At 70.9% G+C, this 56,350-nt stretch carries 51 protein-coding genes and 1 riboswitch (2 of these 52 only partly in view); of the genes, 18 read left to right on the top strand and 33 right to left on the bottom strand.

Translation table 11 applies throughout. From position 1 onward, the window contains the following. On the bottom strand, nt 1–751 hold the 5' portion of the coding sequence (locus OH735_RS10770) for a hypothetical protein (RefSeq protein WP_406381158.1). 80 nt of this gene lie to the left of the window's left edge; only the first 751 of its 831 coding nucleotides appear in the window; its start codon is at nt 749–751; its stop codon lies beyond the left edge, outside the window. A gap of 370 nt (nt 752–1,121) precedes the next feature. After that, nucleotides 1,122–1,907, bottom strand: coding sequence for a GAP family protein (locus OH735_RS10765; protein WP_406381157.1), 786 nt, complete (start codon nt 1,905–1,907; stop codon nt 1,122–1,124). 373 nt (nt 1,908–2,280) lie between these two features. On the opposite strand from OH735_RS10765, the gene OH735_RS10760 reads away from it, so the two are divergent. The 3 genes from OH735_RS10760 to OH735_RS10750 all read left to right on the top strand — a co-directional run bounded on the left by OH735_RS10760 (nt 2,281) and on the right by OH735_RS10750 (nt 5,523). Beyond that, nucleotides 2,281–2,871: a hypothetical protein gene (locus OH735_RS10760; protein WP_406381156.1), complete on the top strand. Its 591-nt coding sequence runs from the start codon at nt 2,281–2,283 to the stop codon at nt 2,869–2,871. Between the two features lie 113 nt (nt 2,872–2,984). Further along, nucleotides 2,985–4,337, top strand: a complete 1,353-nt coding sequence (locus OH735_RS10755) for a Dyp-type peroxidase (RefSeq protein ID WP_406381155.1) — start codon at nt 2,985–2,987, stop codon at nt 4,335–4,337. Between the two features lie 55 nt (nt 4,338–4,392). Further along, nucleotides 4,393–5,523 carry a catalase family protein gene (locus OH735_RS10750; RefSeq protein WP_406381154.1) on the top strand — a complete coding sequence of 377 codons (1,131 nt, stop codon included), beginning with the start codon at nt 4,393–4,395 and terminating at the stop codon, nt 5,521–5,523. A 139-nt stretch (nt 5,524–5,662) separates the two neighbouring features. Here the strand turns inward: OH735_RS10750 and OH735_RS10745 are convergent, their stop codons facing one another. Together OH735_RS10745 and OH735_RS10740 are read right to left on the bottom strand one after the other, a co-directional pair. Then, complete coding sequence (locus tag OH735_RS10745; RefSeq protein WP_406381153.1) at nt 5,663–6,613, bottom strand: N-acetylmuramoyl-L-alanine amidase; 951 nt, start codon at nt 6,611–6,613, stop codon at nt 5,663–5,665. Nucleotides 6,614–7,037: 424 nt separating this feature from the next. After that, a complete protein-coding gene (locus OH735_RS10740) occupies nt 7,038–7,112 on the bottom strand; it encodes a 50S ribosomal protein bL37 (RefSeq protein ID WP_406386517.1) in 75 nt (24 codons plus the stop codon). A gap of 506 nt (nt 7,113–7,618) precedes the next feature. Here OH735_RS10740 and OH735_RS10735 point away from each other — a divergent pair. From OH735_RS10735 to OH735_RS10725, 3 genes are all read left to right on the top strand, one after another. Next, the gene (locus OH735_RS10735) at nt 7,619–8,053 is read left to right on the top strand and encodes a hypothetical protein (RefSeq protein WP_406381152.1); all 435 of its coding nucleotides are present in this window, start codon (nt 7,619–7,621) and stop codon (nt 8,051–8,053) included. A gap of 27 nt (nt 8,054–8,080) precedes the next feature. Continuing rightward, entirely contained in the window at nt 8,081–9,463 is a 1,383-nt protein-coding gene (locus OH735_RS10730; RefSeq protein ID WP_406381151.1) for a DUF1254 domain-containing protein, read from the top strand. A 73-nt stretch (nt 9,464–9,536) separates the two neighbouring features. Next, complete coding sequence (locus OH735_RS10725; RefSeq protein WP_406381150.1) at nt 9,537–9,761, top strand: DUF2277 domain-containing protein; 225 nt, start codon at nt 9,537–9,539, stop codon at nt 9,759–9,761. Here the strand turns inward: OH735_RS10725 and OH735_RS10720 are convergent. The 3 genes from OH735_RS10720 to OH735_RS10710 form a co-directional block, all read right to left on the bottom strand. Then, complete coding sequence (locus tag OH735_RS10720) at nt 9,748–10,431, bottom strand: DedA family protein (protein ID WP_406381149.1); 684 nt, start codon at nt 10,429–10,431, stop codon at nt 9,748–9,750. The genes OH735_RS10725 and OH735_RS10720 overlap by 14 nt on opposite strands. A gap of 305 nt (nt 10,432–10,736) precedes the next feature. Next, entirely contained in the window at nt 10,737–11,192 is a 456-nt protein-coding gene (locus OH735_RS10715) for a DoxX family protein (RefSeq protein WP_406381148.1), read from the bottom strand. 263 nt (nt 11,193–11,455) lie between these two features. Next, nucleotides 11,456–12,100 (bottom strand): HNH endonuclease family protein, encoded by a 645-nt coding sequence (locus tag OH735_RS10710; RefSeq protein ID WP_406381147.1) that lies wholly within the window; start codon nt 12,098–12,100, stop codon nt 11,456–11,458. 294 nt (nt 12,101–12,394) lie between these two features. On the opposite strand from OH735_RS10710, the gene OH735_RS10705 reads away from it, so the two are divergent. Further along, nucleotides 12,395–13,129 carry an ABC transporter permease gene (locus OH735_RS10705; RefSeq protein ID WP_406381146.1) on the top strand — a complete coding sequence of 245 codons (735 nt, stop codon included), beginning with the start codon at nt 12,395–12,397 and terminating at the stop codon, nt 13,127–13,129. Between the two features lie 13 nt (nt 13,130–13,142). On the opposite strand, the gene OH735_RS10700 is transcribed toward OH735_RS10705, so the two are convergent. Continuing rightward, nucleotides 13,143–13,805: an HAD-IA family hydrolase gene (locus tag OH735_RS10700; protein WP_406381145.1), complete on the bottom strand. Its 663-nt coding sequence runs from the start codon at nt 13,803–13,805 to the stop codon at nt 13,143–13,145. Between the two features lie 341 nt (nt 13,806–14,146). Here OH735_RS10700 and OH735_RS10695 point away from each other — a divergent pair, with 341 nt between their 5' ends. Then, nucleotides 14,147–16,204 (top strand): MFS transporter, encoded by a 2,058-nt coding sequence (locus OH735_RS10695; RefSeq protein ID WP_406381144.1) that lies wholly within the window; start codon nt 14,147–14,149, stop codon nt 16,202–16,204. Nucleotides 16,205–16,216: 12 nt separating this feature from the next. On the opposite strand, the gene OH735_RS10690 is transcribed toward OH735_RS10695, so the two are convergent. After that, complete coding sequence (locus tag OH735_RS10690) at nt 16,217–16,702, bottom strand: GNAT family N-acetyltransferase (RefSeq protein ID WP_406381143.1); 486 nt, start codon at nt 16,700–16,702, stop codon at nt 16,217–16,219. 347 nt (nt 16,703–17,049) lie between these two features. Here OH735_RS10690 and OH735_RS10685 point away from each other — a divergent pair, with 347 nt between their 5' ends. Beyond that, nucleotides 17,050–19,038, top strand: a complete 1,989-nt coding sequence (locus OH735_RS10685) for a bifunctional glycosyltransferase 87/phosphatase PAP2 family protein (protein WP_406386516.1) — start codon at nt 17,050–17,052, stop codon at nt 19,036–19,038. A 73-nt stretch (nt 19,039–19,111) separates the two neighbouring features. Here the strand turns inward: OH735_RS10685 and OH735_RS10680 are convergent, their stop codons facing one another. Together OH735_RS10680 and OH735_RS10675 are read right to left on the bottom strand one after the other, a co-directional pair. Then, nucleotides 19,112–20,158 carry an AEC family transporter gene (locus tag OH735_RS10680; RefSeq protein ID WP_406381142.1) on the bottom strand — a complete coding sequence of 349 codons (1,047 nt, stop codon included), beginning with the start codon at nt 20,156–20,158 and terminating at the stop codon, nt 19,112–19,114. A gap of 62 nt (nt 20,159–20,220) precedes the next feature. Next, nucleotides 20,221–21,480, bottom strand: coding sequence for a cytochrome P450 (locus OH735_RS10675; RefSeq protein WP_406381141.1), 1,260 nt, complete (start codon nt 21,478–21,480; stop codon nt 20,221–20,223). 281 nt (nt 21,481–21,761) lie between these two features. On the opposite strand from OH735_RS10675, the gene OH735_RS10670 reads away from it, so the two are divergent. Further along, nucleotides 21,762–22,931: a steroid 3-ketoacyl-CoA thiolase gene (locus OH735_RS10670; protein WP_406381140.1), complete on the top strand. Its 1,170-nt coding sequence runs from the start codon at nt 21,762–21,764 to the stop codon at nt 22,929–22,931. Between the two features lie 198 nt (nt 22,932–23,129). On the opposite strand, the gene OH735_RS10665 is transcribed toward OH735_RS10670, so the two are convergent. The 7 genes from OH735_RS10665 to OH735_RS10635 all read right to left on the bottom strand — a co-directional run bounded on the left by OH735_RS10665 (nt 23,130) and on the right by OH735_RS10635 (nt 31,234). Beyond that, a complete protein-coding gene (locus tag OH735_RS10665; RefSeq protein ID WP_406381139.1) occupies nt 23,130–23,771 on the bottom strand; it encodes a hypothetical protein in 642 nt (213 codons plus the stop codon). A 311-nt stretch (nt 23,772–24,082) separates the two neighbouring features. Next, the gene (locus tag OH735_RS10660; RefSeq protein WP_406381138.1) at nt 24,083–24,901 is read right to left on the bottom strand and encodes an ECF transporter S component; all 819 of its coding nucleotides are present in this window, start codon (nt 24,899–24,901) and stop codon (nt 24,083–24,085) included. Beyond that, entirely contained in the window at nt 24,898–26,622 is a 1,725-nt protein-coding gene (locus OH735_RS10655) for an ABC transporter ATP-binding protein (protein ID WP_406381137.1), read from the bottom strand. Before OH735_RS10655 ends, OH735_RS10660 begins: the two co-directional genes overlap by 4 nt. Then, on the bottom strand, nt 26,619–27,773 hold the full coding sequence (locus OH735_RS10650) for an energy-coupling factor transporter transmembrane component T (RefSeq protein WP_406381136.1): 1,155 nt from the start codon (nt 27,771–27,773) through the stop codon (nt 26,619–26,621). Before OH735_RS10650 ends, OH735_RS10655 begins: the two co-directional genes overlap by 4 nt. After that, nucleotides 27,770–28,498: an SCO2322 family protein gene (locus OH735_RS10645; protein ID WP_406381135.1), complete on the bottom strand. Its 729-nt coding sequence runs from the start codon at nt 28,496–28,498 to the stop codon at nt 27,770–27,772. Before OH735_RS10645 ends, OH735_RS10650 begins: the two co-directional genes overlap by 4 nt. Next, nucleotides 28,495–29,769, bottom strand: coding sequence for a prenyltransferase/squalene oxidase repeat-containing protein (locus tag OH735_RS10640; RefSeq protein ID WP_406381134.1), 1,275 nt, complete (start codon nt 29,767–29,769; stop codon nt 28,495–28,497). The genes OH735_RS10645 and OH735_RS10640 overlap by 4 nt, the downstream gene beginning before the upstream one ends. Nucleotides 29,770–29,900: 131 nt before the next feature. Then, nucleotides 29,901–29,976, bottom strand: a riboswitch (cobalamin riboswitch). Nucleotides 29,977–30,181: 205 nt separating this feature from the next. Continuing rightward, nucleotides 30,182–31,234, bottom strand: coding sequence for an MBL fold metallo-hydrolase (locus tag OH735_RS10635; protein ID WP_406381133.1), 1,053 nt, complete (start codon nt 31,232–31,234; stop codon nt 30,182–30,184). 242 nt (nt 31,235–31,476) lie between these two features. Between OH735_RS10635 and OH735_RS10630 the strand changes: the two genes are divergently transcribed. After that, nucleotides 31,477–32,937 (top strand): aldehyde dehydrogenase, encoded by a 1,461-nt coding sequence (locus OH735_RS10630; protein ID WP_406381132.1) that lies wholly within the window; start codon nt 31,477–31,479, stop codon nt 32,935–32,937. Next, nucleotides 32,937–33,170, top strand: a complete 234-nt coding sequence (locus OH735_RS10625; protein ID WP_384446472.1) for a ferredoxin — start codon at nt 32,937–32,939, stop codon at nt 33,168–33,170. Before OH735_RS10630 ends, OH735_RS10625 begins: the two co-directional genes overlap by 1 nt. A gap of 69 nt (nt 33,171–33,239) precedes the next feature. Here OH735_RS10625 and OH735_RS10620 read toward each other — a convergent pair whose 3' ends face one another. Next, nucleotides 33,240–33,791, bottom strand: coding sequence for a hypothetical protein (locus tag OH735_RS10620; RefSeq protein ID WP_406381131.1), 552 nt, complete (start codon nt 33,789–33,791; stop codon nt 33,240–33,242). Between the two features lie 392 nt (nt 33,792–34,183). Here OH735_RS10620 and OH735_RS10615 point away from each other — a divergent pair, with 392 nt between their 5' ends. Continuing rightward, nucleotides 34,184–34,420, top strand: a complete 237-nt coding sequence (locus tag OH735_RS10615) for a tectonin domain-containing protein (RefSeq protein WP_406381130.1) — start codon at nt 34,184–34,186, stop codon at nt 34,418–34,420. 174 nt (nt 34,421–34,594) lie between these two features. Here the strand turns inward: OH735_RS10615 and OH735_RS10610 are convergent, their stop codons facing one another. The 6 genes from OH735_RS10610 to OH735_RS10585 all read right to left on the bottom strand — a co-directional run bounded on the left by OH735_RS10610 (nt 34,595) and on the right by OH735_RS10585 (nt 42,597). Then, entirely contained in the window at nt 34,595–36,064 is a 1,470-nt protein-coding gene (locus OH735_RS10610) for a PHB depolymerase family esterase (RefSeq protein ID WP_406381129.1), read from the bottom strand. A gap of 168 nt (nt 36,065–36,232) precedes the next feature. Continuing rightward, nucleotides 36,233–37,168: an ROK family protein gene (locus tag OH735_RS10605; protein ID WP_406381128.1), complete on the bottom strand. Its 936-nt coding sequence runs from the start codon at nt 37,166–37,168 to the stop codon at nt 36,233–36,235. Beyond that, the gene (locus OH735_RS10600; RefSeq protein WP_406381127.1) at nt 37,165–38,874 is read right to left on the bottom strand and encodes a dipeptide ABC transporter ATP-binding protein; all 1,710 of its coding nucleotides are present in this window, start codon (nt 38,872–38,874) and stop codon (nt 37,165–37,167) included. Before OH735_RS10600 ends, OH735_RS10605 begins: the two co-directional genes overlap by 4 nt. After that, nucleotides 38,871–39,770 (bottom strand): ABC transporter permease, encoded by a 900-nt coding sequence (locus tag OH735_RS10595; RefSeq protein ID WP_406381126.1) that lies wholly within the window; start codon nt 39,768–39,770, stop codon nt 38,871–38,873. Before OH735_RS10595 ends, OH735_RS10600 begins: the two co-directional genes overlap by 4 nt. Further along, nucleotides 39,767–40,726 (bottom strand): ABC transporter permease, encoded by a 960-nt coding sequence (locus OH735_RS10590; protein WP_406381125.1) that lies wholly within the window; start codon nt 40,724–40,726, stop codon nt 39,767–39,769. Before OH735_RS10590 ends, OH735_RS10595 begins: the two co-directional genes overlap by 4 nt. A 50-nt stretch (nt 40,727–40,776) precedes the next feature. Then, nucleotides 40,777–42,597 carry a peptide ABC transporter substrate-binding protein gene (locus OH735_RS10585; protein WP_406381124.1) on the bottom strand — a complete coding sequence of 607 codons (1,821 nt, stop codon included), beginning with the start codon at nt 42,595–42,597 and terminating at the stop codon, nt 40,777–40,779. Between the two features lie 283 nt (nt 42,598–42,880). Here OH735_RS10585 and OH735_RS10580 point away from each other — a divergent pair, with 283 nt between their 5' ends. The 5 genes from OH735_RS10580 to OH735_RS10560 all read left to right on the top strand — a co-directional run bounded on the left by OH735_RS10580 (nt 42,881) and on the right by OH735_RS10560 (nt 49,568). Beyond that, on the top strand, nt 42,881–44,101 hold the full coding sequence (locus OH735_RS10580; RefSeq protein ID WP_406381123.1) for an ROK family protein: 1,221 nt from the start codon (nt 42,881–42,883) through the stop codon (nt 44,099–44,101). A gap of 23 nt (nt 44,102–44,124) precedes the next feature. After that, nucleotides 44,125–45,648 carry a M81 family metallopeptidase gene (locus OH735_RS10575; RefSeq protein ID WP_406381122.1) on the top strand — a complete coding sequence of 508 codons (1,524 nt, stop codon included), beginning with the start codon at nt 44,125–44,127 and terminating at the stop codon, nt 45,646–45,648. After that, nucleotides 45,645–46,400 (top strand): copper homeostasis protein CutC, encoded by a 756-nt coding sequence (locus OH735_RS10570; protein WP_406381121.1) that lies wholly within the window; start codon nt 45,645–45,647, stop codon nt 46,398–46,400. The genes OH735_RS10575 and OH735_RS10570 overlap by 4 nt, the downstream gene beginning before the upstream one ends. Nucleotides 46,401–46,715: 315 nt before the next feature. Continuing rightward, nucleotides 46,716–47,558: a 3-hydroxybutyrate dehydrogenase gene (locus OH735_RS10565; RefSeq protein ID WP_406381120.1), complete on the top strand. Its 843-nt coding sequence runs from the start codon at nt 46,716–46,718 to the stop codon at nt 47,556–47,558. Between the two features lie 30 nt (nt 47,559–47,588). Then, nucleotides 47,589–49,568: a helix-turn-helix domain-containing protein gene (locus OH735_RS10560; RefSeq protein ID WP_406381119.1), complete on the top strand. Its 1,980-nt coding sequence runs from the start codon at nt 47,589–47,591 to the stop codon at nt 49,566–49,568. Nucleotides 49,569–49,687: 119 nt separating this feature from the next. Here the strand turns inward: OH735_RS10560 and OH735_RS10555 are convergent, their stop codons facing one another. The 8 genes from OH735_RS10555 to OH735_RS10520 form a co-directional block, all read right to left on the bottom strand. Next, complete coding sequence (locus tag OH735_RS10555; protein WP_406381118.1) at nt 49,688–50,677, bottom strand: alpha/beta hydrolase; 990 nt, start codon at nt 50,675–50,677, stop codon at nt 49,688–49,690. After that, nucleotides 50,674–51,819, bottom strand: a complete 1,146-nt coding sequence (locus tag OH735_RS10550; protein WP_406381117.1) for a branched-chain amino acid ABC transporter permease — start codon at nt 51,817–51,819, stop codon at nt 50,674–50,676. The genes OH735_RS10555 and OH735_RS10550 overlap by 4 nt, the downstream gene beginning before the upstream one ends. Next, nucleotides 51,816–52,703 carry a branched-chain amino acid ABC transporter permease gene (locus OH735_RS10545; protein ID WP_406381116.1) on the bottom strand — a complete coding sequence of 296 codons (888 nt, stop codon included), beginning with the start codon at nt 52,701–52,703 and terminating at the stop codon, nt 51,816–51,818. Before OH735_RS10545 ends, OH735_RS10550 begins: the two co-directional genes overlap by 4 nt. Then, nucleotides 52,703–53,446: an ABC transporter ATP-binding protein gene (locus tag OH735_RS10540; protein ID WP_406381115.1), complete on the bottom strand. Its 744-nt coding sequence runs from the start codon at nt 53,444–53,446 to the stop codon at nt 52,703–52,705. The genes OH735_RS10545 and OH735_RS10540 overlap by 1 nt, the downstream gene beginning before the upstream one ends. Beyond that, nucleotides 53,443–54,243 carry an ABC transporter ATP-binding protein gene (locus OH735_RS10535; RefSeq protein WP_406381114.1) on the bottom strand — a complete coding sequence of 267 codons (801 nt, stop codon included), beginning with the start codon at nt 54,241–54,243 and terminating at the stop codon, nt 53,443–53,445. Before OH735_RS10535 ends, OH735_RS10540 begins: the two co-directional genes overlap by 4 nt. Before the next feature lie 3 nt (nt 54,244–54,246). Next, complete coding sequence (locus OH735_RS10530; RefSeq protein WP_406381113.1) at nt 54,247–55,494, bottom strand: substrate-binding domain-containing protein; 1,248 nt, start codon at nt 55,492–55,494, stop codon at nt 54,247–54,249. A 315-nt stretch (nt 55,495–55,809) separates the two neighbouring features. Further along, a complete protein-coding gene (locus tag OH735_RS10525; RefSeq protein ID WP_406381112.1) occupies nt 55,810–56,160 on the bottom strand; it encodes a DUF4190 domain-containing protein in 351 nt (116 codons plus the stop codon). 157 nt (nt 56,161–56,317) lie between these two features. Beyond that, on the bottom strand, nt 56,318–56,350 hold the 3' portion of the coding sequence (locus OH735_RS10520; protein WP_406381111.1) for a TetR family transcriptional regulator. It continues 576 nt past the right edge of the window; 33 of the gene's 609 nt are visible here — the last part of the coding sequence; the start codon falls outside the window, past its right edge; its stop codon occupies nt 56,318–56,320.

The following is a 56,350-nucleotide window of genomic DNA, read 5'->3' as shown; positions in this document are numbered from 1 at the left end:
GGAGCAGGATGGCGGCGAGCAGGAGCGCCTTGGCCTGCGGTCCGTCGGTCCAGCCGGGGTGGGCGGGGTGCGCCCAGGGGAGCCACCCAGTGCCCCAGGAGGCTCCCAGGTAGCCAGTGAGCAGCAGAGCGTGAGTGATGCCGGCCGCTGCGGCGATCCAACTGCGTTCGGCCATGCCGAGGGCCAGGAGTCCGATGCCGACCAGGTACCACGGGGAGGCGTACCTGTTCTCCAACAGTGCGGCCTCCCATGGCTGGTTCCTGCCGAACAGCAGCATTACCAGTGCTGCCGCGATCGCCACGGTAGTTGCCGCGGTTGCGCGAATCCACACCCTGCGGCGGGGGACGATGCCCCGAGTCTCGCCACGCAGGCGATACCAACGGGCGAAGACGAACCATGCCAGGGGTAGGAGCGCGAACCACATGCCCCAGGCCGCGAAGCGCAGGACGGCGCCGTCGAACTCGCCCTTCAAACAATGAGTTCCCGGCTCATGGACGACGCACAGGCCGGTCAGTTCGGCGTAGGCGAAGGCTGGATAGGACTCGATGCTGCGCCCGTGGGCTCCAAAGTTGAAGGCGTACCTGGCGACCGGAGCGGCCGCCAGCCCGAGGAGGCCGAAGCCGAGGAGGGGAATCCACGAGCCGTTCAGCTGCGTGCGGGTTCTGACCCGCAGGCCTTCCGTCGCCGCCAACAGGCCGGCCGCGTGCGCCCGCGGTTCGGATTCCGCGCCGCTCGGTGCGGGTGTTCCCATGATGTCCCCCTGTGGTCGCGCTTCGGCAACGCTGTGAGGCGGACCACCGGATGACCGTCCGCCGAACATTAACTTTGCAATGCAAAGTACATGGCGGTCAAGAGCACGCGGCGCGCCGTCCCAACCAAAGTGGCTCCTCCGAAAGGCAATTCACGGCCGGAGAGGGCGGCAACCAACCGCTGGGACGTCCCGCGATCACCACGAGGCAGGCGGTACAGCAGCGGAGTGCAGCGGCCATCGCAACCACCCCCGACCCTCGGCAGCTCCAGGCTGCCGACTGGCCGACCGAAGAGACCTCAGCGACCGCTCCGCCCATAGTTCGCATCGAGTGACAGTCTGGGGCTTCTCTTTCGTTGGATCTGCGTTGCCGTCAGCCGAAGGCGGCCGCCGGTAGCCGCGGGCCTTCGTCGCCCCCGTCACGTGCGGCGAGATTCGATAAGGAGGTGAGGATGGAGATGCCGTCTCCCAGCAGTTTCAGTCCGAGAACGAAGAACAGGACAGCCATCACGGCGACATTGTGCTGGGCTGCCCAGTCTTTCCAATTGCCGAGCGTGGCTTTGGCTCGCTCTCCCCCGAGCAGGAAGACTCCCAGTGGCGCCAGCAGGCCGAGGGTGGCGATCAGGACGAAGATTGCCAGCGATGCGATCTGCTGCCCGACCGGCAGTCCGGCTGAGCCGATGGAGGCGGCCGCGGCGATGGTCAACGGGGCGTTCTTGGCGTTGAGTGCGGCCAGGGCCAGTCCGAGTCCGAAGACCTTGACCGGCGTGAGGCGGTCGATCGCACCCATCCACTTCGGCAGCTGGGCTTGTGAGGGATCCTTTGGGCGCCGGTGCCATTGCCGAGCGCCGAAGAGGATGAGGAGCACGCCCAGAGCGAGCTTGAAGGCGCCCACCCAGGTGGCCGGTTGATTGTGGGCGGAGGCACCTGCGGGGGTGGCGATTGCCAGCATTACCGCGCCCAGTGCCGAGAGTCCCAGGATCCAGCCGACGGTGAAGAGGACTCCGTTGAGGCGTCCCTGGGGCGTGGCGAGTATGAGGATGATGGCGATGATCGGGAGCGGGCTGATCGCGACGGCGGCCGCAAAACCCAGCACATCACCGAGAACTGCGCCCATGGTTGCCTCCGTGGCGTTCTCGACACGTCCCACCAGCTCCATCTTCCTGCGCTTGGCCGGATCTGTCCTCGGGAGCTTTTCAGGACGCGGAGGACCCCGGCCTGGGCCTGCCGCACCCGCGTTGCCGCAGTCCCGGACCGGACGGCGAGCCGGCACCCGAGGCGGTTTTCTTCCTCGGCACCGTGACGGAGACGCGGCACGGAACGAAATCGCCCCTGGTGGGGAAGGAGCGAAGTGATCAGAACTGGACGCAGTGCCGGAGCTTCCCGGGAATCCGTCCCAGGTGAGCACATCGCCCAGGGGCCGAGATGCGAGCCGGTAGATCCGCCGTGAGGATTGACATGTGAGGGCGATGGCGCTTCATATCCGGGCGTCTGGCGACCCTCGCACCGATCCGTGGCAGGAGAATCTCACGATGACTGCGACGACAGGTGCTGCCCAATCAGCTCACCCCGAGCGCCCGGGCAGGTCGGATGGGGTCTGCAGCGAGTTCACCGTCTTCACCAAGATCAAACCGGGCCATGCTGATGCGTTGCGTGAGGATCTCGTCGCGCTCGCCGACGCGGCGGCCAGCGAGAACGTCCATGCGGCGGTGCGCAAGATCGGCACCCTGCATGACGCACGGCACGTGATCTTCGACAACGACACCCGGTTCATGTTCGCCAGTGTCTTCGACGGCTCCTGGGACACGTACATCGACGACTTCGCCCAGACGGTGGTCGGCGCCCGCTTCGACAAGGTCTTCTCGCACAGCGAAGGGTTCCCCGGCGTCACCGACCCAGGGGCGAAGGACTGGTTCGTCGCCCACCAGGAGCCCGCGGGGGTCTTCGTCAGCGCCTATCCCGATCTGACTGTTCAGCAGATCTACAAGGACCAGCGCGTGGACGACGCGTTCCAGGCGGTGCTGGACACCCCCGAATTCCGGGCGGCGCTGGACAATCCGGCCAACGCGGAGTTGCTGGCCACGCCGGCCTTCCAGAAGCTGATGGAGGAAGCCGCGGTCTAGAACCGGACACAACCAGCCTTCAGAGCCGACCCAACATCGGTGGGCCACGTCGGGTGCGGGTCGGCTGGTGCAGGTCTGCCCAGGCAGAGGCCGATATGGAGGCACAGGCGATCATGAACACGGCGGCAAGTAGCAGCGCAGCCAGCGTGCGCGTAGAGATCGACGACGTCCAAAGCGGGGCACTGCGTCCACGGCCCGTGCCGTACGAGGGAAAGTTCATGTTCCTGCGCGTCGACGACCGCCATGCCGGGCGCGCCCTGCTGCGGCGGCTGCTCCCGTTGACCTCGGGTGGTCTGCCCAGCGTGGACCCGAGCCAGGATGCCTGGGTAGCTGTGGCGTTCACCTACCAGGGGCTGAAGGCCCTGGGGGTACCTCAGGAGTCGCTGGACAGCTTTCCGCGGGCGTTTCGTGAGGGCATGGCCGCCCGGGCGGAGCTGATCGGTGACGTGGGCGGGAGCGCCCCGGCCCACTGGGAGGCGCCGTTTGGAACGGGCGACGTTCATATCGCGTTGAGCGCCCTGTCTTCCGATGGGGCGCAGCTGGGCAAGGAGCTGGAACGGGCCCGCGTCGCCTACGAGGACACGCCCGGTGTCCAGGTGATCTGGCAGCAGGACGTCCACCAGCTCCCGACCGGGCGCACCACCTTCGGATTCCGCGACGGCATCAGCCATCCCAACATCGAGGGCGTCGGACTGCCGGGCTCCAACCCGCAGGAAGTCCCCATCAAAGCCGGTGAGTTCATCCTGGGCTACCCCGACGAAACCGGCAGCCTGCCGCCCATGCCCAGCCCCGATGTGCTGGGGCGCAATGGAACCTACGTAGCCGTTCGCAAGATCCACACCAACGTGGCAGCATGGCGGCAGTACCTGCGCGCGAACAGCTCCAGCGCCGAGGAGGAGGCACTCCTGGCGGCGAAGATGGTCGGGCGCTGGCCGAGCGGCGCCCCGCTGACGCTGACGCCGGAGCATGATGATCCGGAGCTGGCGGCCGATCCGCACCGCGTCAACAACTTCCTGTACCGGGAGAACGACGATCGCGGCTTCCGGTGCCCCGCCGGCGCGCACATCCGGCGCACCAACCCCCGCGATTCCACCATCATCGGCGACGCACGGATGCACCGCCTCATCCGTCGCGGCACCACCTACGGCCCGCCGCTGCCCGAGGGCGTGCTGGAGGACGACGGCGCCGACCGGGGCCTGGTCGGCGTCTTCATGGGAGCCCACCTGGAACGACAGTTCGAATTCATCAAGGCTGAGTGGGTCAACGACGGCAACTTCATCGGCTATCCCGGCGAGAAGGACCCGGTAGCCGGGCACCACGATGGAACCGGCAGCGTCACCATCCCGGAGAAGCCGGTCCGGCGTCGCCTGCAGAACCTGCCCAGCTTCGTGGTCACCCGCGGCGGCGAGTACTGCTTCCTGCCGGGTCTGCGTGCCCTGCACTGGCTCGCCGAACTGGAGGACTGACGGCGATTCCTACCCGCTGCGGTCCGATCACGCTCTCCGAGGAGAGGTCGAAGTCATGGCAGCACAGTTCGTCCCCTACACGCCTGACGTCGAAGACGACGACCCGAACTTCGACCGCAACGTGCAGACGGTGATCGAGAAGACCGAGAGCTACATCGCCGAGTCGGTCAAGGCCGGAGGTACCGGACGGGCCCTTCGCGACGCCCACGCCAAGGGCTACGGGTTGGTCCGAGGGGAAGTGGAGATCCTGGACGGGCTGCCCCCCGAGTACGCCCAAGGCATCTACGCGACTCCGGGAACCCACGATGCGCTCATCCGCTTCTCCAACGGCTCGCCGCACGCCGGAGCCGACGCGCGACTGGGCGCCGCCACCGGACTGGCACTGAAGATCTTCGACATCCCCGGCCCGACCCTGCTGGAAGACGAACCGGACACGGGCACCTTCGACTACGCCAACATCAACGGACCGATCTTCTTCTGCAACACGGTCGAGCACTACCTGTTCATCCAGGAGCTGTTCCTGAACGCGCCGGCCTACTTCTCCCAGGGCCGACCCGGCGCACATCGTTTCTTCACCGAGTTCGTGACCGGAAAGGGAACGCTGGACCAGGACAACTGGGCGTGGGACGAGTTCCTGGCCTTCCTGCGCCTGTCAAAGACCCCTCCGGTGAACCTGCTGCTGTCGAGCTACTGGACGATGGGCGCGGTCCGGCACGGGGACTACATCGCCAAGGTGCGCATCACCCCCGATCCGTCCTTCGCCGCCGCGGTGGTCCGGCGCGCCATCGCCCCGGCCTCCGCGCAGGAGGTCTTCCGACCGGCCCTGCAGGCCGAACTGCAGGAGCGGCCCTACGCCTTCGACATCCAGGTCCAGCTCTGCACCGACCTGGAGCGCATGCCGGTGGAGGACACCACCGTGGAGTGGCCCGAGCAGCTTTCGCCGTCCGTCACCGTGGCCAAGCTGCGGCTGCCGCAGCAGGACATCTCCGGCCCGGACAATCTGGAGAAGATGGACGCACTGTCCTTCACGCCCTGGCGGGTCACCGCCGAGCACGCACCCCTGGGTAACATCATGCGAGCCCGCAAGGAGGTCTATCGGCGATCCTCCATCGAGCGCCACAAGCTCAACCAGCAGGCGCGCACAGAGCCCCGCAGCGCCGACGAGGTACTCGGCCCGACTCAATGAAAATTGACGTGACGGCAAGCGTCGGAGCGATCCGTGCTCGGGACTACCCCTGGATCGTCGCCCGTCTCGGTTTCCGTCTCATTCAGCCCCGTTCACGGAACGCTGTATGCGTCATCGGGAGGGGTGCGTGGGGTCGTGGTCAGGCCTCCTCCGAATGGATGTCGACGGTGATCACGGCGTTCTTGATGGCGGTCTGGACCGCGGCGACGATGGTCTCGGTGTCCGCACCCGTGCCGACCTGGCCCGCGAGTGCGGTGATCGCGGCGGACTGGGCGGCCAGGGTCTTGTCCATGCGCCGGATGCGGACCTGCATGTCCTTGAGGATGCTCTGCGGTTGCCACATCGGATTCGTTTCGTGGTCCGCCGCGTCGGAGGGGCCGCCGATCGCGTCCGTCTTCCATACGGCGTCGAAGATGTCCTTCTTGGTGATCCCCGCCATGGGGTCCTCCTCTTGGTCGGAGCCGGGGTTCCAACTCGCGGGATGCTTCAGTCGCTCGGCGACGTCGGCGCGCAGCGTGGCCATCGAGAACCCGCGTGGGTCGACCTTGTCGGAGCTCCACTCCAGGTGGCCGATCACGCTTTTCGCCGACCAGCCGTGAGCCCGGCACAGCGCGGCCTGGACGCGGACGATCGCCTGGTACTGCGCCTTGGGCCAGGGGTCTTTGCCGTCGCCGAGGTTCTCGCACTCCCAGCCGTAGAAGCGCGCGTTGCCGTCGATTCCGTTCGCGTTGCCCTTCGTGGGCGGGGTCGGACGGGTGCCGTAGGACTCGGCGATGACCTGCTCCAGCACACGCGGGTCGCCGCCGCCGGCGTGGTTGGCGCGGCCCCAGCCGACCATGTGCACCCGGCCGTCCTTCGCGATCATCCCGTGGCACAGAGGACCGGGCAGATCCGCGTAGCCGTCGCGGACGATGCGGACGGTGGAGGCGGTGCCTTTGGTGACCGTGTGGTGCACGATCGACCCGTTGACCGGACCCCACGGCCCCTTTGAATTCCGGTTGTGCGTACGCCAGTCACCGACTTCTACGATGCGCACGCCTTCCGCTCGCAAAGCGGATATGACCTGTGCGGCAGTCAGGGGCTGTGCCATGTGGTTCTTCCTTTCGCCCTGAGGTGTACGCGACGTTCCGGGACGTGCCCACCTCATTCTCTGCCCAGAAGTACGGACCACGTCACACACGTCGAACTCGCCGCCGCGACTGTGTACTTCGTGCCGTCCGTCAATGCCGTTCCGGATGCGCTGAAGTCGCCGGTTTTGACGGGAAGTCGCCGGTTTTGACGGGCCGTGGGGCCGGGGGTCACCCGCTCCTGCGGGGAAATGGCACGGCACCCCGATGGTCGTCAGGGGAGTCACCTCTGCCGTTCGGGCGAGGGGGCGTTGCGTACCAGCCGTCGTCTCCTCGGCCGCGCCGCATGCGTCGGCCGCACGGTCACCCGCGCACGTCAGGGGCTCCTGGACGGCTCGGTGGGTGGCTCGTGCGGCCGATGGGGGGGAGGGCGTGCTCTGTGTCGGATCAGGCGTTGGGGCGCTTGCCGTGATTGGCGTCCTTCTTCTTGCGGCCGCGGCGCTTGTTTCCTCGCTTGGCCATGGCGGATATCTCCCTTATTCAGGATGTTTCGGGCCTTCGTCAGTCTAGGTTCGACCCGGTTCCGCCGCATCAGACGTGCCGGGCCGTCCGGGCGCGCAATGCCTCGGCGAACCAGGCGAGGGCCGGTGTCGGATCGTCCGGTGGGGCCATGCGTTGATCACCGCGAGCAGCTGTAGGTACCGCAGGCGGCGAGGGTCGTTCGCGGTGTCCGGCAGGGTCAGCAGCCGGTGGCGCAGGCCCGTGTCGTCGGGGAGGCCGACGTCGCTCGCGTACGGCGTCCGACCTGGGCGCCGGGCAGAAGTCGCTGGAAAAGGCGCAGGGGCTGGGGGATTTCCCGGGCAAGGTCACGTGCCGGGTCGTGAAGGTGTCGCGGTACCCGGCACCGTAGCCCGGCCGAAGGCGCCGCTCGGGGCGTCACCCGTTCGGGTGCGTCCGGGTGGACGCCCGGGAAGGTGCCACGCAGGGTCGGTTCTGTCTTGCAGTCCCGCTCCGGCCTAGGAGTTTCCATGGCACACTCAGCGCCCGCGTCCGGCCCGGCCCGTACCGTCGATCAGGGGGACATGAACCCCTGGGCAGCGGGCGGAGTCATGTTCGCCGGCGTGCTGCTTCTCGTCGACGGGGTCCTCGGAGTGATCAAGGGCATCACCGGTCTCGCCACCGACGACGTCTACGCGCACGTCAGTAACTACACGTTCAAGTTCGATGTGACCACATGGGGATGGATCCACCTCGTCCTCGGCATCGTCCTCGGATGCGTCGGCTGGGGCATTCTCAAGGGCGCCGTCTGGGCTCGTGCCACGGGTGTGGTGCTCGCCTCCATCAGCCTGATCGTCAACTTCGTCTGGCTGCCGTACCAACCGGTCTGGGCGATCGTCTCCATCGCCATCGACGCGTTCGTCATCTGGGCCCTGTGCACGGCGACCGCGAAGGCGGTCATCTGAGGCAGCGGGCGCGTGAGGGAGCGGACCATGGATGCGGGGGAGAGGGAGAGGGTTGCGGTGCCGGAGGAGAACGCGGAAGAACTCGTCGCTCTTGCCGCCGAGGCGTATGTCTACGGCTGTCCGCTGGTCCACGGCCTGTCGACGGTCGAGGACTTCATGCAGACGGGCTCCGGCGCGCTGCCGCCCGCTCCCTTCAACCACTTCGCGCATGCGGGCCAACCGGTGGCCCCCGACGCGCACTTCGCGTCGGTCGGTGATGACGGCACGGTCCACTCCCTCGCCCATCTCGACCTTTCCGGCGGCCCGGTTCTCCTCCATGTCCCCGACACGGACGGTGCGTACTACGTGCTGCAGTTCGTGGACGCCTGGACCAACAACTTCGCGTACGTCGGCCGCCGTGCCACCGGTACGGAGGCCGGGGACTGGCTCGTCGTACCGCCCGGCTGGGCGGGCAGCGTGCCCGACGGGGTGCGCGGGGTGATCGACGCGCCGACCTCCGTCGTCACCGTCATCGGACGCGACGCCTGCGACGGTCCGGACGACAGGGAGCGGGTCCGCGCGCTTCAGGCACGGCTCGCCCTCACGCACGTCGAACCCGGGACCCACCGCACGGGCCTGCCCGCGCCCGACCCCGACGTACCGGAGTCGCTGCGCTTCTTCGAGCAGCTCAGGGTGTGGATGGCCGACTTCCCGCCGTCCGCGCCCGACCAGGCGTATCAGGACCGGTTCCAGCCGCTGGGGCTGCTGGAGGAGGGGCCGTCGCCGTACGTGTCCGCCGACCCCGGACTCGTACACGCGCTGACCGAGGGCCTGGTACGGGGCAGGGCGCGGGTGGCGGAGGCGAGCCGGTCCCCGGCGGCGGACGGGGGCTGGGAGACGAACCCGCATCTCTTCGACTACAACCTCGACCGGTACGGCGTCGGGACCATCGACTCCCCGCAGTGGCGGATCGCGGACCGGGAGGCCTCCTACCTGACCAGGGCGGTGGCGGCGCGGAACGCGCTGTGGGGGAGCCACGGCTACGAGGCGGTGTACGCACGCGCGTTCCGCGACGCCGACGGTGAGCTGCTGAACGGCGCCCACTCCTACGTACTGCGCTTCGACCGGCAGCCGCCGGTGGGAGCGTTCTGGTCCATGACCGCGTACGGCACACAGGGCCACCGCCTCGCCGGGAACCCGGCCGACCGGTCCTCGATCGGTGATCGCACCCCGGGGCTCGTATACGACGAGGACGGGTCGCTGACGCTGCACATCGGGAGGGAGCGCCCGGCCGGCCCGGCCGCGGCGGCGAACTGGCTGCCTTCGCCCGGCGGGGAGTTCCGGATCGTGCTCAGGCTCTACGTACCGGGGCAGGAGATCCTCGACGGTACGTGGGAGATCCCCGCCGTTCAACGGAGCGGGGCGGGGTGAGCGGCGCGGGGTGAGTGGTGAGTTTCGGGGCCGGTTTTCGGGCGTTGTCAGTGGGGCGGGTCACACTGGAGTCATGTGCCGCAGCATCAAGACCCTTCGACCGCCCGCACTCCCCGAAGAGGCCACCGAGGAGGAGATCCGGGCCGCCGCCCTGCAGTTCGTACGCAAGGTGTCCGGCTTCCGTGCCCCGGCCGCGCACAATCAGGAGGTGTTCGACCGGGCCGTCGACGAGATCGCCGGGGCGACCGCCAGACTGCTGGACGGTCTGGAGATACGGGGGGCGGTCAGGACGCCGTAGTGGCCGTCGCCGGCGCCGCTGTCCGGGCGGCCGCCTCGGCAGCCGGGCGGCGCATGACGTACGCGGCGAGGGCGCCCGCCGCGAACAGCGCGAGGACCGAGACGGCCGTACCCACCCAGGTCGCGCCGAGCCACTGGCCGCCGAAGTAGCCGAGGCCCACGCTGTAACCGGCCCAGGCCACGCCCGCCAGCGCCGACCAGGGCAGGAATTCCTTGACCTTGCGATGCGCGGCGCCCGCGCCCAGGGAGACGACCGAGCGGCCGGCCGGGGCGAAGCGGGCAATGATGACGAGGATGCCGCCGCCCCGGGCGAGGGCGACGCCGAGGCGTTCCTGTGCCGAGGTGAGGCGGCGGGACCGGGCGATGGCCCGGTCCAGGCGTTCGCCGCCGCGCCAGGCCAGCCGGTACGCGACGAGGTCGCCGAGGACCGAGGCGGAGGCGGCGCAAAGGATCAGCGCGAGGAGCGAGGGCACCTGGGACACCTGCGCGGCGGCGTTCGTCGCGGCAGCGGTGCCCGCGACGGTCGTCGAACCGGCGGCGGCTGCCGTGGCGGCGGCGATCACCAGGACTCCGCTGGGCAGCACGGGCAGAAAGACATCCAGGAGCACCGAGAGGGCGACCACGGCATAGATCCATGGGCTGCCGGTCAGCGCACCCATACTCTCAAGCACCTACTACTCCCCGATCCGGAACAACGCCGCGACGTCGCAGGGGAGCGGCAGGAGCGGCAGGGCCAGCTGTCCAGCGTACGCGTGACGCTCTTGCGGTGATCTATAAATACGGATGATGTTGGGAAGCTCACGTAAGCCTGCAAATGGGAAGCCCAGGTTCCGGGCGTAGGCGCTGCGGGCGGTGCAGGTGGTGCAGGTGGTGCAGACGGTGCAGGCGGCGCAGGTGATGTGCGGACCGTAGGCGATGTCCGGACCGGCCCGTGGGTGGACGGGCCGGTCCGGCGTGGGTCAGGCCATCGCCGCCGTCAGACCGTCACAGCCGGTGCCTGTTCGCGTGCGCGGTCCCCGGCGCGCTCCGCGCCGCCCCTGCTGAACAGCCGGTCCAGGGCCGACGCGCCGGGGCCGGTGAAGACCAGCAGGAGGAACGCCCAGCAGAAGACGGCCGAGGACTCGCCGTCGTTCTGCAGCGGGAAGAGTGCCTCGGGCTGGTGGACCACGAAGTACGCGTACGCCATGGAGCCGGAGCAGACGAGCGCGGCGGCGCGGGTGCCCAGACCGAGCACCACCAGGCTGCCGCCGACGAGCTGGATGACCGCCGCGTACCAGCCGGGCCAGGTGCCGGCGGGTATGGTGCCGCCGCCCATCGCGCCACCGAGGACGCCGAAGAGCGAGGCGGCGCCGTGGCAGGCGAAGAGCAGACCCACGGCGATCCGGAACAGGGCGAGGGTATAGGGCTGAGCCTGATTCAAACGTGCGTGCATGGGGGAGGGCTCCTTCGGTCTGAGGGGGACGTGAACCGATTGAGCGTCAAGGTCAGGGAAGCCTAACCAATGTTTGCAAGCTCAACATTTTGTCGACTGACTGAAAGGTGTCCTGTGCTCGTCGGTCGGGGCTCTGTCCGACACCGCCTCCATCTGCGCACCCGCCCTCGCGCCGTCCTGGCCCCTCCCGGATACGCGTACGGAGCCGTGCGGTGTGCACGGCTCCGTACGGCGTGGAGCGACGGGAGAGGGGGGAGGTGGGTTCAGCAGCCGTTGAGGGCGGACTGCAGGGCGCCCTTCTCGGCCGAGTCGACCGTGAGGTTGTAGTAGTGCTTCACGTGCACCCAGGCGCGCACGTACGTGCAGCGGTACGCGGTGCGCGGGGGCAGCCAGGCGGCCGGGTCCTTGTCGCCCTTGGACTGGTTGACGTTGTCCGTGACCGCGATGAGCTGAGGGCGCGTCAAGTCGTTGGCGTATGACTGTCGTTGGGCGGTGGTCCAGCTGCTGGCGCCCGAACGCCAGGCTTCGGCGAGCGGGACCATGTGGTCGATGTCCACATCGGAGGCGGCGGTCCAGGTGGCGCCGTCGTACTCCGAGTACCAACTGCCGCTGACGGCCGCGCAGCTGGAGTCCTGCTGCACGTTCGTACCGTCGCGCTTGAGGACGACCTCGCGGGTGTTGCAGGTGCCCGACTGGGTGATCCAGTGCGGGAACTTGTCGCGGCTGTAACCGGTCGACGAGCCCTCCGCGGAGACGGTCAGCTGGCTCAGGTAGGTGCGGGCGGTCGATGCCGACACCGGGGTGGGCATGGCTGCCTGGGCAGTGGGGGCGGTGAGCAGCCCGGTGGTTGCGGCGAGGGCGGCGGATGCGGCGACGACAGCTATGCGACGCGCGTAGACACCTGACATGCGAACTCCCTTGATGTGGGGGGCCTTGGACGGGTGACCCGTAGGGCCCGGCCATCGTGGCGGCGCCAGGTTTCCGTGGGGTGGGCGCCAGGTAACAGAGTGGCGACATGGGCACGTCACATCAAGGGTTCTGACCGACGGGGCCGGAGCATGGGGGCGTACGTCCGCATCTGCGCGGGCGTACGTGCTGATGCGACGACAATCCGCCTGTGGGACGGGTCGGTTCGCGCCTGTGGTCCGGGACGGGTCGGTTCGTGCCTGTGGTCCGGGGTGGGTCGGCCGTAGAGTTACGGGGTGCTGCTTCCGGTCGACATCACGCTCGGGGTCGTCCTCGCGCTGCTGCTCGTGGCGGCGGCGATCGTCGCCGCGCTGGCCTCGCTCGGACGGTCGCGCGAGATTCTGCTGGCCGGGCTGCGGGCCGCGGTCCAGCTCGCCGCGGTCTCCCTGATCATCGGCTGGGTGGTCCGTTCGCTGCCGCCGCTGCTGGGGTTCGTGGTGCTGATGTACGCCGTCGCCGTGCGGATCGCGGGTCGCCGGATCACCCGTAATCGGACCTGGTGGTGGGCGGCCCTGCCGATCGGGGCGGGGGTCGTGCCGGTGGTCGTCCTGCTGCTGCTCACGGGACTCGTCAAGGTCCAGGGCATCGCGCTGATCCCGGTGACCGGCATCCTCATCGGGGGCGCGCTGACCGCGACCGTGCTCGGCGGGCGGCGGGCGCTGGACGAGTTGGCGACCCGGCGGGGGGAGGTGGAGGCTGGGATGGCCCTCGGGCTGCTCGACCGTGACGCGAGGCTGGAGATCGCCCGGCCCGCGGCGGCGGACGCGCTGCTGCCGGGGCTGGATCAGACGCGGACGGTCGGGCTCGTCACGTTGCCGGGCGCCTTCGTGGGCATGCTGCTCGGCGGCGCCTCACCGGTGCAGGCGGGGGCCGTGCAGCTGTTCGTACTGGTGGCGTTGATGGCCGTACAGGCGGTGGCCGTCGCCGTCATGCTCGAACTCGTGGCACGGGGGCGACTGCACCGGGACTGAGGCCCGAGGGTGGTTATCGCGCGTCGATGTGCAGCCGGATCGAACCGTCGGCCGCCGCTTCCACCCGGAGTTGAGTCAGGTCCTCGACGTGCGCGTCGGGGGAGAGCGCCGCGGCCCGCGGGCCGACACCCACGACGCGCATGCCCGCCGCCCGGCCGGCCGCGATCCCCGCCTGCGAGTCCTCGAAGACGACGCAGTCCGCGGGGGCGAAGCCCAGCTCGGCGGCTCCCTTGAGGAAGCCCTCGGGGTCCGGCTTGCTGGCGCCGACGCTCCCGGCGGTGACGCGGGTGGCGGGCATCCGCAGTCCGGACGCGGTCATCCGGGTCCGGGCCAGCGCGGCGTCGGCCGAGGTGACCAGGGCGTGCGGGAGTGCCGCGATCGCGTCCATGAAAGCGGGCGCGCCGGCGACCGGCACGACGCCGTCGGTGTCGGCGGTCTCCTCGGCGAGCATCGCCCGGTTGTCCGCGTAGTTCTGCTCCATCGGACGGTCCGGGAGGAGCACCGCCATCGTCGCGTACCCCTGCCGCCCGTGAACCACCTTGAGCGCGGCCTCCGGGTCCAGCCCCTCCCGCAGCGCCCAACGCCGCCAGCAGCGCTCCACGACGGCGTCGGAGTTCACGAGGGTGCCATCCATGTCCAGAAGGAGGGCGCGAGCTGTGAGGACGGTGGCCGGCATGGGCGGGCTCCAGAGCGGGGGGGAGAAGCAGAACAGGAGGGGGAGAGGCCGAGGGGAGTCGAAGGAAAGTGAGAGAAGGGGGATATGTCGCAGGAAAGAGAAACAAGCAGCCTCGCCCGCCGGTCAGGGAGTGGCGGACGGAGGCTACTTTGTTCCATCACGATACAAAAACCTGTCCGGGAAAGCCAATCCGGGTGGGCCGCGACCGTCGGACCGGGTGTCATCGCAGGTCGCCGCAGCTCCCCGCAGGGCCCGTGGCGGCTCCCGCCGGTCCCGTTCGGCAGGCCATAACCATGCGGAACGGCCAGGATGGGGATGTAGCGGACCCGAGGAGATGTTCCATGGCCCAGCATCCGAGCCTCCCGGCCCCGGCCCCGGCCCCGGGTGAGGGCCGCTCCGCGCGGTCGGTCATGGTGGCCATCGGTGCGCTGCTCCTCGGCATGCTTCTGGCCGCACTCGACCAGACCATCGTCTCCACCGCGCTGCCGACCATCGTCAGCGACCTCGGCGGTCTGGAACACCTCTCCTGGGTGGTCACGGCCTACCTGCTGGCGTCGACCGCCGCGACCCCGCTCTGGGGCAAGCTCGGCGACCAGTACGGACGCAAGAAGCTCTTCCAGACCGCCATCGTCATCTTCCTCATCGGCTCGGCGCTCTGCGGCGTCGCGCAGAACATGCCGCAGCTCATCGGCTTCCGCGCTCTTCAGGGCCTCGGCGGCGGCGGCCTCATGGTGCTCTCGATGGCGATCGTCGGCGATATCGTCGCGCCGCGCGAACGAGGCAAGTACCAGGGCCTGTTCGGTGCGGTCTTCGGTACGACGAGCGTCCTCGGACCGCTCCTCGGCGGCTTCTTCACCGAACACCTCAGCTGGCGCTGGGTCTTCTACATCAACCTGCCGATCGGCGTCGTCGCGCTCCTCGTGATCGCCGCGGTCCTGCACATTCCGGTCCACCGTACGAAGCACACCATCGACTACCTCGGCACCTTCCTCATCGCCTCCGTCGCCACCTGCCTCGTCCTCGCCGCCTCGCTCGGCGGCACCACCTGGGCCTGGGGCTCGCCACAGATCATCGGTCTCGCCGTGCTGAGCGTGCTGCTGCTGATCGCCTTCGTGCAGGCGGAGCACCGCGCCGCGGAGCCCGTCATTCCGCTGAAGCTGTTCCGGATCAGGACCTTCAGCCTCGTCGCCGTCATCAGCTTCGTGGTCGGATTCGCGATGTTCGGTGCGATGACCTATCTGCCGACCTTCCTGCAGGTGGTGCACGGCATCACGCCGACGCTGTCCGGTGTGCACATGCTCCCGATGGTGGCCGGCCTGCTCCTCACCTCGACCGCGTCCGGGCAGATCGTCAGCCGCACCGGCCGCTGGAAGGTCTTCCCGATCGCGGGTACCGGTGTCACCGCGATCGGACTGCAGCTCCTGCACCGGCTCACGGAGACCAGCAGCACCCTGGAGATGAGCGTCTACTTCTTCGTCTTCGGTGCCGGGCTCGGTCTGGTGATGCAGGTCCTGGTGCTGGTCGTGCAGAACGCCGTCACGTACGAGGATCTCGGCGTCGCCACGTCCGGTGCCACCTTCTTCCGCTCCATCGGCGCCTCGTTCGGCGTCGCGGTCTTCGGCACGATCTTCACCAACCGGCTCATCGACAAACTGACCACGGCGCTGGCCGGCCGCACCCTGCCTCCCGGGGCCAGTGCCGAGGGGCTGGCCGCGGACCCACGTGCCATAGGCAAACTGTCGCCCACGCTACGGCCGTTGGTGCTCCACGCGTTCTCGACCTCGATCACCGACGTCTTCCTGTACGCGGCACCCGTCGTCGTGGTCGCTTTCGCCTTCGCCTGGTTCCTCAAGGAGGACAAGCTGCGCGGCTCGGTGACCGCCCCGGAGCCCACCGAGACCCTGGCGACGAACCCGGTCGAGCGGTCCTCGTACGACGAATGCGCCCGGGCCCTCTCGGTGCTCGCCACCAGAGAAGGCCGCCGCGAGGTCTACGTGAAGATCACCAAGAGGGCGGGGTACGACCTGCTGCCCGCGGCGAGCTGGATGCTGCTGCGCATAAGGCGGCACGGCACGGTCGAACCGGCCATGCTCGCCGACGTCACCCCGGTTCCGCTGCGGGTGATCAGCGAGGCGGCTCGTCAGCTGGAGGGGCGCGGACTGGTCCGGCGCGAGGGGATACAGCTGGTGCTCACCGAGGCCGGCGAGGAAGTCGTGGTGCGGCTGGCGAAGGCCCGCGAGGACTCGATGGCCGAGCTGCTGGGCGACTGGTGGGGACCCGAGCGGCCGACCGACCTCGTCCGGCTCGTGGCGGAGCTGACCGCCGAGACGAACGGGTCGACCAAGGAACGGCCCCACTGCCCCGAGCCGAGACGGGACCACGCGGCCGGACCCGCGTGAGCCGATCGGCTTCTAGAGCCACCTGAGCTCCTTGGCGAACCAGTGCTCCGCGTACTGCCGCCGGTGGAACGCCGGGACCTCCCGATAGCCGTGTTTCGCGTACAGCCCCCGCGCCTCGACCAGGTCGTTACGGGTGTCGAGCCTGACCGTGCGTACGCCGAAGGCGCGTGCCACGCTCTCGACGGCTGTCAGGAGCCGCCCGCCGCCGCCCGTACCGCGGTATTCGGGGCGTACGAACACCCGGGTCACCTCCGCGATGTCCGCGTCCACCACCAGCAGCCCGGCGCAGGCCGCCGGTTTCCCCTCGAACCGGCCGACGACGAACTGGCCGGTGGGTGGAACGAGCCGGTCGGCGCCGTCGCCGGTGAGCCCCTTGTCGATCTCCTCGGCGGTCGCGGGCCGCCCCCAGTAGCGGCTGGCGACCTCGTCGTAGTAGTCCCGACGCAGCAGCGCGGCGTCGGGACAGTCGAAGGGTTCGGGGGCCACGGTCCAGGTCATGCCGGTCATTCTGACCCCGCCATCGATGAACACGGGAGAGGGCGTGGACACCACAGATCCGGTTCCGGTTCCGGTTCGGGTACTGGCTCCGGTACCGGCCAGGGGTGTGGGCCGGATCGGCCCAGTACGAGCGGGTTTTCGGTCATTCTTTCGAGAAAGGAGGATGGCAGTCAGGTGAAGAGTGGGTTGATTGTGTCTACCCCATGGCGCAGTGCGAAGGTTTCACAGCACGTCCAGGTCGAGGACGGGCACAGAAACGGCGGGAGGGTCGGCTCAGCGTGGCGAATGCGGAGCACAGTGTGCGCGGAGACGCGGCGACGGGGGCGAGGACCGGGGCCGCCCGGGCCCTGCTCTGGCTGGTTGTGGCCGTACTGGCCGTACGGCAGATGGCGGTGGTGCTGCGGCAGCCGCCGGGGGAGCGGCTCACCGATCTGGAGACCTGGATCGGTGAGAACGGTGTCCTGCACGTGAAGGGCTCGCTGTACGACAGCGACCGGTTCACCGGTACCCCGTTCGCCGGGCTCGTACTGAAACCACTGACCCGGACGGCGGAACAGAGCCTCGGCGTCGCCTGGACCTTCGGTTCGCTGCTGCTCGTCGCCGCTCTGGGCATCGTCGCCGCCCGCGCGCTGCCGGGCCCGGTCGCCCGCCGCACCTCGCTGCTGGCCGCCCCGGTCGCGATCAGCCTGCTGATGCTGTCCCTGCCGGTCCGTAACGCGTTCCACCTGGGGCAGACCAGCATCCTGCCGGTCCTGCTGGTGCTGCTGGCCTGTTTCGCGGTCCGCGGGGAACGCGCCTCGGGCCTCCTGATCGGGATCGCGGCCGCGCTCCAGCCGACCGTGCTGCTCTTCGCGGTCCTGTTCTGGCTCACCGGCCGCCGGCGGGCCGCGGTGACCGGCGGCACCGCGTTCGCCGCCTGCACGGCCCTGGCCTGGGCCGCGATGCCGAGCGACTCGTGGACCTACTGGGTGCACCATGTCGCGGGCGCCGGGCTCGGTGACAATCCGGACAGCCTGGCCAACCAGTCCCTGCACGGCGCGCTGCTCCGGTTCGGCTTGGCGGGCCCGTTCGAGATCGTGCTGTTCGCGGTGCTGGCGGTCGCCGTCTGCTACCTCGGGCTGCGCCGGGCCGTACGGTACGCCCGCGACGGGCAGCTGCTGCTCGCCGTCGCCGTGACCGGCTGCGTCGCCATCGCCGTCTCGCCGACCGCCTGGCAGCACCAACTGCTGTGGGTGCTGCTCGGATTGGTCGGCCGGGTCGGCAAACGGGCCTCCGACCGGCTGGTGTGGCCGGCGGTCGTGGTGCTCGTGATCACGCTGCCGGGGCAGATGCTGCTGCCGAACATGGCGGCGGTCTTCCCCCTGCGCGACAACGTGCTGCTGATCGCGGCACTCGGCGCGGCCTGCGCGGCACCGTTCCTGCCGCGCACGTCGCCGTACTGGCAGCGGCCGATCCCGACCGACTACGCGGCCCCCGTTCCGGCCCGCTGGAGCCGCGTTCCGCTGCTGCCGTTCTGGCGGCGGGTGCTCGGCCGGCCCAATCTGCTGCTGGAACTGCTCCTGATCAGGGTCGTGTACTCCGCGTACGCGCAGGTCAGGCTCGCGGCGACGGCGGGCCGCGGCACCGCCGAACACCACGGCCGTCAGATCCACTCCCTCGAACAGTGGCTGCACATCGACATCGAGCACTGGTTCAACCACGCGGTCGTCGAGGTCGGCTGGCTGAAGGACTTCTTCTCCTACTACTACACGACGTTCCACTTCATCGTGCCGCTGGCGATCCTCGGTGTGCTGTACGTACGACGCCCCGTCGACTACCGCTGGGTCCGCAGCTCGATCGGCTTCGCCACGCTTCTCGCGCTGGTCGGCTTCTGGCTCTACCCGCTGGCCCCGCCGCGGTTGATGCCGGGGCTCGGTTTCATCGACACGGTCCATGGCGTCCAGGACTTCGCGAAGCCGGACTACGGAGCGCTGACCGAGATGACGAATCAGTACGCGGCGATGCCTTCGCTGCATTTCGGCTGGTCGCTCTGGTGCGGTGTGGTCGTCGTCATGCTGGCCCCGAAGCCGTGGATGAAGGCGCTGGGGTTGCTGCACCCGCTGTTCACGGTCTCCGCGATCATCGCCACGGCCAACCACTGGGTGCTGGACGCGGTGGGTGGTGCGGCTGTCGTCGCGCTCGGCTTCGGGCTGACCCACGTACTGTCGGGGCCCCGGAGACTGCGGTCGCCGGCCGTGCCGACGACGCCGAAACCGCACGACGACCTGGCCGTCTCGGTGCCGGTACCGAGACCGACCGGCGATGCGGTGGGCAGCAAGCAGCATCAGGGCCTGTAGGGCGCGCGAAGTCCGCGGCATCCGCCCATCGGCCCGGGTCCGCCACTCGAACGGCTCAGTCGGGCCGAACGGCTCAGGAGGATGTCCCCAGGGCCCAGGTGGCGAGGGACAGCGTCGCCATGGACACCACCGTCGACGCCACCACGGAGTTGCGGGCCAGCCGGGTGTCCAGGCCGTACTGCTGGGCGTAGATGAAGGCGTTCTGAGCGGTCGGCAGCGCGGAACAGAGCACGACGGCCAGCAGCTGATGGTCCGGCAGACCCAGCAGCGGGCCGCCGACGGCGACGGCGATCAGGGGCTGGACCAGCGTCTTGAGCGCGACGGCCACGACGACCTCCGCACTTTTCGTACGTACGTCGGCCCCACCGCCCTCCGCGCGCTCACCTTCCTCTGCGCGCTCACTGCCCTCCATGCGCTCACCGCCCTCCGCGCGCCGCACAGCCGGAACACCGGTCGCCGGGCGGGCGTTCAGGGACAGACCCAGCGTGATCAGGGCCGTCGGTACGGCGGCGGCGCCGAGGGCGTCGCAGGAGTGGGCGAGGGCGTGCGGCAGCCGCAGTCCGAGCACGGAGACGACGACACCCAGCAACGAGGCCATGATGACGGGGTTGCGCACCGGCATGGTCAGCATCCGCCGGAACACCAAGTCCTTCCCGGAGCCCGCCCCCGCCCCCGCGCCCGATCCCGTGTCCAGCAGCGTCAGGATCACCGGGGAGACCAACAGCACCTGGAACAGGATGATCTGAGCGACGAACGACGCGTCGCCCAGCACCTGGACCGCCACCGGAATGCCGAGGTTGGCGGAGTTGACGTAGCCGGACGCCATGCTGCCGATCGCCCGGTCGGCCGTGCCCCGGCCGAAGAACCGGCCCGAGGCCGCGAAGCCGAGACCGCTGACCAGCGCCGTGCCTGCCGCGAAGGCCACCATCGAGGAGTTGGTGAACGCGTCGAGACGCGCCCCCGAGACCATGGTGAACAGGGCGGCGGGCATGGCCACATGGAAGACGAACCGGCCGAGCACGGCCTCCGCCTGCTCCCCGAGGAGGCCGCTGCGGCCGACCACGTAGCCGATCGCGGTGAGCATCCAGATGGGAGCGAAAGCGGACAACAGGGCGTGCATGCCCGCCATGATCCTCGCGCTGTTGTGCGCTTCCCCGACCGGGGTTCGGACGGGGCGCGCGGTCAGTGCGTGGCGTCGACGGCGTTGCTGACCTGAAGCTGCTTGATCCCGTTGAGCCATGCCGAGCGCAGCCGCCGCGGGTCGCCGACCAGCCGCAGGTCCGGCAGCACATCGGCGATCGCGTTGAAGATCAGGTTGATCTCCATCACGGCGAGTGACTTGCCGAGGCAGAAGTGCGGACCGCCGCCGCCGAAGCCGAGGTGCGGGTTGGGATCGCGGGTGATGTCGAAGGTTTCCGGGTTCCCGAAGACCTCGGGGTCGTTATTGGCCGAGGAGTAGAACAGCCCGACCCGGTCGCCCTTCTTGATCTGCTGCCCGCCCAGTTCGACGTCCTGCGTGGCAGTCCGCTGGAAGGAGACCACGGGGGTGGCCCAGCGGACGATCTCCTCCGCGGTCGTCTCCGGCCGTTCGCTCTTGTAGAGCTCCCACTGATCGGGGTGGGTGAGGAAGGCGTGCATGCCGTGGCTGATGGCGTTACGGGTGGTCTCGTTGCCGGCGACGGCGAGCAGGATCACGAAGAAGCCGAACTCGTCGGAGGAGAGGTTCCCCTGTCCCTCCGCGGCGACCAGCTGGGAGACGATGTCCTTGGCCGGGCATTCCTTGCGGGCGGCCGCCAGGTTCATCGAGTACGAGACGATCTCCATGGCCGCCTCGGTGCCGACTTCCTCGGTGATCGCGTACTCCGGATCGTCGTACGCGGCCATCTTGTTGGACCAGTCGAAGATCCTGGACCGGTCCTCCTGCGGTACGCCGATGAGTTCGGCGATGGCCTGGAGCGGCAGCTCGACGGCGATGTTCGTGACGAAGTCGAAGGAGCCGTCGCCGTCGGCCGCGGTGAGCGCCGTCTCGACGATCGAGCGGGCGCGGCTGCGCAGGGCCTGCTCCAGGGAGCGGATCGCCCGTGGTGTGAAACCCCGTTGGATGATCTGGCGGACCCGGGTGTGTTCGGGCGGGTCCATGTTCAGCATGATCAGCTTCTGAACCTCTATCTGGTCGCGGTCGATCGACTCGTTGAAGCGGATGACCGCGGTGTTGGTGTTCGAGGAGAACAACTCGGGGTGGGTGGAGACGTACTTGACGTCCGCGTGCCGGGTGACGACCCAGTAGCCCTCGTCGTCGAAACCGGAGATACCGGCCGGCTGGGTGCACCACCAGACCGGTGCGGTCTCCCGCAGCTGCGCGAACTCGGGGTGCGGTATGCGGGCTTGGAGCAGATCGGGGTCGGTGAAGTCGAACCCTTCGGGCAGATGGGGGCAGGGCATCGGCAACTCCAGGTCGGTCCGAGGGCCGCCCGGAAGGTGTCTGACGACCCATCAGAAGTTGCCCGAAAGGTAGTAACGAGTTCTACAACTGGCAAGAGGGGTGGCCCGATCTGTTGCGTGAAGAGTGGGTGAGGCAGGCATGAAGTGGGCGCAAGGTGCGTGCACGACCCTTGCGTACCGGGGGTAACCCTCATAAGACTGCGTGGAGAACTAGAACGCGTACTAGTTCCTTCCGTGGGCGCCGGGACGCCTCTGCGGAAGTGTGAGGAGAGGACGAGCTCATGGCCGCGGAACCCGTCATCGTCGAAGCCGTACGCACTCCCATCGGCAAGCGTGGAGGCGCGCTCGCCAATCTGCATCCCGCCTATCTGCTGGGCGAGACCTATCGAGAACTCCTCGGCCGCACCGGCATCCACGCCGACTGCGTCGAACAGATCGTCGGCGGCACCGTCACCCATGCCGGCGAACAGTCGATGAACCCGGCCCGCAACGCCTGGCTCACCGTGGGTCTTCCGTACGAGACCGCCGCCACCACCGTGGACTGCCAGTGCGGTTCCTCGCAGCAGGCCTCCCACATGGTCGCCAACATGGTCGCGGCCGGAGTCATCGACATCGGCATCAGCTGCGGCGTCGAGGCCATGTCGCGGGTGCCGCTGGGCAGCGGCTCCAAGCACGGACCGGGCAAGCCCTGGCCCGACGAGTGGAACGTGGACCTGCCCAACCAGTTCGAGGCCGCCGAACGCATCGCCCGCAAACGCGGGCTGACCCGGGAGAACGTCGACTCGCTCGGGCTGATCTCGCAGGAGCGGGCGGCCGTCGCCTGGGCCGAGGAACGGTTCAAACGGGAGACGTACGCGGTCCAGGTGCCGACCACCGAGGAGGAGCAGACGGCCGGGCAGGGCATGTGGCGCCTGGTCGACCGGGACGAGGGGCTCCGGGACTCCACGATGGAGGGGCTCGGCCGGCTCAAACCGGTCATGCCCACCGCGGTCCACACCGCGGGCAACTCCTCGCAGATATCCGACGGCGCCTGCGCGATCATGTGGGCGTCCAAACGGATGGCGCGCGCGCTCAAGCTCAAGCCGCGCGCCCGGATCGTCGCGCAGGCACTGGTCGGTGCCGATCCGCACTTCCACCTCGACGGACCGATCGACGCGACCCGCGCGGTGCTCGGCAAGGCCGGGATGTCGCTCAAGGACATCGACATCGTCGAGATCAACGAGGCTTTCGCATCAGTGGTGCTGAGCTGGGCCCAGGTCTTCGGACAGGACCTCGAAAAGGTCAACGTCAACGGCGGCGCCATCGCGCTCGGCCACCCGGTGGGCGCCACCGGGGCCCGGTTGATCACCACGGCCCTGCACGAACTGGAGCGTCGCGACAAGGAGTTCGCGCTGATCACGATGTGCGCGGGTGGCGCGCTGGCGACGGGGACGATCATCCAGCGGCTGTGACACCGCGCCCCGTTCGGCAGGGTGGACCCCCGGACCGGAGGTTGTTGCCAGGTGTACCTCCGGTCCGGGTGTCCACGCCGGTACCGGCGTGGACACCGGTGGTCGACCAGGTCCGATCGGCCACAACGCCACGTACATGAGGTCGGGGCCGCAGATCGTGTGCTGGTTCGACGCGGTCGCCGAGCGGCACTGAACCGCTCAGTACGGCACGTGGGTGGGAAAGGTGGCGGTGGGGCCGAACAAGGTGGCGTATCCGTCCTCGTGCTGGCGGCGGTGGCGCCCGGACCGGGTCACCTCGGGGACGGAGGGCGAGAGCGTGAGTCGTCCGTCGTTGGCGAGCTCCTGGACGCGCGTCAGCAGCGCCCTTACGTCGAGGCCCAGTTCGGCGGCGACCGTCTGTACGTCGAGACCGGACTCCCAGCTCCACAGCAGCACGGAGTCCATGCTGGGCGACCAGAATACGGGGACGTCCACCTCGGCGGGCGGCACCGGGGGAGGAGGAGGGACCGGGGCCGGTGGCGTATCCGGTGATGCGGTGAACGGGGCAACGAGCGGTGCGACGGAGGTCTCTTCGCGCGGATGCGGTGCGGGGAGCTCGGAGGCGGAAGGGGGTTCGTCCGCCACCTGCCGCGCCGCTTGCGGGGGCCCGTTCAGGAGCTCCTCGGCGAGGGACCGCGCGTCACTGCGGCCCACCGTGCGTCGTGCTAATCGCACTTCGCGCTCGTTGAGGCCCATCAAATCCGCGATCGAGCCGTCGTCACCGACCGTGATGGCGAATGCCGCGAGCGTTCTGCTCCGCTCCGCCTGCGCCTCGTCGAGCAACGCCTGTGCCAGACGCATGCGTTCGTCGCTGGCGCAAAATGCTTCCGCCAGGACAGAGTTCCGATCCCAGAATTCACGAGGTTCCACGTACGTGACAACGCTTCGGCGGCCGACGGGCACGGACAGAGGAGCAAAGTGCGCCTAAATGGACCAACGGTTAATTAAGCTCGCCAAATTATATGAAATTGATCATTTTCGGGGATTGTCGATGTTGGCAGTGGGTCCAAGCCCCACTTCTGCACACTGGCCAGGAGCGGTACGGAGGCGCCGGTACCCGGTCCGGCGACTACTGCCCCGCATCGTCGAGGACCAACGGCCTGTGGGAGCCCTCACTCGCCGGGGGCGTCGAATGTGACCTGGGCCTCGAAGGCGGCGCGGCGCGTGGCCCGGCGCAGCGCCTTCAGCAGCGTCGCGCCGATGGTCAGGGTCAGCACCACGGTGAGCACGGCCCGGCCGAGGTCCCAGCCGAGCGACGTGGCCGTGCAATAGGCGAGGAAACGGACCAGGTTCTCCGGCAGCGGGTCCCCCGGGTGGAAGGAGATCCCCGAGCCGAGCCCGGGCACGATCGTCCAGCCGTACAGGTTCATCACCGTGCCGTACGCGAACGCCGCCACGAACCCGTACGCCGCGAGCATCAGCAGCTCGGCCCGCCCGCGCAGCCGGTCCGGGCCCGGCAGCAGGCCCGCGCCCATCGCGAACCAGCCCATCGACAGCATCTGGAACGGCATCCACGGTCCCACCCCCCCGGTGAGCAGCGCGGACGCGAACATCGTCACCGAGCCCAGCACGAAGCCGAAGCCGGGCCCCAGCACCCGGCCGCTCAGCACCATCAGGAAGAACATCGGTTCCAGCCCCGCCGTGCCCGCGCCCAGCGGGCGCAACGCGGCGCCGACCGCGGCCAGCACCCCCAGCATCGCCACCGCCTTCGCGTCGAGGCCGGAGTCCGCGATCATCGCGACGACGACGCCGACCAGCAGCGGCAACAGCGCGGCGAACAGCCACGGCGCGTCCTGGGAGTGCGCCAGGCCGGAGTCGGCACCGGCCAGCAGCGGCCAGCCGAACGCGACCACGCCGATCGCGCTGATCAGGACGAGCGCGGCGATCGCGCGCGGCCCGAGCCGCACCGGCCGTGTCCGGTTCCCGCTCACGACGCGGCTCCCAGCGCGCCGCGCACCTGCGCCACGGTCAGCCACTCCTGCGGGGCGAGGATCTTCGCGGTCTGCGGGGCGAAGGCCGGGGAGGAGACCACCACCTGCCGGGTCTCCCCGTCCGCGACGGTCTCCCCGTCGGCGAGTATCACCACCCGGTGCGCCAGCTCGGCGGCGAGTTCCACGTCGTGCGTGGCCAGGACGATCGCGTGGCCCTCGGCCGCGAGGCCGCGGAGCACCCCGACCAGCCGGGCCTTCGCCGCGTAGTCCAGGCCGCGGGTCGGCTCGTCCAGGAGCAGCAGCGGGGGCCTCGCGGTCAGCACGACGGCCAGGGCGAGCGCGAGGCGCTGCCCCTCGGAGAGATCGCGGGGATGGGTGTCGTCCGGCACGCCGGGCAGCAGCTCCGAGACCAGGGCGCGGCAGCTGCCCGCGGCGGCGCCCGCGTCGGCGTCGGCCGCGGCGCACTCGGCGGCGACCGTGTCCGCGTACAGCAGATCGCGTGGTTCCTGCGGTACGAGCCCGACCCGGCGCACCATGTCGCGCGGCTGCGTACGGTGCGGGGTCCGGCCGCCGACGAGGACGGTGCCCGTGGTGGGCTCGACCATGCCGACGAGCGTGGCCAGCAGGGTGGATTTGCCCGCACCGTTGCGGCCCATCAGGGCGACGGCCTCGCCGGCGGCGACGGAGAGCGTCACCCGGCGCAGCGCCTCGACGCGGCCGCGCCGCACGCCGAGCCGCTCGACCCGCGCCGGGGTATCGACGACGGCCGACTCGGAAGCGGTGGTGGTGGGTGCGCCGCGGCCCAGCAGCCGGGCGAGCACCCCACGCCGTACGGGGGCGGGGGCGGAGGGCAGCGGGGTCACGGCCGCCCCGGCCGGCACAGGTGACGGGGTGGGCGGCTGTGCCCGCGCCAGCCGCTCGCGCAGGTCCGACGCCCGGCGCCGGGCGTCGCGGACCGAGAGCGGCAGCGGCTCCCAGCCCGCCAGCCGCCCCAGTGCGACGACCGGCGGGTGCACCGGGGAGACGGCCATGATGTCCGCGGGCGCTCCCATGACCGGGGCGGCGCCCGGCGACGGCAGCAGGACGACCTGGTCCGCGTACTGCACCACCCGCTCCAGCCGGTGCTCCGCCATCAGGACCGTCGTGCCCAGGTCGTGCACCAGCCGTTGCAGCACGGCGAGGACCTCCTCGGCCGCCGCCGGGTCCAGCGCGGAGGTCGGCTCGTCGAGGACCAGGACCTTCGGGTGCGGGGTGAGGACCGAGCCGATCGCGACCCGCTGCTGCTGGCCGCCGGAGAGCGTGGCGATCGGCCGGTCGCGCAGCCCGGCGAGCCCCAGCAGATCGAGGGTCTCCTCGACCCGCCGCCGCATCACATCGGGAGCCAGCCCCAGCGACTCCATCCCGTACGCCAGCTCGTCCTCGACCGTGTCGGTGACGAAGTGGGACAGCGGGTCCTGGCCCACCGTGCCGACCAGATCGGCGAGTTCACGAGGTTTGTGGGTACGGGTGTCGCGCCCGTCGACCGTGACCCGGCCGCGCAGCGTACCGCCGGTGAAGTGCGGTACGAGACCGGAAACGGCGCCCAGCAGCGTCGACTTGCCGACCCCGGACGGACCGACGAGCAGTACCAACTCACCCTCGGGCACGGTCAGATCGACCCCGGAGAGGGTGGGCCGCTCCGTCCCCTCGTACTGCACCGAGACCTGCTCGAACCGGATCACTGGATCTCCTTGGAACGCGGGGCGTCCGGCGACGGCGGCACGGGCGCCACCACCGCGGGCAGCAGCCCGATCAGCGCCGCGGCCGCGGGCCACAGCGGAAGCACCGGCGCGGCCAGCGGTACGACTCCGGGGTGCAGCGCCTCCGCGTCGACACCCCCCGCCCAGATCATCGCCACGGCCACGGCGACCCCCGAACCCGCCACCAGCCAGGCCCGCGCATCCCACCGGTCGGGCCGGTAGCGGGTGCGGACCGAGCGGGCCCCGCCGAGCCGCAGTCCGGCCAGCGCGGCGACCAGCCCGGCGATGAGCAGCGGCAGGCCGTACACCGCGCCCTGCGCGGCCAGCAGTCCGTACGTACCCGCGCACACCCCGAGCAGCCCGCCGAGCGTGAGGACGTTCGTGGTGTGCCGGACGGCGGGCGGGACCTGGGCGCTGCGTCCGTATCCGCGCGCATCCATCGAGGCCGCCACCGCGACGGACCGCTCCAACGCGCCCTCCAGGACCGGCAGTCCGATCTGGAGGACCGCCTTGATGCCGCCGGTCGGACGGCCCCGCAGCCGCCGTGCGGTGCGCAGCCGCACCACATCGGCGACCATGTTCGGCGCGAACGTCATCGCGACGACGACGGCGACCCCCGCCTCGTACAGCGCACCGGGCAGCGACTTCAGCAGCCGGGCCGGGTTGGCGAGCGAGTTCGCCGCGCCGACGCAGATCAGCAGGGTGGCCAGCTTCGCCCCGTCGTACAGCGCGAAGAGCAACTGCTCGGCGGTGACCCGGCCACCGATCCTGACCCCCTTCGCCCAGTCGGGCAGCGGCACTTCGGGGAGGGTGAACACCGGATGCGTGCCGGGGATCGGCGAACCGAGAAAGACGGAGAAGACCAGCCGCACACCGACGACGAACAGCCCGATCTTGATGAAGGCCCCGTACGAACGGGCCCACGGCGCGTCCGTACGGCGCGCCGCGACGACGTAGCCTGCCACCCCCACCAGCAGCCCGAGCAGCAGCGGATTGGTGGTCCGGGACGCGGCGGTGGCGAGGCCGAGCGCCCACAGCCACCAGGCCCCGGCGGGCAGCGCGTTGCTACGGGTCGCCCCGGGGGCGCGCAGCGGGCTGCGCGGCCGGACCGGGCCGGTGGTCGGGGCGGTCATCCGCGGCGGCGGCGGGCCTGTGCGACCGCGGCGATGCCGAGGACGAGTACGGCGCCGACACCGACGAGCACCCCGGCGGACGGACCGCCGCCGGAGCCGCCGGAGCCGCCGGAGGCGGTGGAAGCGGAGGAAGCGGAGGACCCGGTGGAAGCGGAGGACCCGGTGGACTCGGCGGGAGCCGTGGACCCGGAGGCGGCAGGCGTCCCGTGCCCGTCGCCCGAGACCTGTTCGCCGCAGCCCGAGCCCGGATACCCGGATATGGCGCAGAGCAACGCGTCGCTGCTGTAGCGCAGCGGCTTGGCCACCGAGGCGAGCGCCTCCGCGGTGCTCGCGTCCGGGGCGACCTGCGCGCACGCGGTACGCGGCGCGGGCGGCGTCTCGCCGGCCGGGGCGTCCGCCGCCGTGCCCGGGTCGATGACCAGCGCGACCCGCTTGCTGCCGTCCTTGGCCGGGGTGTCCGCGCAGATCTTCGCGAAGTCGGGGGAGCGCCGCGGTTTCGCCGCGTCCTGGGAGTCCTCGCTCACCGCGAACCGGAAGCCCTGCACCGCGCCGTCGTCCGGCCGGACCAGGGACGGGCCCTGGGTGGCGTACGTCCAGCCGGTGCCGGAGCCCTCCCAGAACGACCAGTACCGGTAGCCCGCCGCCTGGGCCGTCCCCGCGCCGAGCACGGCCAGGACGGCGCTCAGGACCACCAGGAGAGCGGCGGCCCTTCCCGCCCGCCTCACAGCTGCTGGTTCTTCCGGCGGCCGCTGATCAGGAAGCCGGCGCCCGCACCGACGACGAGACCGATGCCGACGTACCACCACACACCGCCGATCACGTCGTCGCCGCTGTGCACCTCGTCCTTCTCCGTGGGCACGTACCCGGTGTCGGCGGCCGGGTCGGGCGTCGTGATGGCCGCGGGCACGGGACCGGTCGCGTTCAGCCGGTCGACGAGGTTGACGCCGCCGAAGTGGCGGGCGTCGGCGCCGGCCGCGTGCGCGGCCAGGATCAGCTGCGCGTAGGCGGCGGGGCCGCTCTGCTCGGCCCAGGGCCCGGAGTTCTTCTTCAGCCAGGTCATGGCCTTGGCGGTCTTGTCCTGGTGGCCCGCGGCGGACAGCGCGACGACCGCGTCCGCGGTGTTGCCGAAGTCGGGCTGCGGGGTGGAGTCGGCGGCGCCGGGCATCGGCGCCAGGTCGAGGTGACCGCTGGTGGCGAGTGCACCCGCGAGGAAGTGGGCGCCGTTCTGGGCGGCCTGCTCGGGCGTGAGACCGGAGCCGGGGTGGCAGCTGGGCGCCTTGGACGAGGCGTTGTTCCCGACGGCCAGGGCCTTGCCCATCGTGCCGAGCACGGCGGCCGCGGTGGCGTCCGCGTTGGCGGCGAGCTTCCCGGCCTTGTCGGGCTGGTAGGCGAAGGCGCCGCCGTCCTTGCCGCCGCACGGGATCGCGAGCGCCAGCAGCGGGTCGTAGGGGGTCTTGCCGCCGGGGGTGGTGATGTCACCGAGCCGCTGGCCCTGCCGGGCGAGGGCGCCGATCACCAGTGAGGTGGAGTTGGCGTCGCTGGCCGCGCCCGCGGCGTAGCCCCAGCCGCCGTCCTCGTTCTGTATGGACTTCAGCCACCGGACCGAGTCGTTCACGGTCTCCCGGTGCCCGCCCACCTCGACGAGCGCCTGGACGGCGGCCGCGGTGGCGTTGGTGTCCAGCACGGTCTTGTCGGTGCACGGCTGGGAGACGTCGGGCCGGTACGCGGCGTAGGCGCCGTTGGAGCACTGCTGGGCGATCAGCCAGTCCACCGACTTCGCGGCGGGCGTGACGCCCTCGACCCGCTGGGCGAGGAAGGCCAGCGACTGCCGCCAGACACCGTCGTAGGTGGGGTCCTTCGTGCCGTACAGCCCGGACGGCAGCGCGGCGGACGGCGAGGGCGACGGGGACGGCGCTGCGATCGCGACCGGGGCAGCGGCCGCACAGAACACGGTGGCGGTGGCGGCGAGCGTTACTGCTCTGCGGCGTACGGTCATGACGGGCGGGGCCTCTCCTGCGGGGGGATCCGGGCACAGGCACGCTCACGCACCAGGCTCCGGCCCCGTATACCTCGACGGTGCCGACCACCGGGGTTCCGGTGGTCGCGAGCCGGTCACGACCGCGGACAGGGCATTCCGACTCACCGTCCTGAACGACGGTTCACGGCTGCGTGGTCAGTGCCGGATTCGCACCGGCTTCCCCCTGAACGGGCATGATGACGACTCCCACACTCTACCGGGCGCCTTCGGACGGGCTCCGGGCCGGTAGTGAGGCGGCCCCCGGTCGCCGCCGTCGCCGCCGGACGGTCACGCCGCGACGTACGTCCTGGCGTGGGCCCTCTTCGCCGGTGGTCCACCGCGACGTACGTCCTGGCGTGGGCTCCTGCCATGGCACCCTGTCGCCGGGCGGTCACACCGCGATGTACGTGACCGGCTCGCTTCCCGCCACCGCCTCCGCGCGTCCCAGCTTCACCAGCCGCCGCAGATGCGCCTCGGCCTCCGAGACGGCGATGTTCCGCGAACCGTGCGGGATCTGCTCCCAGGGCCGGTTCCACTCCATGCGCTCGGCGAGCTCCCACGGCGTCAGCGGTGTGGCCAGCAGCGCGAGCAGTCCGGTCAGCCGGTCCTCGTGATGGTCCAGGAGTTCCCGTACGCGCCCCGCGGCATCCGCGAACGCGTACTGATGGGCGGGCAGCACCTCCGCGGCCCCGAGCCCGCCGATGCGCTCCAGCGAGTAGAGGTAGTCGCCGAGGGGGTCGGTGACCGTCGTGTCGTCCGGGTCCTCGTACAGCCCGATGTGCGGGCTGATCCCCGGCAGCAGATGATCCCCCGAGAAGAGCCTCCCCCGCCCCGGCAGATTCCCCGGATGCTCCTCCTCCAGGTGCAGACAGACATGGCCGGGCGTGTGCCCCGGCGTCCAGATGGCCCGCAGCGTGCGCCCCGCCAGATCGAGGAGCTCCCCGGGAACGATCTCCCGGTCCGGAAGCGCCGCCCGCAGCCCCGGCAGGGTCCGCATCCGGCCCCCGCCCGCCGCGGCGGCCCGCAACGGCACGAGATGCGCCTCGGGCGCACCGACCGCGGTGAGCTTCGCCACCAGGTACTTCAGCCAGGTACCCGGTTCCGACTCCCGGGTCCGGCGCACGATCGCCGCGTCCGCCGCATGCATGGCGATCCAGGCCCCGGACGCCTCACGCACCTGCCCGGACAGCCCGTGGTGATCGGGGTGGTGGTGGGTGATGACCACCCCGTGGATGTCACCGACCCCCGTCCCGACGGCGTCGAGCCCGGCGGTGAGCGTGTCCCACGCCTCCGGATCGTCCCAGCCCGTGTCGATCAGGACCGGCCCGCGATCGGTGTCGAGGACGTGCACGAGGGTGTGGCCGAGCGGATTGTCCGGGATGGGGACCTTGATGCTGTGCACGCCCCCGCCGTGGTCGGTCACCTGCGCGGTCACCTGTGTCATGGGCCCCATCTCTCTCTCGGCGGCATGCAGTTGTGGTACGTCGCGCCCACTGTAACCAGAACTTATTTCAGTGGTAGCCCCGGTCGACCATCTGATCGGGGTGCGCCTGGGGGGGTCCGCGCCCGGTGGCGTGGGCGGGCTTCGTCGTGGCCGTGGACTCCTGGAACTGGAACTGGTATCAGTTCTGACACGGAGTCAGAAAATGAGTCGGGTAACGTGCCGGGCCGCGGGAGGCAGCAGTCATGACCGAGCTTGTCGAACACGGAAAACTGTTCATCGGCGGGGAGTTGGTCGATCCGCTCGGCCGGGATGTCATCGAGGTCGTCTCCCCGCACACCGAACAGGTCATCGGCCGGGTGCCGCATGCCTGCGAGGGGGACGTGGACCGGGCCGTCGCCGCCGCCCGGCGTGCGTTCGACGAGGGGCCCTGGCCGCGGATGACCGTGGACGAGCGGATCGCGGTGATCACTCGGATCAAGGACGCGTTCGCCGCGCGGTACGAGGAGATCGCCCGGGTCATCAGCACGGAGAACGGCACCCCGTACACATCGAGCGTCATGGTGCAGGCGCTCGCCGCGATGATGGTGTGGGACGCGGCGATCACCGTCGCCCGCGGCTTCTCGTACGAGGAGCGCCGGGACGGGGCGCTCGGGCCGCTGCTCGTGCGCCGGGAGCCGGTGGGGGTGGTTGCGGCCGTGGTGCCGTGGAACGTCCCGCAGTTCACCGCCGCCGCCAAACTCGCGCCCGCGCTGCTGGCCGGCTGCTCCGCGGTGCTCAAGGTCTCGCCCGAATCCCCCCTGGACGCCTACATCCTGGCCGAGATCGCCGCCGGGGCGGGGCTGCCGGAGGGGGTGCTCTCGATCCTGCCGGCCGACCGCGAGGTCAGCGAGTACCTGGTCGGGCATCCCGGCGTCGACAAGGTGTCGTTCACCGGGTCCGTGGCCGCGGGACGCCGGGTGATGGAGGTCGCCTCCCGCAACCTCACCCGCGTCACGCTGGAACTGGGCGGCAAGTCCGCCGCCGTGATCCTCCCGGACGCCGACCTGGACGCGGCCGTCGCGGGCATCGTCCCCTTCGCCTGGATGATCAACGGCCAGGCGTGCGTGGCCCAGACCCGCATCCTCGTTCCGCGTTCCCGCTACGACGAGACGGCCGAGGCGTTCGCCGCCGCGGCGGGTGCGCTGAAGGTCGGCGACCCGCTCGACCCCGCCACCGAACTCGGCCCCCTCGTCGCACGACGCCAGCAGCAGCGCTCGCTCGACTACATCCGGATCGGCCAGGACGAGGGCGCCAAGATCCTTACCGGCGGCGGCCGTCCGGCGTCCCAGGAGCGGGGCTGGTACGTCGAGCCGACCCTCTTCGGCGACGTCGACAACTCCATGCGCATCGCCCGCGAGGAGATCTTCGGCCCCGTCATCTGCCTCCTGCCGTACGGCGACGAGGACGAGGCCGTACGGATCGCCAACGACTCCGACTACGGCCTCAGCGGCAGCGTCTGGACCGCCGACACGGAGCGCGGCATCGACGTCGCCCGCCGGGTCAGGACGGGCACGTACAGCGTGAACACCTTCAGCCTCGACATGCTCGGCCCCTTCGGCGGCTACAAGAACTCCGGCCTGGGACGGGAGTTCGGCCCCGAGGGGTACGCCGAGTACTTCGAGCACAAGATGATCCACCTGCCGGCCGGATACGAGGGGGCGTGATGGGCGACCGCTGGTCCGTCGAGGTCGACCGCGGGGTCTGCATCGGCTCCGGGATGTGCGTGAACCAGGCGCCGGGCGGATTCACACTGGACTCCGCCCGGCAGTCCCACCCGTCGGTCCCGGAGACCGACGCCAACGAGACGATCCTCGCCGCGGCCGAGGGGTGCCCGGTCGAGGCGATCACGATCACGCTGATCGGCTCGGGGGAGGCCGTCTTTCCGCCGGAGGAGTAGGCGCAAGAGTGGACGGGGCGGCGACGGTCAGAAGTCGATCCGCATGACGCCCCGCGCTCTGAAGGCCGTTCATGGCGTGGGTGCCGGTGGTGTGGGCGTGATGGTCACCTGGTTGCCGTCCGGGCCGACGTGGACCGTGACGGCGTTCGGCAGGTGCACATTGGTGGCGGAGAGGTAGACGGTGTCCGAGGCCGGGTCGAAGTAGAGCTGTGCGGAGTCGGCGCGCACCAGGCTCTCGTCGAGCACTCCGCTGTGGATCCACTGCGCCCCCGCCGGTGCGAACTCAGCGAGTTCGGCAGGAATGGAGATGCCCTCGGGCTCGGCCCCGACGACCGCCGGCTGCATCTGCGTGGACGCCGTCAGGGCGGCCACCGAGCCGGGGCCGAGCTTCATGAGGGCGCTGACGTGGTAGTCCGTGGGGCCGGGCACTCGGCTGTCCGCACCGAGGGCCTTCTGCTGCCAGTGCGCCGAGACGATCCGACCGAGCTTCGGCAGGCGCTTGGCCAGCGGCTCGGTGTCAGTGTCGATCTCGGGGGCCTTCGAGGCCTTGGCCTTCACGTCGGCTGCGGGGCCGACCGCGCAGCCGGTGACCACGGTTGCCGCCAACAGGAGCGCGCTCACCCGTACAAGCGATCTTTTACGATCCGTCACTGCTTCCCCCACCGTGCTCAGCGTCTGCTATTCCATCACGCGGCCTGCGAGGGCCAACCGGTGCGCGCCCGGAGCCTGCCGGGGCGGAATGCGAGCCTACTGTTCGAGCCAGGACCGTGGAGGAGGTGCTGTGCGCTCGGATGTGAACCGGACGCCGCTCTCGGCCTCTTGTGGGTTACAGCGTTTCCGGCCTCCTGGTTGTGCGGTGAGCGGGCCGCCTCCCTTGCGAACCAAGAGGGTGAAAATGCCCAAACGGCGATTTTTGGATTATCTCTGTAGTCAATCGGTATACCTGGGTGTTTGGGTGTCCCTGTCGAGTAGCAAGTTCCCTCTGCAACGTTCGAGGTGAAGGGGACACGAACATGGCTGACTGGAAGAACATCTCCGGTGGTCTCACCCGGATCTCCGTCGGGTCGAGGACTCATGTCTGGGGTGTGAACTCCCTGGGCCAGATCTATCGGTACACGGGGCACGACTCGAATCCCTGGGTGGGTATCCCCGGCAAGGCGGTGGATATCGGTGTGGCCGCCGACGGCACCGTCTACCACGTCAACTCCGCCGGAGGCATCTACCGCTACACCGGAGACCAGCCGAGCTGAGCTCGGACAGCAGCTCCGAGGGTCCCATGTCCGGATCGCATGGGCCCCACCTCCTTTCCACCGGGCACTGTCACACCGCACCGTCCGGAACGGCACCGATCCGGTGGGCGCTACGAAGGGTGCCGAACTCCGGCGCAGGACGAATGAGTCGACCCTCGACGGACCGGGCGCCGCTCAGGTCGCGCACCCGCTGTCCGCGATCACGAAATGGCCCGCCGGTGATTCCCGCAGCGTGTGGGTGACGAAGACGTTGTACAGGCCCATGTTCTCGTTCGAGCCGTTCGCGTACGTGTATCCGCCCGTGGTGTGCGCCCTCCCCGCAGTGACGTGGGCGTAGTTGGTCGCCGTGAAGCACTGGGCGGGCGTGCCGCCGGTCGTGGTCGCCACCACAGGGGGCGAGGTGGTGCCGGGTGTGCCCGAACCGTCGATCGCCGTCACCGTGTACTGGTAGGCCGTACCGGCGGTGAGGCCCGTGTCCGTGTACGTCGTGGAGGTGGGGGAGGCGACCTTCGTACCGTTGCGGTGGACCGTGTACGAGGCCGCGCCCGGGACCGCGTTCCAGGACAGCGAGGCGCTGTTCGCCGTGACGGCGGTGACCCGCAGGCCGGACGGGGCGGGGAGTTGATCGCCGCCGCCCGGTGCGCCCTGGTCCAGGCCCCAGAAGACGCCCGTGTGGTACGTCGAGCAGATGGTGTTCAGGAAGTACGCCGCCGTGCTCCCGCACTGGTCGGTGCCCGAGCCGGGGCTCACGGCGAGGCCGTGGCCCATGCCGGAGATGGAGTACGTCGCCACGGCGGGCTTCCCCGTGGCGTCGTTGTAGATGCTGCGCGTCGTGTTCCCGGGGAGGGTGTCCGTGGACGACGGGGTCTGGCCGATGCCCCAGACGTCCGTCCACTGGTCGCGCAGGGCCGTGGCGTTGGCGGGGTACACGGTGTAGTCGGAGGTGCCCTGCCAGATCGCCACGCGGGGCCAGGGCCCGGAGTATCCGGGATAGGAGCCGCGTACCTTGTCGCCCCACTGCGCGGGCGTCAGCTTCTGCGGGCCCGTCTGGCAGCCGGACGCGGCCGACTGGCTCGTCGCGCACTGGGCGGGCAGACCGGACGCCACGGAGCCGCCCGCGAACACGTCCGGGTACGCGGCCAGCAGGTCGGCCGTCATCCCGCCGCCCGCCGACAGGCCGGTGACGTACACCCGGCGGGCGTCCGAGCCGTACTGCTGCTTCGCGTACTCCACCATCTGCACGATCGAGGCGGCCTCGCCCTTGCCCCTGGTGTCCTCGGCCGGGTCGAACCAGCCGAAGCAGGACAGGGCGTTGTTGGCTGACGTGGTCTGCGGGAAGACCACGGCGAAGCCCCACAGATCGGCGTACTTCGGCCAGCCCGAGTTGGTGTAGTAGGCGTCGGCGGTCTGCGTACAGCCGTGCAGGGCGATCACCAGCGGCGCGTTCGCGGGCAGACCCGCGGGGGCGTACTCGTACATCTGCAGATTGCCCGGGTTGGTGCCGAAGCCGGTGACCTGCTCCAGGCCACCGGCAGCAACGGCCGGCCGCGCCGCTGCCACGGTGCTCAGCGTGGCAGCGACGAGCGCGAGAGCGGCCGTGGACGCGACGCGCCGGAACAGGCGGCGCAGGATCGATGGGCGCACGGGGGGCCTCCCTGTTCGGAACGTGCGGACATGCGGACCGTTGCCGGAACCTACGAGTCCGGGCCGCCCCGGCCCATGGGGCGGGCTGACATCCCTCGAGCCCCGCTGTGTGCGGCGCCGCTCTTGCGCCGTGAGCACCGGCGGGGAGCGGGCCCGCGAGCGGCCTCCTCAGACTTCGACCCTCGCCGCGAGTTCCTGTCGCGCCCGGGCCGCGGCGCCGACCGGTACGGCGTCGGCGCCCAGGGCGGCCCGGACCAGCCGGACCGGGTGGCCGCTGACCGGCGGGTCGGCGGCCAGCGACGCCAGGATGAGGGGTTCCAGCAGGGGCCAGGCGCGGCTGACCCCGCCGCCGACCACCACCGTGGTGATGTCCACGACGCCTGCCGTCATCACGATCGCCCGGGCGATCCCGGCACCGGCGGCCCGGTACACCGCGAGGGCGTCCTGGTCACCGTGGTCGGCGGCCTGCGCGACTTCGCGGGCGGTCAGCCGGCGGCCGGTGCGGTCCGCGTAACGGGCGCCGATGGAACGGCCGGACGCCAGGGTCTCCAGATGGCCCCGGCCGCCGCACGAGCAGAGCAGATCACCGAAGCCGGGGATGTGCCCGATCTCGCCGGCCGCGCCGTGCGGCCCGGCGAACAGCGCGCCGCCGGTCCACAGCGCGCCGCCGACCCCGGTGCCCAGCGTCATCCCGAGGACGTCCGACTCGCCGCGCACGGCGCCGCCGGACACCTCCCCGTAGAGGAAGGCGTTGACGTCGTTGTCCAGGAACGCCGGGACGCCCAGCGCCTCCTCGACGGCGTCCGTCACCGCGAAGCCGGCCCAGCCGACGAAGGAGTCGCTGGCCACCAGGATGCGGCCGGTGGCGGAGTCCACCACGCCGGCCGCGCCGACCCCGCAGCCGACGAGCCGGCCGGGGGTGCGCTCCAGCAGCGGGGCCAGCGCGCCCAAGGCCGCGCCGATCATGGCCCGGCCGCCGTCGGCCGCCGGGGTCGCCGCCTCCGCGCGGTCCAGTACGGTCAGGTCCTCGGCGCAGACCACCACCTGGGTCGTGGTGCCGCCGATGTCCACTCCGGCGAAGAGCGTACGGTCACGGAAGCTCATACCTGGGCCTCCGTCCGGCCGGCCGCGAGGGTGGCCAGACGTTCGGCTCTGCGGTCGCGCTGGATCACCGGGTCGGGCACCGGCACGGCGGCCAGCAGCCGGCGGGTGTAGTCGGTCTCCGGGTGCAGCAGGGTTGCCCCGGTGGGGCCCTGCTCCTCGATCCGGCCGGCCCGCATCACCGCGACGCGCTGCGCGAAGTGCTGTACGACGGCCAGGTCGTGGGAGACGAAGAGACAGGCGAAGCCCAGCTCGTGCTGGAGCTCGGAGATCACTTCGAGTACCGCCTCCTGCACGCTCACGTCGAGCGCGCTGGTGGGCTCGTCGGCGACCAGCAACCGGGGCTCCAGGACCAGGGCGCGGGCCAGGCTGACCCGCTGGCGCTGACCTCCGGACAGCTCCCGGGGGGTGCGCCGGGCCAGTTCACGCGGCAGTCGGACCCGGTCGAGGACGGCGGCGACCTTGCTCTGGCGGTCCTTGGCGGAGAGCTCGCGGCGGTGCACCCTGAGCGGCTCGGCGACGCATTCGCCGACCGTCATCCGGGCGTCCAGCGAGGCCACCGGGTCCTGGAGGACCACGCCGATTCCGGCCCGCAGCGCCCGGCGGGCCCGGGACCGGGTGCGGCCCAGGTCGCTGCCGAACAGCGAGACGGTGCCGGAACTCGGCGGGATCAGACCGAGCGCTACCCGGGACGCGGTGGACTTTCCGGAGCCCGACTCGCCCACCAGGCCCAGGGTCTCGCCGGCGTGGACGGCGAGCGAGACCCCGTCCAGGGCGCGCACGGCGCCCTTGCCATGGCCGAACACCACGGAGATGTCGTGGAGTTCGACCACCGGCTCGGTGTCCGGGCGGGCGGTGGCAGCCGGCGCGGCCGGCCGGCCCGCCTCGGCGACCGACAGCCGGGGGACCGCGGCGAGCAGCCGCTCGGTGTACTCGTGGGACGGGCGGAGCAGTACGTCCTCGACCGGTCCGGTCTCCACGATCTCGCCGTGGTACATCACGGCGACCCGGTCGGCGAAGTCCGCGACCACGCCCATGTTGTGGGTGACCAGCAGGACGCCGGTGCCGGTCTCGACGGCGAGCCGGCGCAGCAGGTCGAGGATCTCGGCCTGCACCGTGACGTCCAGCGCGGTGGTCGGCTCGTCGGCGATCAGCAGGGCCGGTTCGTTGGCGATGGCCATGGCGATGACCACCCGCTGGCGCTGTCCGCCGGAGAGCTGGAAGGGGTAGGCGGTGGCCCGTCTCTCCGGCTCCGGGATGCCGACCTTGCGCAGGAGTTCGACGGCCTCGGCGGCGGCTTCCCTGGCGGACACCTTGCGGTGGTTGCGGATCACCTCGGCGATCTGCTTGCCGATCCGGGTCAGCGGGTCGAGCGCGGTGGCCGGCTCCTGGAACACCATGGAGACGGTCCGGCCGCGCAGCGCCGCCAGGCCGGCCTCACGGGCACCGACCACCTGGTTGCCGGCGATGGTGGCGCTGCCGGTGGCACGGGCGTTGCCGGCCAGCAGGCCCATCGCGGCCAGTGCGATGGTGGACTTGCCGGAGCCGGACTCGCCGACGAGGGCGAGCGTCTCGCCGGGGCGGACGCGCAGGGAGACACCCCGGACGGCCGGCACCTCGCCGGTCTCGGTGGTGAAGACGACACCGAGGTCGTCGAGTTCGAGAATCGGCTCGGCCTGCGGGGCGGCGGAGCCCTGGGTGGCGGTCATCCGCGTCCCCTCACGTCGAATGCGTCGCGGAGTCCGTCCCCGATCGCGTTGAACGCCCACACCACCAGGATGATGGCGAGGCCCGGCGGGAGGATGAGCCACCAGTAGCCGGAGTAGGCGGCGGTGAGACCGGCCGAGAGCATGCCGCCCCAGTCGGTGGCCGGCGGCTGGACGCCCAGGCCCAGGTAGGAGACGTAGGCGACCAGCAGGATGGCGTCGGCGATCTGGAAGGTGGCCGCGACGATGATGGTCGAGACCGAGTTCGGCAGGATGTGCCGGGTGATCGCCCGGGTGTGCGTCCCGCCGATGGCCCGCAGGGTCAGGACGTAGTCACGGTTCTTCAGGCTGAGCGTCTCGGCCCTGATCAGCCGGGACGGCACCAGCCAGGAGACGAAGCCCAGGATGACGATCAGTCCGGTCAGGCCCGGGGTGGTGATGGCGGAAACCACCAGCAGGATGAAGAGCGCCGGGATGGCGATCCCCGCGTCCACGATCCGCATCATGACCGCGTCGACCCAGCCGCCCGCGTAGCCGGCGACGGCGCCCCACAGGGTGCCGATCACGGTGGCCAGGATGCCTGCGGCGAGGCCGACGATCAGCGACACCTTGCCGCCGTACATCAGCCGGCCCAGCTCGTCGTGGCCAACCGCATCGGTGCCGAGCCAGTGCGAACCATCGGGGGCGAGGTTGACCTGCTGGAGCATCGTGTGGGTCTGGTCGGTGGAGTACACCAGCGGACCGACGAAGCAGAACAGGAAGAAGAAGACCACGACGCCGAGCCCGACCACGGCGAGCCGGTTGCGCAGGAAGCGCCGGACGGCGAGCCGGGAGCCGGACGCCGTGGCGGTGGCGGTGGCCGTGCCGGGCACCTGGCCCGGCTGGATGACGGCGCTCATGCCCGGCCTGCCTTCACTCGGGGGTCGATGATCCGCTGGACGATGTCGGCGAGCAGCGTGCCGACCACCGTGGCGGCCGCGATGACCAGCACGCAGCCCAGCAGCACCGGGTAGTCGGAGGACTGCGCGGCGGTCCAGAAGAGCAGCCCCATACCGGGGTAGTTGAAGAGCTGCTCGACCACCAGGGCGCCGCCGAACAGCACCGGTACGTAGTAGCCGAGCATGGCGACCACCGGCGTCAGCGAGTTGCGGAACACATGCCGCCACAGGATGGCGCGGGAGCGGGAACCGCCGGCCCGTGCCGTCCTGACGTAGTCCTCGGAGAGGTTCTCCAGGGTGGCCGCCCGCATGTAGCGGCTGAACACCGCGATCATCGAGGCGGCACCGGCGATGACCGGCAGCACCAGCGCCTGCGGTTCGGAGAACACCTGGGCGAGCGTGTCCCCCTGCGGGGCCTGCGACGGGAACCACGGCAGCGCCTGGCTGAACACCAGTACCAGGAGCAGCCCGAGGAAGTACACAGGCGTGGAGTAGGCGATGAAGCTCAGCGTGGTGATGACGTAGTCGATCGGCTTGTTGCGCCGGACGGCCTGCCACATGCCCATCGGGATGGCCAGCACGAGGCCGAGAAACGCCGACAGGGCGGTGAGGACCAGGGTCTTGGCCAGCCGCTCGGTGATGAGCTGGGAGACCGGCTCATTGAGGGTGTAGGAGGTGCCGAGGTCGCCGTGCAGCAGCTGGTTCAGGTAGTAGAAGTACTGCACGGGAAGTGGCTTGTCGAGGCCCTGCTCGTGGTTGAAGGACGCGATCTGCTGCGCCGTGGCCTGCGGGCCGAGGATCCCGCGAGCGGGACCCCCGGGCAGGGCGTGCAGCAGACCGAAGACCACGATCGTCACGATGACGATCACCACGACGGCTTGGAGGACTCGCCTTATCAGGTACGAGGAAGTGCTCATGTGCTTTCCGGTCGCTTCGGCTCAGTGGTACGCGTGGTCACCGGCCGGGCTCACTTGGTCGTCCACTTCCACATGGCGGGGTGGAAGTTGGCGAGCGAGTCCTGGGCGAAGCCGTCCAGGCCCTTCTTGACCATGGAGACCTGGTAGTCCGGCTCCGGCAGCCAGATGACCGGGAGGTCCTTGGCCAGGGCCGCGCTGTACTTCTGCACCGCCTCGTCGGAGGAGGAGATGGTGGTCTGGGTGATCAGCTTGTCCACGGCCGGGTTGGAGTAGCTGCCGAAGTTGGAGCCGCCGCCGGTGGCGAAGAGCGAGTCACCGCTCGGGTAGGCCGGGAAGTACCAGCTGCCCGCGGTGCCGAAGAACGACAGCTGCCACTTGCAGCCGGCCTGGTCGGCCGTGCACTGGCCGGCCTGCGAGAGGACCGAGTTGACCGGGGCGGTCTTGATGGTGAAGTCGATGCCGGTCTTGGCGAACGACGACTGCAGGGCGCTCATCATGTTGTCGGTCACGGTCGAACCGGACTGCGAGAGCACCTGCATCGAGAACTTGGTGCCCTTGTCCACGCCGGCGCCGCACTGGCTGTCGCCGGTGCCCGGGCTGGTGCACACCATGGTGCCGTTCTGCTCGCTCCAGCCGTGGCTGGTCAGCAGCTTCCTCGCCTTGGCGGTGGAGAACGGGTACGGGTTGTTCTTCTGCTCCGACGAGACGAAGGACGAGCTCTGGCCCTGCGGGATCGGGCCGTAGGTGGGGACCGCGGTGCCGTTGAAGACGACCTTGGAGAGGGTGGTCTGATCCACCGACATCTGGATCGCCTGGCGGGCGTAGAGCTGCTTGAACACCGCGCCCATGGTGGGGTTGTTGAAGTTGTAGGGCATGTACGTGATGGCCCAGCCGGACCACGGCTTCACCGTGTAGCCCTTGGCGGCGAAGGACGACTCCTGGCTGAGGTTGGTGGCGTTGATGTAGCCGTAGTCGACCGTGCCTGCCCTCAGAGCGTTCTCCTCGGCGTCCGTGGTGGTGAACGGCAGCAGGTTCACGGTCTTGATGTTGGCCTTGCCGCCGCCGTCGTACTTGGCGTTGGCCACCAACTGGACCTTGCCGGCCGTGGAGAACGACTTGATGGTGTACGGGCCGCTGACCGTCTTCCAGAGCGGGTCGGTGGCGTAACCGGAGATCTTCTTGGCGCTGTTGTTCAGGTACGCCCAGACCTTCTTGGCGTCCGCGGCGGTGCGGTCGAGGTCCGACACCGTGCCCGAGTCGCTGGTCTTGTCCCAGACGTGCTGCGGCATCGGGCGGATCATGCTCAGCTCGTTGGCGAGCATCCACTGCTGGTTGTACGCCTGGTCGAAGGTGATGGTGAAGTGCGTGTCGTCGACGACCTTCAGCGAGGTCCAGTTGTCCGGCGCCTTGCCCGGGCTGTAGCTGGCCCAGTCGGCCTTGTTGGCCTTGACCAGGTTGAACCAGAACTCCACGTCGCGGGAGGTGATCTGCTTGCCGTCGCTCCAGTGCCGGTCGCCGAGCGTGATCGTGACGCTCTTGCTGTCCTTGGCGAAGTCTGCGGCGGTGGCCAGCGAGTTGTCCTTGTTCCAGCCGACCTTGCCGGTGGAGCCGTCGTAGGCGATCAGCGGTTCCCAGAGGGACTGGGATATGGAGGAGTTGTTGGTGTTCAGGTGCGCGGCGGTGCCGACCGGGAGGATCCAGTTCGGGGTGAAGTTGGCCGGCAGCGCGTAGTTGATGGTGTCCGACGAGCCGGAGGCGGACGACGACGAGGTGCCGCCCCCGGAACAACCGGTCAGCAGAGCACCCGCGGTGACGGCGGCGCCCGCGACGAGGGCCCAGCGGCGGCTGTTCGCCGTGTGAGCAAGGAACATGACTCTCCTCAGGGTGAAAGGACCCGTATGTCCGGGACCGGCACTGCGTTCACGACAGCTAACGACGGACACGCCGAAGAAACAAACAAGAAATAGTAAAAAGTAAGTTACTGCACCTCTGAAAAAAGCCCACTTGCCTCGACCCCTCCTCTTCTTTGGGTTGATTTGGGTGGATTAAATGGGTTTCAGGTGTGGCTCACTTCCTTCGTGAAGCTGTTCCCCCATCGCCAGGCGCGGGCGTATTGTCTTCGCCACACACACCGTTGCGGAAGTAACTTCGTACATGACTGAAATAAGTGCATGGGGCCGCAAGGCTGCGAAAGGCACCCCGGCCCTCGCCGCGCGGGTCCTGGAACTCGTCGCATCGGGCCAGGCCTCGTCACGCGCCGAACTCGCCGGACTGCTGGGGGCCGCAGCCTCCACCATCTCTCTCACCGTGGCCCATCTGGTGGAGCGCGGGCTGATCGCCGAGGAGGGTACCCAGTCCTCCACAGGCGGGCGCCCCCGCAAAGTGCTGAGACTGGGAAGCAACGACGAGTTCGCCGTCGCCGCCGACCTCGGCGGCCGGCACGCCCGGATCGGTGTGGTGCTGCCCGGCGGCGGTCTGAGCGATGTCTCGACCGTTCCCTTCGTGATCGCCGACGGCCCCGAGGCGGCCCTGCCCCGGCTCGCCGAGACCCTGGAGGCGCTGGCCGAGCAGCGTGGCCGCGGCCGGCTGCGCGGGGTCGGGCTCTCGCTGCCGGGGCCGGTGGACGTCGCGTCGGGCTCGGTCGTCCTGCCGTCCCGGATGCCGGGCTGGAACCGTTTCCCGGTCACCGCCTGGCTGGAGGAACGCTTCGGTGTCCCTGCCGCCGTGGACAACGACGCCAACTGCATGGCGATCGGCGAGCACACCGTACGGCCCGCCGAGTACCGACAGGCGATCATGGTGAAGATCGGCTCCGCGATCGGCGCCGGCGTCATCGTCGACGGACGTCTCTACCGGGGCGCCACCGGCGCGGCCGGTGACATCACCCACATGCGGATCGACGGCGGCGCCGACATCCCTTGTTCCTGCGGCAACACCGGCTGCCTGGAAACCGTGGCGTCCGGCGCCGCCCTGGTCCGCATCCTGCGCGAGCGCGGGGCCGACGTCAGCAGCACCGAGGACGTGGCCCGGCTGGCCGTCGACGCAGACCCGGAGGCCACCCGCGCGGTCCGCAGGGCCGGCGACTACCTGGGCCAAGTGCTCGCCGCCAACGTCAACTTCTTCAACCCGGACGCGGTTTACCTCGGCGGCATTCTCTCCACCCTGGAGCCGTTCGTCGCCGCCGTACGCAGCCAGCTCTACGAGAGCTGCCACCCGCTGGTCACCCAACACCTCACCATCGAGCGGGCCAGCCTGGGCGCCGACGCAGGCCTGGTCGGCGCCGGGCAGTTCGCCCTGCAGCGTGCCCTGACCCTCGCGCTGCGCGAGGTCGGCGGCAGCGACCCGTTCCGCGCCCCGGCGCCCCGCCACGCCTGACACCCCACCCCCTACGAGGAGCCATGCCGCAATCCCGCACCGCCGCAGCCCGCCCGGTCATAGCCATCGCCGGACTCGGCATCGAGTCGTCCACCTTCTCCCCCGCTCGCACCCAGGCCGCCGCCTTCCACCCCTCGCGCGGCGCCGAAGTGCTGGACCGCTACCCCTTCCTGGCCACCGGTGAGGAACTGCGCGAGGCGGCCGACTGGCACGGCGCCCTGGTCGGCAAGTCGCTGCCGGGCGGCACCGTCACCGCCGCCGCCTGGGCCGAGCTGACCGACGAGCTGATCGAACGGCTCGCCGCGCTGCCCAAGCCGGACGGCCTCTGGTACGACATCCACGGCGCCATGACCGTGGAGGGCATCGAGGACGCCGAGGCGGTGCTGCTGGAGCGCATCCGCGCCACCGTCGGCCCCGACGTGATCATCTCCACCTCGATGGACCTGCACGGCAACGTCTCCCGCGAACTCGCCCACGGCAGCGACCTGATCACCTGCTACCGGATGGCCCCGCACGAGGACCACATGGAGACCAAGGAGCGGGCCGTCCGCAACCTGGTGGAGCTGCTGGCCTCCGGAGCGCCCCGCCCGGTCAAGGCCTGGGTGCCGGTGCCGGTGCTGCTGGCCGGCGAGCAGACCTCCACCCGGATCGAGCCGGCCAGGAGCGTGTACGCGGCCGTGGACGAGGTCGAGGCCACGGACGGTGTGATCGACGCCGCGATATGGGTCGGCTACGCCTGGGCCGACGAAGCGCGCAACCGTGCCGTGGTGGTGGTCACCGGCACCGACCGGGGCGCCGTGTCGGCCGGTGCCGAGCGCCTGGCCCAGGGCTTCTGGAAGGCCCGCGACGACTTCGACTTCGTTGCCCCGACCGGCACCTTCGACGGCATCCTGGACGAGGCCCTGGCCTGCGACCAGCGCCCGTACTTCATCAGCGACACCGGGGACAATCCGACCGCCGGCGGCGCCGGCGACGTGACCTGGGGCCTGACCCGGCTGCTGGCCCGCCCGGAGTTCCAGAAGGACGACGGCCCGACCGTCATCTACGCCTCGGTGCCCGGACCGGCCGCCGTCGAGACCGCCGTCGCCGCCGGTGTCGGCGCCACCGTCACGGTCACCGCCGGCGCCGAGGTGGACGACCGGCACGCGGGCCCGGTCACCCTGACCGGTGTGGTGCACGCCATCCGGCACGGCGACCGCGACGCCGAGACCGAGGTCGTCATCCGGGTCGGCAGCGTGTACGCGATCCTCACCAAGCTGCGCAAGCCCTACCACCACGAGCACGACTTCACCGACCTGGACCTCGACCCGCGCGGCGCCGACATCGTGATCGTGAAGATCGGCTACCTGGAGCCCGAACTCTTCGACATGTCGGTCGGCTGGAAGATGGCGTTCACCCCCGGCGGTGTGGACCAGGACCTGGTTCGCCTGGGCCACCACCGCATCCGTCGCCCGATGTTCCCCTTCGACCGCGAGATGGCCGACCCGGATCTGTCGGCCCGCATCATTCCCGCCTCCGACCAGCCGCTGACCGGGGACGACGAGTGACCGCGCGCCCCGCCCTGGAGATCGCCGTCACCTCACCGGCCGGCGCCCGGACCGCCCGGGAGCACGGCGCCGACCGGGTCGAACTCTGCGCCGCCCTGGAGCTGGGCGGCCTGACCCCGTCGGCAGCCCTGGTGGAGGCGGTCGCCGCGGAAGGGCTGCCGGTGCAGGTGCTGGTCAGGTGCCGGCCCGGCGACTTCGTCCATGACGCGGAGGAGATCGCGCTCATGGCCGCCGAGGTGCGGTCCGTCATCGCCTCCGGTGCCTCCGGCGTCGTGATCGGCGCGCTGACCGCCGACGGCGCCCTGGACACCGCGGCGGTCGCCCGGCTCGCCGAAGCGGCCCGCGCCCCGGGTCGCCCGGTGGACATCACCCTGCACCGCGCCATCGACCAGTCCGCCGACCCGGTGGCCACCGCCGCACTGCTGCCTTCACTCGGCCTGACCCGGGTCCTCACCTCGGGCGGCGCTCCCGCCGCGGCCGACGGGCTGGCGGCGATCGCCGCGATGTGCGCCGTCGCACCCGGGGTGCAGGTGATGGCCGGCGGCGGCGTGCGCCCCGCCGACATCCCGGCCCTGACCTCAGCCGGCGTCGCCGCCGTCCACCTCTCCGCCAAGACCAGGGCGCTGCCCCGGCGCGGCGGCAAGTGGATACCGCTCGGCGCCGGGGGCGCGTCGGCCGAGCAGGACACCCACTTCGTTACCGACCCCGAAGTGGTGGCCGAGGCACGACGGGCGGTGGAGACGGCGGGCTGACCTCGGACCGGGGCACGAACCAGCGGTACGCGACGGACCTGCCCTGCCCCCGTCTCGACGCGGCCCATTGGCAGGCCCGGACGCAGGGGCCCGATCGCCCGGACGCGGCCCACTGACCGGCCCGGACGCAGGGGCCCGATCGCCCGGAAGCGGCCCACTGACCGGCCCGGACGCAGGGGCCCGATCGCCCGGACGGGGCCCGCCAACGCCCCCCGGCGAGGGCCCGCACCATGTACGCCGCCACCATGCCGACGTACGACGGTGTGTGCACCGACCCCGTGTGACGCGGGCTCCGGCCTCCTTACGGTGACGACCATGGAGACTCCCCAGAGCCCGGATCACGGGCCCGCCCCGCACGCCGCCCCGGCCACCGCCCCGCCGCTCGCCGCCGGTACCTCGCCGTCGCCCACGGACCGGCTCCTCGCCGGACGCACCGCCCTGGTCACGGGGGCGGCGAGCGGGATCGGGCGGGCCTGCGCACAGGCCCTGGCCGCCGCGGGAGCCCACGTCCACGTGGTGGACAAGGCCGCCGACGCCGCCGAGGACCTGGCCCGGGCGATCGGCGGGACGGCGTGGGTCCTCGACCTCGCCGTCCCCGACGCGGTCGACACGCTGCCCGCCGACGCGGACATCGTGGTCAACAACGCCGGGCTCCAGCACGTCGCCCCCGTGCACGCGTTTCCGCCGGACCGCTTCGCGCTGATCCAGCGGGTCATGGTGGAGGCCCCGTTCCGCATCTTGCGCCGGACCCTGCCGAGCATGTACGAACGCGGCTGGGGGCGCGTGGTCAACATCTCGTCCGTCCACGGCCTGCGGGCCAGCCCCTACAAATCGGCCTACGTGACGGCCAAGCACGCACTGGAGGGACTCAGCAAGGTGGTCGCGCTCGAAGCGGCGGAGCACGGGGTGACGAGCAACTGCGTCAACCCCGGGTACGTACGCACGCCCCTGGTCGAGAACCAGATCGCGGACCAGGCTCTTGCGCACGGCATCTCCGAGGAGGAGGTCGTGGGCCGGATCATGCTGGAGCGCAGTGCGATCAAGCGCCTGATCGAACCCGACGAGGTCGCCGAGGCCGTGCTGTGGCTCTGCGGGCCGCGTACCGGGCACATCACCGGCACCTCCCTCTCCATGGACGGCGGCTGGACCGCCAACTGATCCCCCGCCCCCTACGAACGCCGGTCGCCCATGTCTGAACCGTCCGCCTCCGCCGCGCCCCATCTGCGGCGCCTCCTCGACCTGCTGGCCGACGACGCCCCCGCCGAGGCGCTGGGCGCCGTCTCCTCACAGGCGCGGGCCGCCGGGGTGCCCGCGGGCGATCTGGCGGAGGTGGAGCGGGCCGCCGCCACCGCCCTGCGGATCAGGGGCGCCCTGCGCCAGCACCGGCGCCGCGAGCTCCAGCTCACCGCGCTCTTCGACACGGCGGGCGACCTGGCGGCCTCCCGCGACCTGGACAACGTGCTGAACGCCATCGTCCGCCGCGCCAGGATGCTGCTCGGCACGGACACCGCGTATCTCACGCTCCCCGACGAGGAGGCCGGGGACACCTACATGCGGGTCACCGACGGGTCGGTGTCGGTGCTCTTCCAGCGGCTGCGGCTTGAACTCGGCCACGGGCTCGGCGGTCTGGTGGCGCAGACCGCGAGCCCGTACGCGACCCCCGACTACCGCACCGACGAGCGCTTCCACCACACCCGCAACATCAACGCCGGGGTGCTCGACGAGGGGCTCGTCGCCATCCTGGGCGTGCCCCTGCTCCTGGGCTCCAGCCGCGGCGGTACGGGAAAGGTCATCGGAGTCCTCTTCGCCGCCGACCGCGCGCCGCGCGTCTTCAGCCCCGACGAGGTCGCCCTGCTCTGCTCGCTCGCCGCGCACGCCGCGATCGCCATCGACACCGCCCGCGCACTCGCCGACACCCGGTCCGCGCTGGACGAACTCGCCGAGACCAACGCGGAGCTGGCCGAGGCCAACGCGGCTGTACGGGCCCACTCGGCGGCCATGCAACGGGCCGAGGAGTCCCACGACCGGCTGACCGACCTGGTGCTGCGCGGCCGTGACGTCAAGGACGTCGCCGCGGCGGTCGCGGGGCTGCTGGACTCCCCGCTCACCATCCACGACCCCGGCGGGCGGCCCCTGGCGGCCGTCCGCCCCGACGGTGCGGACTTCGCCGCCGACAGCATGGACGCCGGGTGGCTGGCCGAGACCGCCGAGGAGTCCCGTACGGGAGCCCGCGCCGTGCACCGCGACGGCCGGTGGATCTGCGCTGTCCTCGCCGGACGGGAGCTCCTGGCCGGTCTGGTCCTGCACCGGCGCGAACAGCTCGACGACTCCGACCGGCGGCTGTTCGAGCGGTCCTCTGTGGTCACGGGTCTCCTGCTGCTGTTGCGGCGCACGGTCGCCGAGACCGAGAACCGGGTCCGCGGCGAGCTGATCAGCGACCTGCTCAGCGACCCGGACCGCGACCCGGCCGGGCTCGCCGAACGCGGCCGGCGCCTCGGCATAGACCTCGACCGCCCGCATCTGCTGCTGGTGGCCGAGGGCGGAGCCCGGGAGAGGCTGGCCCCTGCCGCGATGCGCTATCTGTTCGGCGGTGACATCCACGGGGTGAGCGCCGAACACACCGGGAACGTGGTGCTGTTGATCGATGCCGGTGACCCCGGTCCGGCCGCCGGTGACGCGGCGCGCGCGGCGGCCGCGCAGCTCGGACAGCTGACCCAGGCCCCTGTCACCGTCGCCGCCACCGGACCGGCCCGCGGCGCCCGGGAGCTGGCCTCCGCATACGGGGAGGCCGCCCGCTGCCTGCGCGCCATGCGGGTCCTGGGGCGTACGGGGGAAGGCGCGTGCGTCGAGGAACTCGGCTTCCTGGGCGTTGTGCTGGGCAACGCCCAGGACGTCGACGGCTTCGTCTCGGCGACGCTGGGGCCCTTGCTGGAGTACGACGCGCAGCGCGGCACCCATCTCGTGCGGACGCTCGGCGCCTACTTCGGGTCCGGGGGCAGCCTCATCCGCGCCAAGGACGAACTCCACGTGCACGTCAACACGGTGGTGCAGCGGCTGGACCGGGTGCAGGTGCTGCTGGGGCGCGACTGGAACGAGCCCGGGCGGGCGCTGGAGCTGCAACTCGCGTTGCGGCTGCATGCGTTGACGGATGGGCGGCAGGAGCGGTAGGGGCCGTCCGGCCGCCCGGGGTGCGTTCTGTTGTCGCTGTCCTCAAACGCCGGACGGGCTTGGTTTTGCCCGGCGGGCTGAAGGGTGTGCTCAATCGCCGGACGGGCTGAAGGGTGTGCTCAATCGTCGGACGGGCTGAAGGGTGTCCTCAATCGTCGGACGGGCTTGGTTTTGCCGGGCGGGCTTGGTTTCGCACCGGACGGGCCGGGCGTGTCCGGTGGGCTCTGGGGATTGGACAGGGCCAGCAAGTGGCGTGCGACCTCCCCGCCGCCCGCCTCTCCCGTCAGCAGCGTGTAGTGGTTGACGTCCCGTACCGGTATCGGCGTCACCCCGGTCCCCCCGAGGTCGACCGCCGCCAGACGGGTCTCGTCGTACAGGCCCTGCTCCTCGTTCATCAGGCCCCGCTGCGCCCACAGCAGCGTCGTCGGGGCCGGTAGCTTCCGTACCGCCGTCAGCACCTCCTCGTCGAAGAGGTTGATGCCGTCGGTGCGTACGGCCTCGATCCGGCAGCTGGAGTGCATGGCGGGTTCGTCCCCGGTCAGGTCGCGCTGGATGTACGCGTCCACCTCGGCCGACCAGGCATCCGCGAACGCGGGGTGCGCCTGCCAGAAGGAGCGGTACGCGGCCCGGTCCGGGAAGGTCATCGACAGCCGGTCCATGGCCGGGCCGATCACGGCGGTCAGCAGCTCGTCCGGGGAGAGGTGCGTGGGGGCGGGGAAGCCGATGCCGCCGTCGACCAGCAGCAGCGGCCCGAACCGGTCCGGGTGGCGTACGGCGGCCAGCGCCGTCACGAACGCGCCCATCGAATGGCCCGCCAGCACCACCCGGCCCAGGCCCAGGGCCTTTGTCAGCGCGGCGACGTCATCGGCGTGCCGGGCGATCCCGTACGGCCCCGGCAGGGCACAACTCCCCGCCCTGCCACGCAGATCCGGGGCGATCAGGGTGACGCGGCCGGCCAGCAGCCTGGCCACCGGGCCCCAGGACAGCGCGTTGGCCGTGATGCCGTGCAGGGCGACGACGACCGGGGCGTCCGGCTCCCGGGCCGGCCACCTCAGTACCGCCAACTCGCCGCAGTCCACGGGGACCTGAATCTCTTCGTACGGAATCACGGCTGTCCGTTCTCCTTCCGGGCGCGCTTCGCGGGTGTTTCGTCGGCGGGGCCGCGGCGCGGCACCAGCCGGGACGGCAGCCGGGCCAGGCCGCCGGGCAGCAGGTGTACCACGGCCACGAACAGCACGCCGAGCAGGAACAGCGGCTGGGACAGCGGCACCCGCAGCACGGCGGGCAGCTCGGCGACCGCGCCCGACCCGGCCAGATCGCCGAGCCGGTGATCAGCCCACGTGTAGAGGATGCCGCCGACCATCGGGCCCCAGCGGGTGCCGGATCCGCCCAGCACCACCATCACCAGCAGGGAGAGGGTGAAGTCGGAGGTGGTCGTCTGCGGGGTCGAGCCGCCGGTGAGCAGCAGGTGGACGAGACCGCCGAGCGCGGCCAGCGCACCCGCCAGGACGAACGCCGTCAGCTTGAAGCCGTACGGCTTCAACCCCAGTACCTCCACCCGGCGTTCGTTCTCCTTGATGCCCTCCCAGACCCGTCCGGTGGGGGAGCGGACCGCCCAGTGGACGACGGCGAGGGTGAGGACCAGATAGGTGAGCGCCACCCAGTAGAGGTTCGCGGTGTGCTCGATGCCCACGAGCCCGGACGGCAGCAGCTCGGCGGGGGCGGCCCGGCCCTCCTCGCCGCCGGTGAGACCGCCCGGGTTGCGGGAGACCAGGATCGAGCCCGCCTGGGCGAAGGCCAGCGTCACCATGGAGAAGCCGATCCCGGTGACCCGCAGGCTCACCGACCCCAGCACCAGCGCGAGCACGATCCCGCAGCAGAGACCGAGCAGCGCGGACACGGCGAAGGGGAGGCCCGCCTCCAGCAGGAACAGATTGGTGGCGTAGCTGCCCGCGGCGAAGTAGAGCGCATGCCCGAAGGAGAGCAGCCCGGTGCGGCCGAGCAGCAGGTCGTAACCGGTCGCCAGTGCCCCGAACAGCAGGCAGGTGGCGAGGAGTTGGAGGCTGCCCGGGCTGCCGAGCGGGCCGTCCAGGAGGCCCGGCAGCGGCAGTGCGCTGTACGGCGCGACCGCGAGGATCAGCAGGGCGGCGGCGGGCCACCAGCGGCGCAGCAGCCGGACGGTGTTCCCGGGGGACGGTGCGAGAGTGGGCCCGTCGCCGGTGCGGTCGTGTGTCTCGGTGACGGTGCTCACGCGAGCCTCCCGGTCAGTCCGCGCGGCCGGACGAGCAGCAGCGCGGCGAGCAGGACGACGACGGCCAGGTCGCCGAGGCCCGCTGCGGTGTAGTAGTTGGCGAACTGCTGGACCAGGCCGATGACGACGGACGCCACGGCGGCGCCGGTCACCGAGCCCATGCCTCCGGTGACGACCACGACGAACGCGAAGATCAGCAGCGAGGTGCCCTGGCGGGGGTCGACCGAGCCGAAGTACAGGCCGCCGAGCGCCCCGCCGAGGGCGGCGGCGCAGCCGCCGATCGCGAAGACGAGCGTGAACGCCCTGCGCACGTCGATGCCGAGCGCGGTGACCATCGCCCGGTCCTCGACCCCGGCCCGTACCACCAGACCGTGCCGGGTGCGGCCGAGGAAGAGCCGCAGGGCCACGAGTACGACGACCGCCGCCGCGACCAGTACCAGCCGGTTGACCGGGACCCGAGCGCCGAGCAGCCCGAAGGTGCCGGACAGGGCCTCGGGCCCCGGGAAGGTCCGGGCGTCCGAGCCCCAGATCCCCGACAGCAGCGCCGGGACGGCGAGCCCGACCCCGACCGTGGCGAGGACCTGCTCGCGGGGCCGGGTGTAGAGCGGGCGGACGACGGCGAGCTCCAGCAGCACGGCGGCCGCGGTGCCCACCGCCGTACCGAACAGCACCGCGAGGACGAAGCCCGCACCGCCCGGGCCGGCGCCGGGCAGATTGCCGGACGCCGCCCACCAGGTGCCGTACGCGCCGATGGAGAGCAGCGCCCCGTGCGCGAAGTTGAGCACGTCCATCAGCCCGAAGATCAGTGAGAGTCCCGAGGCGATCAGGAAGTAGAGCGCTCCCAGACCGAGTCCGGTCATGGTGAGCAGAATGACGGTGGACATCAGGAATCCGCCTCCACGGGGTGCGTAGTGAGCGGGCCGTGGCCCACGCCGAGCAGCCTGCGTGCCGCCTCCGCGTCGCCCAGCAGTTCGGCCGCCGGTCCCTGATGGGCTGTCAGGCCGTCGGCGAGCACCGCGCAGTGCTCGGCCAGGCGGCGTACGACGGCGAGGTTCTGCTCCACGAGCAGCACCGGCACCGCCTCGGCGGCCCGCTCCAGCACCTGGGCGACCTCGGTGACCACCTTGGGCGCCAGGCCCTTGGTGGGTTCGTCGGCGATGATCAGCCGGTTGCCGTTAAGGAGCGTGCGCCCGATGGCCACCATCTGCTGCTGTCCGCCGGACAGCGTCCCAGCCAACTGCCGCTCCCGGAGCCTCAGTTCGGGGAAGAGCTCATGGACGAGCGGGTACGCGGGCGCGCCCGCGCCGCGCCTTTCCGCCAGGCGCAGATTCTCCGCGACGGTCAGTCCGGCGAAGATCCCCCGGTCCTCGGGGGCGTAGCCGATGCCCAGCCGCACCACGGTGTGGGTGGGCATCGATACGGTCTCCTCGCCGTCCAGCCGGACGCTGCCGGTGCGCGGGACGAGGCCGAGGATGCCGCGTACGGTCGTGGTCTTCCCGGCGCCGTTGCGGCCGAGGAGCGCGGTCACCCCGTGCGGGGCGACGTCCAGGTCGACGCCGTGCAGGATGTGCCGGCCGCCGATCAGGACCCGCAGGTCCCGCACGGCGAGCAGAGGTTCCGTCGTCACAACCCCTCCCCGAGGTAGGCCTGTTGCACGGTCGGGTCGGCCGTCACGGCGTCGGGGGTGTCCAGCGCCAGTAGCCGGCCGTGGTGCATCACGGCGAGCCGGTCGGCCAGGCCCAGCAGGACGTCCATGTGGTGCTCGACCATCAGGACGGTGCGTCCCTCGTCCCGGTGCAGGGTGCGGATCAGCTCGGTCAGCGCGGGCACCTCCTCCGCGCTCACCCCGGCCATCGGCTCGTCCAGCAGCATCAGCCGCGGCTCGCCCACCAGCAGTACCGCCAGCTCCAGCTTCCGCTTCTCGCCGTGCGACAGCTCGGACGCCGTCGCCCGGGCCCGGTGGCCGAGACCGGTGCGCTCCAACACGCCGGCCACCTCGGCGGTGTACGGGGAGGCGCGCCGCCACAGCCGGTACGAACCGCCCCCGGCCGCCTGCGCGGCCAGCCGGACATGGTCGGCGACGGTCATCGCCGGCCAGAGGCTGGAGGTCTGGAACGTGCGGCCGATGCCGCGCCGCGCCCGGGCGTGCGCGGGGCGGTCCGTCATGTCCGTACCGTCGAGCGCGATCGTGCCCGACGTGGCCGGGGTCAGCCCGCTGATCAGGTTGAACAGGGAGGTCTTGCCGGCTCCGTTGGGGCCGATGAAGGCGAGGAACTCGCCCTCGTGGACGCTCAGTGTGACGTCCTCGACGATCGTCGCCCCGCCGACGCCCCAGCCGAGTCCCTCCAGTCGAAGCACCGGTGCGGTGGTCCGCGTCCCGTCCGGGCGCTCCGCGGTGGTGTCCGGTATGCCCGGTACGGTCATCGGTCAGCCCGCCGAGGGCTTGGCGGGCGGCGCCACCTCGTCCATCGGCTCGGTGCTCACCAGCTCCGGTACGGCGCTGGGGCCCGTCCCCTTGAGCTTCGCGACGAACATCGGCTGCACCAGCGCGTGGTCCTCGGCACGGACCTGCTGCTTGCCCTTCACCCCGTCGAAGCTCCAGCCCTCCAGGGCCTTCACCATGGCGGCGGAGTCGGTGGCGCCGCCCGCCTCGACGGCGCGCACGACCATCTGCGCCGCGGTGAAGCCGTCGGGGGTGAACAGGTCCGGGGTGCCGCCGGCCTTCGTGACGGAGTCGATCATGGACTTCTCCACGGCGTTGCCGCCGCCCGCGCCCGGGAAGTAGTGCGCCAGGAAGGACACCTTGGAGCCGGCGTTCCCGAAGACCGGGTACGAGGCGGTTCCGGCGAGCCCCGTGACGACCTTGCCCGCCCCCAGCACGCCCTGCTGGTCCAGCGCCGTCCACAGCGCCGGTGCGGTGGAGCCGGCCCAGGCGACGAAGACGAGATCGGGCCCGCCCGCCTTGACCTGCCGGGCGAACGGGGTCAGGTCCGTGGCGCTGGGCGGAGCCAGTACGGAACCCACCTTCGCGCCCTTGGCGCCGAGGACGGCCTTCACCGCGGCGACGTTCGCCTGGCCGAAGGTGGAGTCCTGGGCCAGCACCGTGACCTTCTTGCCCCTGGCCTCGCCGAGCATCGCCCCGGCCGTCAGGATGTCCTGGTAGGACTGCCGGCCCGAGCGGAAGGTGTAGTCGTTGATCCCGGTCACGGCGTCGGTGGCGGCCGGGCCGCTGATGTACAGCACCTTGTTCTGGGCGGCGAGCGGCGCCATCTGGAGGGCCACCCCGGAATCGGTGGTGCCGGCCAGCACCTTGTAGCCCTTGCCGATCAGGTTCTTGGCCGCGGCGACCGCCTTGCCCGGGTCGCCCGCGTCGTCCTGCTCGGTGACCTCGATACGGTGCCCGGCGACCTTGCCGGTGCCCTTCGTCGCGTAGTCCAGGCCCGCCATGAACCCGTCGCGGTACTGCTTCCCGTAGTCCGCGAGCAGTCCCGTACGGGAGTAGACCAGGCCCACCTTCACGCTCTGGTCCTTCGCGCCCTTCCCGGACGCGGAATCGTCCTCGCCCGCCTTTCCGGCGGCGGTGCACCCGGCCAGCAGGAGGCCGGCCGCGGCGAATGTGGCGACGGCGGCGAGGGATCTGCGGTGACGGACGGTTCCTGGGGCTCTGCGACGCATGGTGACCGGCTCCTCGGCGTGTACCTGTGATGTCGCCGAACCGTATGAACACCGAGCCGCCGTCGACATGGTGCAGGGCACCTCACCTGACGCGGTGCGCATGTGGGGGCCGCACATGGGCCGGGGCGCGAGCCGCGCCGGGGGCCGCACATGGACCGGAACCGGGGGGCGCCGGGGGTCGCACATGGACCGGAACCGGGGGGCGCCAGGGGTCGCACATGGACCGGAACCGGGGGGCGCCCCAGAGGGTCGGACGGTACGACCCCGGGCCGCCCACGGCGCCGACGTTCCGGGGCCGTGGGCGGTGATGGCCTGTCAGACGGCGGCGAGCGCCTGCACCGTGGCCAAGACCATGCCGAGAGCGGCGAACGCGATGCCGATGATGCCCATCACCATGCCGGCGGTCGCCATGCCGCGGCCGCCGCCCTCGCCCCGGTCGGCCATGCGCCGGGCCGAGACGCCGAGGCACAGCGCGATGATCGGCGGGATGATCGGGATCAGCAGCAGCCCGACGATGCCGAGCACCAACGAGGCCGTCGCCTTGCCGCTGGGCAGCGGGGCGCCACCGGGGTACCCGTAGCCGGCCGGGGGATGCACGGCGTAACCCGGTCCGCCCGGGGCCTGCATCCCCGTCGCGCCGCCTGTACTGCCTGACTGGTCAGCCATGTCTTCCTCTCCATCGGTGCCAGGTCCTGCCCGGCGGACCGGGGCCGGACAGGCCCTGGTCATGACCATGATAAAGAGAGGTTTGTGGCGCTTTCGAACAGGGCGGTGAGGGATGTGTGATGAAAGATCTCGATCCGTCACCGGGGCCGGGCGGGCCCTACGCGTCCCGCGGTGCCGTCACGTCGATCAG

Origin of the sequence: Streptomyces sp. NBC_01618 (assembly GCF_045209435.1) — a bacterium.
In the GTDB taxonomy this organism is placed as follows: Bacteria; Actinomycetota; Actinomycetes; order Streptomycetales; family Streptomycetaceae; genus Streptomyces.
Note: the sequence above shows the minus strand (reverse complement) of the source record. Positions and strands in the feature narration are given on the sequence as shown.

Excerpts from the sequence above, each read along its gene's own strand:
- OH735_RS10715 (WP_406381148.1), bottom strand. The coding sequence starts at position 11,192 with ATGCACGCACGTTTGAATCAGGCTCAGCCCTATACCCTCGCCCTGTTC.
- OH735_RS10735 (WP_406381152.1), top strand. The coding sequence starts at position 7,619 with ATGGCACACTCAGCGCCCGCGTCCGGCCCGGCCCGTACCGTCGATCAG.
- OH735_RS10630 (WP_406381132.1), top strand. The coding sequence starts at position 31,477 with ATGACCGAGCTTGTCGAACACGGAAAACTGTTCATCGGCGGGGAGTTG.
- OH735_RS10755 (WP_406381155.1), top strand. The coding sequence starts at position 2,985 with ATGAACACGGCGGCAAGTAGCAGCGCAGCCAGCGTGCGCGTAGAGATC.
- OH735_RS10700 (WP_406381145.1), bottom strand. The coding sequence starts at position 13,805 with ATGCCGGCCACCGTCCTCACAGCTCGCGCCCTCCTTCTGGACATGGAT.
- OH735_RS10580 (WP_406381123.1), top strand. The coding sequence starts at position 42,881 with ATGACTGAAATAAGTGCATGGGGCCGCAAGGCTGCGAAAGGCACCCCG.
- OH735_RS10670 (WP_406381140.1), top strand. The coding sequence starts at position 21,762 with ATGGCCGCGGAACCCGTCATCGTCGAAGCCGTACGCACTCCCATCGGC.
- OH735_RS10675 (WP_406381141.1), bottom strand. The coding sequence starts at position 21,480 with ATGCCCTGCCCCCATCTGCCCGAAGGGTTCGACTTCACCGACCCCGAT.
- OH735_RS10575 (WP_406381122.1), top strand. The coding sequence starts at position 44,125 with ATGCCGCAATCCCGCACCGCCGCAGCCCGCCCGGTCATAGCCATCGCC.
- OH735_RS10750 (WP_406381154.1), top strand. The coding sequence starts at position 4,393 with ATGGCAGCACAGTTCGTCCCCTACACGCCTGACGTCGAAGACGACGAC.
- OH735_RS10565 (WP_406381120.1), top strand. The coding sequence starts at position 46,716 with ATGGAGACTCCCCAGAGCCCGGATCACGGGCCCGCCCCGCACGCCGCC.
- OH735_RS10690 (WP_406381143.1), bottom strand. The coding sequence starts at position 16,702 with ATGACCTGGACCGTGGCCCCCGAACCCTTCGACTGTCCCGACGCCGCG.
- OH735_RS10640 (WP_406381134.1), bottom strand. The coding sequence starts at position 29,769 with ATGACCGTACGCCGCAGAGCAGTAACGCTCGCCGCCACCGCCACCGTG.
- OH735_RS10745 (WP_406381153.1), bottom strand. The coding sequence starts at position 6,613 with ATGGCACAGCCCCTGACTGCCGCACAGGTCATATCCGCTTTGCGAGCG.
- OH735_RS10625 (WP_384446472.1), top strand. The coding sequence starts at position 32,937 with ATGGGCGACCGCTGGTCCGTCGAGGTCGACCGCGGGGTCTGCATCGGC.
- OH735_RS10525 (WP_406381112.1), bottom strand. The coding sequence starts at position 56,160 with ATGGCTGACCAGTCAGGCAGTACAGGCGGCGCGACGGGGATGCAGGCC.
- OH735_RS10710 (WP_406381147.1), bottom strand. The coding sequence starts at position 12,100 with ATGTCAGGTGTCTACGCGCGTCGCATAGCTGTCGTCGCCGCATCCGCC.
- OH735_RS10545 (WP_406381116.1), bottom strand. The coding sequence starts at position 52,703 with ATGTCCACCGTCATTCTGCTCACCATGACCGGACTCGGTCTGGGAGCG.
- OH735_RS10530 (WP_406381113.1), bottom strand. The coding sequence starts at position 55,494 with ATGCGTCGCAGAGCCCCAGGAACCGTCCGTCACCGCAGATCCCTCGCC.
- OH735_RS10585 (WP_406381124.1), bottom strand. The coding sequence starts at position 42,597 with ATGTTCCTTGCTCACACGGCGAACAGCCGCCGCTGGGCCCTCGTCGCG.
- OH735_RS10600 (WP_406381127.1), bottom strand. The coding sequence starts at position 38,874 with ATGACCGCCACCCAGGGCTCCGCCGCCCCGCAGGCCGAGCCGATTCTC.
- OH735_RS10680 (WP_406381142.1), bottom strand. The coding sequence starts at position 20,158 with ATGCACGCCCTGTTGTCCGCTTTCGCTCCCATCTGGATGCTCACCGCG.
- OH735_RS10725 (WP_406381150.1), top strand. The coding sequence starts at position 9,537 with ATGTGCCGCAGCATCAAGACCCTTCGACCGCCCGCACTCCCCGAAGAG.
- OH735_RS10635 (WP_406381133.1), bottom strand. The coding sequence starts at position 31,234 with ATGACACAGGTGACCGCGCAGGTGACCGACCACGGCGGGGGCGTGCAC.
- OH735_RS10730 (WP_406381151.1), top strand. The coding sequence starts at position 8,081 with ATGGATGCGGGGGAGAGGGAGAGGGTTGCGGTGCCGGAGGAGAACGCG.
- OH735_RS10765 (WP_406381157.1), bottom strand. The coding sequence starts at position 1,907 with ATGGAGCTGGTGGGACGTGTCGAGAACGCCACGGAGGCAACCATGGGC.
- OH735_RS10615 (WP_406381130.1), top strand. The coding sequence starts at position 34,184 with ATGGCTGACTGGAAGAACATCTCCGGTGGTCTCACCCGGATCTCCGTC.
- OH735_RS10665 (WP_406381139.1), bottom strand. The coding sequence starts at position 23,771 with ATGCGTCTGGCACAGGCGTTGCTCGACGAGGCGCAGGCGGAGCGGAGC.
- OH735_RS10605 (WP_406381128.1), bottom strand. The coding sequence starts at position 37,168 with ATGAGCTTCCGTGACCGTACGCTCTTCGCCGGAGTGGACATCGGCGGC.
- OH735_RS10590 (WP_406381125.1), bottom strand. The coding sequence starts at position 40,726 with ATGAGCACTTCCTCGTACCTGATAAGGCGAGTCCTCCAAGCCGTCGTG.
- OH735_RS10650 (WP_406381136.1), bottom strand. The coding sequence starts at position 27,773 with ATGACCGCCCCGACCACCGGCCCGGTCCGGCCGCGCAGCCCGCTGCGC.
- OH735_RS10560 (WP_406381119.1), top strand. The coding sequence starts at position 47,589 with ATGTCTGAACCGTCCGCCTCCGCCGCGCCCCATCTGCGGCGCCTCCTC.
- OH735_RS10595 (WP_406381126.1), bottom strand. The coding sequence starts at position 39,770 with ATGAGCGCCGTCATCCAGCCGGGCCAGGTGCCCGGCACGGCCACCGCC.
- OH735_RS10535 (WP_406381114.1), bottom strand. The coding sequence starts at position 54,243 with ATGACCGTACCGGGCATACCGGACACCACCGCGGAGCGCCCGGACGGG.
- OH735_RS10695 (WP_406381144.1), top strand. The coding sequence starts at position 14,147 with ATGGCCCAGCATCCGAGCCTCCCGGCCCCGGCCCCGGCCCCGGGTGAG.
- OH735_RS10760 (WP_406381156.1), top strand. The coding sequence starts at position 2,281 with ATGACTGCGACGACAGGTGCTGCCCAATCAGCTCACCCCGAGCGCCCG.